The sequence below is a fragment of the Nocardia colli genome (genome assembly GCF_008704205.1).
Lineage (GTDB): Bacteria > Actinomycetota > Actinomycetes > Mycobacteriales > Mycobacteriaceae > Nocardia > Nocardia colli.
Window position 1 is genome coordinate 170935 of record NZ_VXLC01000018.1, and the last position, 57189, is coordinate 228123.

The window sequence follows — 57189 nt, forward strand, 5'->3', positions numbered from 1 at the left end:
TTCGCCTCTGCCGCAGCAGAACTCGTCGCCGGCCAAACCCTCGCGTTCGGCCCGATCCACCTCTCCGCCATCGGCATCTCCACCGACGGCCCACCCGTCGCCTGGCCCAGAATCGAGGAGGTACGCGCCCAATCCGGCCGTTTGGGCATCACGGTCGACGAAGCCTGGCACCCACTGAATGGCGCAGCGCTGGAACACATTCCGAACTATCGACTACTGATCGCCCTCACCGACCACCTACGCCACCCGGTGGAGTCTGAGGAGCGAGAAGCCGACGCCAATGCGGAACCGCACGGACACTACGCCGACGACACCGGCGAGCCGGAAACCGACTGATGGGCAGTTCCGTCGAACGACGGGCCCGGAATCGGGCTGTCACAGGCAGCGTGTGCTTGTCACGGCAAACCCAGACGGATCTGCCGGTCCTGCGCGGAGATAGCCGACGGTGGGCGGACCGATGGGCGACCGGCCTGATTGAGCGGGCGGTAGAGTCGGGCGAGTGACCGGTTGGTGTGCCTGGCTCGAGCAGTTCCTGGGTGTGGCCGACCAGATGGTGGCGGCCGCGGCCGAGGTGCGTGCCGGGCGACGATGATCACGCGACGGAGCTTCTCGTCCAGCAGCGAACTGTCGTTGCGCGTTCCGGGGATCGTGCTGATCCTGGCGTGCGCGTTCGTTCCGATGATGGACACGTTCATCGCGGGGGTCGCGCTGCCGGGCATCCGGCGTGACTTCGGCATCGAGCAGGGCTCTGCCGTGCTGAGTCTGGTGCTGGTGGGTTATCTCGCGGGTTTCGGTTCGCTGCTGATCGTCGGCGGGCGGGTCGGCGACCGTTTCGGGCGGCGCCGGATCCTGTTCTGGGCGACGGCGGGATTCGTGGCCGCGTCGGGAATCTGTGCTGCGGCACCGGTTTTCGAGGTGCTGGTCGGCGGGCGCATTGTGCAGGGCCTGGCCGCGGGGTTCGTGATGCCGCAGGTGCTCGGGCTGGTCACCGCGCACGCGGGCGCGCGCCGCGATCGGGCGATCAGCTGGTATTCGTCGATGAGCGGTGTATCGGCACTGGTCGGTCTCATCGGTGGCAGCGCGCTGCTCGATCTGGTCGGCGGACCGGACGCGTGGCGGTGGCTGTTTCTGATCAACATCCCGTTCGGCGTGCTCGGGCTCATTCTGCTGCCAAGGCTGGTGCCCGACACCGAACCGAACATCGACCAGTACATCGACGGTCGCGGCGGTGCACTGCTGTCGCTCACCGTGCTCGCGTTCTTGCTGACCACGGCGATGTCGACGGTTCTCGGCCCGTTCACCATCGCCCTCGCGGTATTCACCGTCGCCGTCGGGCTGGTCTGGGTGGCGCACCAACGGCGCTGTGCCGCAACGGGAAAGCCGACCGTGATTCCGCCGGGGATGTTCGCCGACCCCGAGCTGCGGTGGGCATTGGCACTGATGCTGCCCTTCTTCGCGGGCGCGGGCGGATTTCTCTACGCGCTGCCGCAGACCTTGCAGGAGGGCCTCGGCCACGCGCCGCTGATCGCCGGGCTGCTGACCGCGCCGATGGCGGTGGGCTTCCTGTTTTCCTCGTTCGCGGTGCCGCGCATCCGCAGCAGGCTGGGGGTCGGCGCCATCGCGCTCGGCGCGTCGATCCAGGCCGTCGGCCTGGCGAGCATGGCGGTCGGCGTGCACAGCGCGTCCATTCTGTTGATGTGCGTGGCGATGCTGTTGATCGGCACCGGGCAGGGGATCACGCTGGGCACGATGAACGCGCACATGCTGTCGCTGGTGCCTGCGGGGTTCGCCGGCGTCGGGGGCGGCGTGCTGCTCACCGCGCAGCAGGTGTCGATCGCCACGGGCGCGGCTGTGCTGGGGACGGTGTTCGGTATCGTGGTCCGCACGTCCGGTGAACCGGCCGGGATGGTGACGGTGCTGATCGTGCAGATCGGACTGGCGATCCTGGTGATCGCGGCGGCGGTGCGGTCAGCTCGACGCGTCGGCGGGCGCTAGCGCGGAGATCTCCGCGAGGCTGTGACCCATGTCCTCGTGCAGGAACCGCACCATGGTCCACCATCGGCCGCCTTCGGCGTCGAACGCGCCGAATCGGGCGCAGTACAACGGAATCCAGCGCAGGAACTGTTCGATCATCGCCTCCCGGGACGGCTGCCGCTCCCCGTAGGCGTCGTAGGAGATGGACCGATGATCGATGAAATGCCCACCGGGCAAACGGTTCTCGCATAGATCGGCGTACTCGCGGGTCTGCAGGATGAGGTAGTGCCACACCTCGTCGATCGCCTGCTCGACCGGCAGGAACAGCCCGGCGAGTTGCTCGCGGTGCGCGGACACCAGGGTCAGATAGCGCACCGCCTCACGTACCTGGATGCGGGCGGTGGGCTCGTCCACCTGGTTGTGGTCGCGCACATAACGGACCGTTTCTTCGTACAGATCGCCGAGGACGTTGTGGTCGTTCATCGCGTGCTCCCTCCGCGGACCAGCCAGGCGTACTTGCCCGACTTGCCGATCGGTATGTGCTTGCGGTGTCGAACGGTGACCGGCAGGCCGGTCAATCGTGTTGTGGCGGCGGCGAGTTCGTCGGACGCCGTCCGGTCGAGCGGCGCGCCGTCGAAGGTCGTGTAGGCGAGTTCGGCGGACGCGTGTTCCACCGAGAGTTGGTAGACGAACACCTCGTGGCAAATCGTCGCGATGACGTCGTCGAGTTCGGCCTGCGAGGTGATCGCGGTGTCGGTGACCAGCAGCTCCTTCTCGCGCCCGCAGAAGCGCACGATGCGGCTCGGGTCGGCCGAACCGTCGCTGGTGTGCACGCAGTCGCCGGTGTTGTAGCGCAGCAACGGCATGTACGGGTTGCGGATACTGGAGACGACGAGGCTGTGGATGCCGCGGGTGTCCGGTATCGGTTCGAGTTCGACCGTCATCTCGTCCAGGTGCGGGTGGTAGCGCCCGTGCCGATCGCCGTAGTACAGATAGCCCAGTTCGGTGCTGCCGAACAGTTCGACGACGGGGCAGTCGAGTCGCTCGGTGAGGAAGCGGCGCACGTTGCGCGGGGTGAACTCGTAGCCGTGAATCGTGCTGACCGGCTGCGGGAATCGTTGCCCCGCGGCCAGCAGCAGATGGGCGGCGTGGTACGACGAGCAATCGAGATGGTAACGGCGGTAATCGGTTTCGCTCTGCACGGCGGCGATCTCGGTGAGCATGGTGGTGACCGCGTCCGGTGACCAGAGCGCGGGATCCAGGTGCTGGTTGACGTAAACGGTACGGTCATCGAGCCTGCGGCGCGCGAGATCGCCCGGCGCACCGCCTTTGGCCTCGTTGACCCGGGCCACGTGATCGGTGGCCAGCCGCGTGGTGACCGAAACGCGGGGCGCGCCGGCCGCGAAGGTGTCGCCGATCTCCGGATGATCGCGCCAGACCGTGTAATAGGACTTCAGCAGGAACAGCGGGGGCCGGATGAGCGGCATCCGGGCATGATTGGTCCCGGTGGACCAGACATATTGCGCGGCACCGGAGGTCAGCGCTTCGGTGACCCGGGGAGTCATGAAGGAATCCGGAAACGTTTCGGCCAGATCGGCTTTGGTGATGATCGGGTACGCGTTCGCCGCCGCGTAGTCCCGATAGAACGGGATGTCGCGGGTCGCTTCGACGAAAGCGGCGGGCAAGGGACGGGTCGCGGAGGTGGCGGTCATGGTGGTCCTGAGTCGGATGAGGCCGAGCCGGAAGCCTGCTCGGCCCCGTGACCGCGACTAGGAGATGCAGCCCGCCTTGGAAATACAACCCGCCTTGGAGATGCAGCCGTCCTTGGTTCCGGATTCGGAGTTGGCGGCCACCCACTTGTCCCAGTTGGCGTCCTGCGCGAGGGTCTTGATCAGATCGTTCATTGGGAGCATCCTTCGATCGACGTAATCTGCCTGCCTTCTTAGGGTAAAGCACGAGTAAAGTCTGTCGATATGATCGGGGTCACATCGACGGGATGCTCAGCGTAATAAACCGACGTCAACGGCTCCCGTGTGCTAGCTGGCCGAACCCTCAGCAGGCTGCAACCGCAACGAGATGGAGTTGATGCAGTACCGCTTGTCGGTGGGGGTGTTGTAACCCTCGCCCTCGAAGACGTGCCCGAGGTGGCTGTGGCAGTTGGCGCACAGGACCTCTACTCGGTGCATGCCGAGGGTGTCGTCGGTTTTGAGGATCACCGCTTCGGACGCGGCCGGGTCGAAGAACGAGGGCCAGCCGCAGTGGGAGTCGAATTTCTCGGTGCTGCGGAACAATTCGGCTCCGCAGGCCCGGCATTCGTAGACGCCGTCGGTCTTGGTGTCGGTGTATTCGCCGACGAAGGGACGTTCGGTCGCGGCCTCGCGCAGCACCGCGTACTCCTCGGGGTTCAGCTTGAGGCGCCATTCCTGGGGCGTCAGCTGGATCCGCGGCGCGGGCAGGGACGTATCGGCTTCGGAACTCATCACTCCACGCTAATAGGTTTCGCCACGGTCGGCGCGGAACCGTTCGACGAACTGGGCGAATCGGCCGCGGCCGGGACCGGCTCGAGCCAGGTCGGGTCGATGCCGAACTCGAGCCGTCCCTCGCGCTTGGCGGCCAGGTACCGATCGCCGAGCACGCAGAAGATGACGACCAGCAGCAGCCCCCACCCGAAGGTGATGCGCAGGTACTCGACGTCGCGGCCGATGTGCTGCCAGCGATCGGAGAGCCACTTGTCGTAACTCATGAACCCGAACACCGCCAGCCAGGCCGGCCAGTTGCGCAGCACCGAATTGCGCAGCACCACCGTCATCAGGAACGGGAACAGCATCATCGAGTAGTACATCTGGCCCAGCGAGGGCAGCAGGAACATCGCGGTGAGCAGCACACCGGAGGAGGTGCAGACGAAGAACAGCTCGTCCTCGCGGTAATAGCGCCACAGCAACCACAGCGAGATGGCGACCAGCACGCCCATGCCCAGTCGCATGAACCAGACCAGCCACGGCGCCACCCCGTAGTACTCGCCGTTGCCGGCGATCGCGCTGTTGAAGTAGTCGCGCGTCTCGAACAGGTAGGGCGCGGTGTGGCTGAAGAACTTCTCCGGATCCTTCGACATCGGCCAGGCGATCGCGGTCAGCACGATCGGCACGCCGAGCGCGGTGATGAACACCTTCCACTGCCCGCGCACCAGCGCGATCAGCAGTAGCGGCGCCAGCGTCGGTTTCACCGCGATACTCAACCCGAGCGCCACACCCGCCCAGAGGTCTCGGCGCTTGAGCAGCAGATGCAGGAACAGCAGCTCGGCCAGCAGGATGCACCCGTTGACGTTGGTGAAGACCAGCGTGTTGGTGACCGTCTCCGACATGAACATGGCGAACAGCAGCACCGGCGCGACAACCGAATTCACGGTGAACCGGAACAGCCGCAGCAGCAGGTACCAGGCGAGGATGATCGCGGCCGCGTTCAGCAGGATGAACAGCCAGCGGGCTTTCTCGTAGTCGTGCACCCACGCCACCGGCGCGATGAGCAGCGTGCCGCTCGGGTAGTAGAGGTAGTGCGGGTCGACCGAGTCGAAGTTGGCCGTGTACACCGGTCGCCCGTTGAGGAAATCGAGCGAGGCCTGGTACACGGGCCGGAAGTCGTCGGTGATGAAACCATTGACAGCCTTGATGAAAACCCGGTTCAGCACAGTCATGACCGCGAAGGGCCAGAGTGCGAACTTGATCACCTCGGCGGTGGTGCGAGCAGTGCGGGGCTCGAGCTGTCGAAGTAACACTGGGGCACGGTACACCGGATCACGTTCTCGCGGTTGTGCGGACCTGTTCGACGCGCCGCTAGAGGCACTGTTCGGGCGTCCGGATCAGGCCGGGCAGACCGTCCCGTCGGCGGGCAGCTTCGCGTCCTTCAGATAGTCGACCAGAGCGCGTTGCGCACACGGCGAGTGCGTGGACACCGGATGACCCCAGCCCTGCCAGGTGAGTCCGGCATGCCGCGCCCCGGCCGTGCCGAGCGCCCCGGCGACCGAGGCCTGCCCGGCATTGCCGACCACCGGATCGGCGATCCCGCCGAGCACCAGCACCGGAATGCTGAGCTTGTCCGGCATCGGCGGCGCGGTGGACACCGGCCAGGCCGCGCATTCCATCAGCCCGATCGCCGTGTTCTTGCCGAACACCGGGTACTTCGCGCCCCAGGTGCCCATCAGTTCCTTGGCCTTGGTCGGCGTGGGCGGCTGCTGAGTGTCGGTGCAGCGGTTGACGAATTGACCGTCGCCGCCGGTCGCCGCGGACTCACGCTGGATCAGATTGCCGAGCGCGCCACGATCGCCACGTCCGGCCGCCGACAGCGCGTCGGCGAGTTCCTTGACCCGATTGGCTTGGTCGGCCCGCGGGCTGCCGAGGAACCCGGAGATCGCGGTGAGCAGCGCGTTGGCCGAGACATCGCCCAGCCCACCGGCGCCGGCGCGGGTCACCAGATCGGTGATCGCGGCGCGCGGATTTGGGCCGAGCGAACAGCTCACCCCGGTGCAGCGCTGGGCGAACGCGGTCAACGCCGCCTCCGCGCCCTCCAATTGCTGCTCGGCCCTGGTGATCGAGTCCGCGCCGACCGCCTCGGGGGAGTCGACGACGAGCCGGGCCAGATGATCGCCGTACTTGCGCGCGTAACTGAGCGCGACCTTCGCGCCGTTGCCGGACCCGAGCAGCGCGACGTGCTCGACCTGCCACTGCCTGCGCAGCTGCTCGATGTCGTCGGCGGCGTGCTGGGCGTCGAACGCGCCCTCGTAGGGCTGCAGGAAGTCGCGGCAGGCGATGGTGCCGTCCTGGCTGAACGTGGTCATCGCCTCGACCGGATCGGTTGCGCCGGGACCGAATTGGGCGTTGTCGGCCAGGCCCTTGCGCACCTCGGGCGGCAGGCAGTCGATCGGCTGCGAGCTGCCGATGCCGCGCCGGTCCACCGCGACGATCGGGCGCGCGGCCAGCAGCGCGCTCGCCGGTCCGGCGGCCAGCCCGGCGAGGGTGGCGGTGGAGGAGCGGTCGGTGCCGGAGGTGAGGATCATCGGCGCGGCGTCCGCGGGGGTCTGCGGCAGCCGGGCGCGCATCGCCGCGGCGCGGAAGTTGCCGAGCACGCCGCCGCTCGCGTCGATCGGGGTGGTGTACTCCGCGCAGTCGAGCACCAGGCCGGCGGGGGCCGGGCCGAGACCGAGCAGATCCAGCGTCGGCGTGGTGCAGTCCTTCCACGCCAGGTCCGTCTTCGGCAGTTCCGCGGTGGGCGGCGGGGCCGGAGCGACCGAGGTCGGGGCGACGCCGCCGACCCGTTGGCGCTCGACGGCGACGCCGGGACGGTCGGAGGGTCCCGCCCCGCATCCGGCGATCATGATCGAGAGTGTCGCGGCCAGCACGACGGCCCGAGTCCAGCGCATGCGCTACAGCCTGCCAGGTTCGGGCAGTTGTTTCATGCACGGGCCCATCGGGTCAGCATCGTGCCGTCGTCGTCGAGCAGGATATGCGCGCGGGACATGGGGCGGTGGAACTCGTGCGCGGACAGCGAAATTCGCCGGGCCGTGCCGCCGACCAGCAGGGGCGCGGTGGTCAGGCACAGCTCGTCGACCGCGTCGGCGGCCAGCAGCTCGCCGAACAGATGGGGGCCGCCCTCGCACAGCACGCGCAGCAATCCGCGTTCGCCGAGCACGCGCAGCAGGGCCTTCGGGGTCACCGCGACGTCGCCCGCCTCGATCACGTCCGCGCCGGCGTCGGTCAGTTGTTGCTTGCGGTCGGCAGGGGCGGTGGTCGTGGTGATGATCAACGGCGGGACCGTCGTGTCGGTGAGCAGCCGGGCGCCCAGATCGATCGCCGCGCTCGCGGTGACGACGGCGATCGGCGGCGCGGCGCCATCCGGGTGGCCGCCGATGCCGCGCTCGTGCAGCGCGCGCCGGTACGCCGGATCGGTCCGGGCGCCGCCGTAGTTCTCCGAACGGACCGTGCCCGCGCCGACCAGCACCACGTCGGCCAGTTCGCGCAGCATCAGGAAGACGGCTTTGTCGGCGGGCGTGCCGAGGCCCTCGGACTGCCCGTCGCTGGTTGCGCCGCCGTCGATGCTGGACACGAAATTCGCGCGGACGAACGGTTCGCGCAGTTCGGCCGGGTAGGCGTATAACTCGGCCAGATCGCCCGGTCTCAGGTCTGTGAGCTGGATCGCATTGTGGATACGCTGCATGAAGGTAGATCTCACCACGTCATTAGGCTTCGCACATGCAAGAACGCCTCGTCGACCGCCACCCTGAGGTTCCGGCCGACCAGCTCGTCGCCCAGATGGTGCCCCCGCCGATGTTCGACGAGGTCAGCTTCGGCTCCTACATTCCCGACCCCAAGGAGCCGAGCCAGGCCGCGGCGGTGAAGAAGGCCGAGGAGTTCACCGGCGAGGTCGCGAAGATCCATCAGGCGGTGAACAAGAAGAGCCTGTTCGGCAAGAAGAAGCAGGTGTCCGGGGCGGGGCTGTACCTCGACGGCGGGTTCGGCGTCGGCAAGACCCACCTGCTCGCCTCCATCTTCCACAGCGCACCCGCGCCCAAATCGTTCGGCACCTTCGGCGAGGTAACCAATCTCGTTGGCGCCCTTGGCTTCACCAGCGCGGTGGAGCGGCTGTCGGCGAACAGCGTGCTGTGCATCGACGAGTTCGAGCTCGACGATCCGGGCGACACCATGCTGGTCTCGCGGCTGCTGACCGAGCTGTCCGCGAAGGGCGTGTCGATCGCGGCGACCTCGAACACGCTGCCGGGTCAGTTGGGCGAAGGTCGGTTCGCCGCACAGGATTTCCTGCGCGAGATCAAGAAGCTCGGTTCGATCTTCGAGCCGGTGCGGGTCGACGGCCCGGACTACCGGCACCGCGACCTGCCGCCGGCGCCGGAGCCGACCTCCTCGGCCGTGCTGACCGAACGGGCCGCTGCCACACCGGGTTCCACGCTCGACGACTTCGACGAGCTGCTGAAGCATCTGAGCACCTTGCACCCGTCGAAGTTCGGCGCGCTGATCGCCGGGGTGTCGTCGGTGTTCATCGCGAACGTGCATCCGGTCACCGATCAGGCCGTGGCGTTGCGCGTGGTCGTGCTGGCCGACCGGCTCTACGACGCGAGCATTCCGGTCACCGTTTCCGGCGCCAAGCTGGATCAGATCTTCTCCCAGGAGATGCTCGACGGCGGGTACCGCAAGAAGTATCTGCGGGCGATCTCCCGCCTGCTCGCGCTGTCGCGCTTCGAGGTCCCCGCGTAAACCTCCCTGGTTTGTGGAATCGATGATTGGAGCACTCGCATGACCCGCTCGCTTCGCACCCCGATCGCGCTGGCCGCCGGGCTTGCCGTCGCCTTCGGTCCGGTGACCGGCGCCGCGCTGGCCGAACCGCCGGCCGCCTCGGCCGCCGCGTTCGACCGTTCGCTGAACCTGCAGGGCGTGCAGAATGCTCGTGACCTCGGCGGATACCGGACCGGCACGGGCAAGACGGTTCGCACCGGACTCGTCTACCGCACCGGTCAACTGAACAACGCGACCCCCGCCGACCTCGCCGAACTGACCGGCCGCCAAGTCCGCGTCGTCGACGACCTGCGCACGATCTACGAACGCGCACTCGGCCCGGACAAGGTGCCCGCCGGCGCGACCGCGAACTGGGACGACGTCATCGGCCAGGCCCCGCCCGAGGTCATGGCCACCACCCTCACCGGCGGCGACAGCCTCTACCGCGCGTTCATCACCGCCCCCGGCGCCGACCAAGCGTTCGCGTCGGTGCTGCACGACATCATCAATACCGATGGCGCGGTGCTGTTCCACTGCACCGCGGGCAAGGACCGCACCGGCTGGACCGCCGCCGTCCTGCTCACCCTGCTCGGCGTCGACCGTGACACGGTCAACCAGGACTACCTGCTGTCCAACCAGTACCGCAACGCCAACCCCAACGACCCGATCAACGGCGTCCAACAGCCCTGGCTCGACGCCGCCTTCGACCAGGCGAACCAGACCTACGGCAGCTTCGACAACTACGTCCGCGACGGCCTGAAGCTCACCGACGCCGACCTCGCCGCCCTGAAAACCAAGCTGCTCGCCTGACTCAGGCGCGCTGCTCCGCGTACCAGCGGTCGATCAGGGCGGGTAGTTCCTTGCCCATCCAGACGAAGAATTCGTGCATCTCGCGGACGCGGGCGGCCTGGGGACCGGCGGGGTCGTCGTAGAGGGCCAGGCCGCGGGAGGTCATGGCGGTGAGGTCGGCGTACATGCCGCTTTGCTGGCGGGTGAGTTCGGGCAGGATGCCGGGGCGGATGGAGTAGTAGTCCTTGCGGTCGCCCGGCTTGGAGATCTTGTCCACCCAGCGCATGGTGACGAGCGCCTTGAGCGCGCTGGAGATGGAGCCCTTGGAGGCTTGCAGCGCGTCGGCGATCTGGCCGAAGGTCTGTTCCGGCGGGTCGGCGACGAGCAGCCAGCCCGCGGCGCGGCCGGTCATCCGGACCAGGCCCATGCGCTCCAGGACCAGCGCGAAATCCTCCACGAAGGCCAGCTGTTCCGGGGTGGGGGCGATGTCGTCCGTGGAGCTCATGGACCGAGTATCCCTTCGGTAGTACGGATTTCGGTAAATCGACGGTCAGACCGCGAGGTCGCGGCGTTCGAATGCGCCCAGCGCGAGGACGAACGCCACGGCGGCGAGGACGATCAGGACGGCCAGGTGCAGACCGTTCCATCCGTTCACCAGCGGCGAACTACCGTTCGCGTAGTAGAACGGCGACAACTTGCGCAACCACGCGCCGCCGTCGAACATGCCGCCGAGATTGTTGGCCAGGTACCCTGCCACCGCCACCAGCGACGCGAGTCCCAGTGTCAGCGAACGCTTTCCGGTGATCGCGCCGAGCAGCAGGGTGATCGTGCCGACGGCGAGGACCAGCAGCCCGAGCCCGGTGCTCGCGGCCAGGATGTGCCCGGTGGGGACGTCCATCGTGCCCGCGCTCGCCCCGGCCAGCACGCTCAGCGTGAGCACGGCGGTGACCACCGCGGTCTGCACCGTGAGCGCCGCCCATCGCTGGGCCAGCAGGTTCATTCGGCTGATCGGCTGCGCCAGCAGCAGATCGAGCATGCCGTTCTCCTCCTGGGTCACCGACCGGGTCGCGAAGGTCACCGCGAAGATGAGCAGCAGCGACAGGCCCATCAGCGAGAAGATCGTAGAGTTGAGATAGCCTGCGGCGCTGGCGAAGTCGCTCAGGCCCATCGCCTCGTACATCCGGTTCTGCTTGATGTCGAGCGAGCCCTGCTCCTTGAGCGTCTGATAGGAAGGCAGATACATCAGCGGCACGATCGCCATGCCGATCGACCAGCCGATAAGCCCGCGCCGCTGTTCCTTCAGGGTCTGGGTGAAAACCGAGCGAGTCATATCGAGTTCTCCTGTGCGGATGAGTGATTCGAGGGTGGTCAGCGGCCGTACAGGCTGAAGAAGATCTGCTCGAGGTCCGGCTCGGTCGACAGCACGCTCACCAGCTGGTATTTGGCCGCGGTCTTGAACAGCTCGTCGACCTCGCCTTCGGTGGTGCAGCGCAACGTCTTTCCGTCCACGTGCAGATCCCGTACGCCGGGCAGCCGGGCGAAGTCGTCGGGGAACACGTCCGCGCCGAACACCAGCTCGACCGAGCGCGGCGAGCGGCGGCGCAGATCGTCCACGTTCTCCGTGCCGAGCAGCTGCCCGGCACGCATGATGACCGCGCGATCGGCAGTCTGCTGCACCTCGCTGAGCACGTGCGAGGACATGAACACGGTCTGCCCGTTGCCCTTCGCCTCGAGCACCAGATCCATGAACCGTTGCTGCAGAAGCGGATCCAGCCCGGAGGTCGGTTCGTCCAGGATCAGCAGGTCGGGCCGGTGCATGAACGCGGCGATGATGCCGACCTTCTGCTTGTTGCCCTTGGACATCGCGCCGACCTTGCGGGACAGGTCCAGATCGAGCAGCTCGGCGAGCTCGTTGATCCGCCCGGCCGGCACCGTGCCGCGCTGATCGGCGAGGAAGCGCAACAGATCTCGCGCGGTATTGCGCCCCTCGATCGCCAATTCGCCTGGCAGATAACCGATCCGCTGGCGTAGCTCCGCCCCGCCCGCGCGCGGATCGACACCGAGCACCTCGACGCGACCCGCGGTGGGACGGATCAGGTCGAGCAGAATGCGGATGGCAGTGGACTTGCCCGCGCCATTGGGGCCGAGGAAGCCGAACACCTCACCGGGCTGCACCTCTAGATCGAGGTCGGTGATGGCGACGTGCTTGCCGTAATGCTTGGTCAGTCCTTGGGTGCGGATCGCGGCGGTCATGACAGGCTCCTGAGTGCTGATTGTTCTGCAAGGAACGATATGTTCAGTAAATACTGAACACTCAGAACAAGTCAACTCGGAGCTGGGCACTACGATCCGGTCATGACGAAGTTCAAGACGTGGGACGGCCTGGAACTCAACTATCGGGTGTGGGAGGGCGCGGGCGTTCCCGTCGTGTTGCAGCACGGCGTGGTCGCGGATACCAACGCGAACTGGATGAGCACGGGTGTGGTCGGCGCCTTGCAGGCGGCCGGGCGCACCGTGGTGTCGCTGGACGCGCGTGGGCACGGACGTTCGGCCAAGCCGCACGACGCGGCGCAGTACTCGTGGGAGTTCATGGCCAAGGACGTACGCGCGCTGTACGACGAGCTCGGGTTCGATCGGGTTGTGCAGGTGGGGTATTCGATGGGCGCGATCATCTCGCTGCTGGTCGCCGCGGCGGACGAGCGGGTCGAGCGATTGGCCATCGGCGGAGTGGGTTCCGGGGTGCTGGACTGCGGCGGCGTCGATCGCCGGGTCGTCGAGCTGACCGATCTGCAGACCGCGATGGGTGACGACAACGAGGGCGCGCCGCCGACCGCGATGATGTTCCGGATCCTCGCGGACGCCGTGCACGCGGACCGGCAGGCGATTCAGGCGGTCGCGACCGGTCTCGATTCCCGGCCGATCAGCGGTCTGTCCGAGGTCACGGTGCCGACGCTGGTGCTGGCCGGTGACAACGATCCGTTCGCCGCCGAACCCGAACGCCTCGCCGACGCGCTGCCGAACGGAACGCTGCACGTGGTGCCCGGCGACCACCTGATGGCCGTGATCGCGCCGAGTTTCCACAGCGGGCTGGTCGATTTCGTCAAATAGACAATCGCATCAGATAGTCATCGTGCCGTTGGTTACCGACAGTGTTGGTCTTGGTGCCGACCGTGCTGAACCCGTGTTTGCGGTAGAACCGCACAGCCCGCGCGTTCTCCTGGTTGACACCGAGCCACACCCCAGCAAACTTGCCCTCGCGGGCGCGCTCCAGGCAGGCGTACATCAGCGCGGTCGACACTCCGGTGCCGTGATGCCCCGGCACCACATACATCTTGTTGATCTCCACCACCGGCCGCAGCCCCACCGCCGTGGCGACCGCCGGATCCGCCGGGTCGCCCTCGATGAGCATGGCGTAGCCGACGATCTCGTCGCCCGCAACGGCTTTGAGCACGGTCACGGCCGGATCGCTCAGGTACTCGCCGAACCGTTCGCCGGATAACGCCTCGGTGATGAAGATGTCGATATCGTCGGCGGTCGCCTCCGGTGGGCAGGCGAGCGGAAAGGTCGCCGCCGCAACGTCACTGAGTTCTTCGGCGTCCCACAGACCGGCCCGGTCGACGGTGACTGGGATGTTGCTCATGAATCCAGTAGAGCATGATCACCGGGAGAGGTGGGATGTTTGTCCGCATCCGGCCGGGTGTGGAACACCCGCGCCAGCCCGATCAACGCCGCCGCGAACACCAGCGGGATGACGAAGCCGATCCGATGGCCGAAGCCCGCCGCGACCGCGCCGACCACCCCGCCGCCGACCAAGGTGCCCGCGTAGTTGAACAGATTCAGGCGCGCGATGAGCGCGTCCAGCCCGCGTCCGCTGGTCAGGTTTCCGGCCTCGCTGAAGCACAGCGGCGCGATCACCGGCATGCCGACGCCGGCGATCAGGAAGCCGACGATCGCCACGATCGGCCCGGGCGCGGCGATCACGATCGCCAGCCCGACCACCCCGATCGCGGCCGCCGTCCGCACCACGCGTCGCGGCCCGAATCGGCGCACGAACAGATCGCCGGTGAGCCGCGCGACGAGTGACGTTCCCTGATAAGCGGCCAGCGCCAGCGCCGCGGTCGCCGAACTGGCCAGCAGATCGTCGGTCAGATACAGCGCAGACCAGTTGCCGACGGCCAGGTCGATCGCGAACACCAACGCCATCGCGATGCCGAACACCAGATACGCACGGAAAGCGACCGGCGGCGGTTCGACAACGTCCTCGGCCGGACCTGCCTCGGCCTCCTGGGTTCCCAGCAGCCGCGGCCCGAGCAGCAACCCGACAACGAGCACGATTCCCGCCGCCCCGAGCAACGACTCGCGCAGCGTCACCTCCAGCGCCTCGCACCCCGACACGAACAGCGCGCCGATGATCGACCCCGCACTCCACGCCGCATAGAACGACGACAGCACGAACTTCCCGTACCCGTGCTGAATGAACACCGCCTGCATATTGGTGCTCGCGTCGACGATGCCGACCGCGATCCCATAGCAACTGAGCCCGATCATCAGCACCGCCGTGTTCGGCGCGAACGCCACCGCGGTCCCGGTGATCGCGATCAGCAACAGCCCGATCCGCACCGTCACCCGGCTCGACCAGCGCAACGCCAACCGCTCCGCGGCCACACTCCCGCCGCCGGCCAGCAGCGACACCAGCACCACCGACCCGACGATCAACTCGTCGGACAGCCCGAACTTGTCCTTCTGCTGCGGCAACTGGGTCAACACCACGGCGAAGAAGAACCCCTGCAACCCGAACGCGAACGAGTTCGCGATCCGGGCGCCCCGCAGGACAGGCGCGATCGAACTCATCTGCGCAGGGTAGCGGGGTACAAGAGGTCGCGCGCGCCGAATCGAACGGGCGCACACCACGCGCTACGCCGCACACCTTCTGATTTCCCGCACACGGAATTGCATGCGAATCCATGTGCGGGAAATCAGAAGGTGTGCGGCGATCGGCGATCGCGATCGGGCGGACGGCGGTGGCTACATTCGCCGTCCGCGAATAGGGGCACGTGTCACCATCGAACAGCCGCAACGACATTCGCGAAACGGGGAGGCCGGCGTAGATGAAACAGCTACCAGCGGAGTTCTTTCATACGCCGTATGCCTTCTATCAGCAGCTGCGTGCGGACGGTCCGGTGCACCAGATCCGCCTGCCCAACGGCGTGCGCGCCTGGCTGGTCGTGGACTACGACGCCGTCAAGGCGGTGCTGCGGCACAGCGACATCCGCAAGGACCCGAGCACCGAGACCGGGGCGAAAGCCAGGCAGAGCGCCGCGGGCGACAGCGGGGTCACCGCGGCCAACCAGCGATTGAGCCACCACCTGCTCAACGCCGACCCGCCGCGGCACTCGCGCCTGCGCAAACTGGTCACTCCGGCGTTCGCGCCGGCCAGGATGGAGGCGCTCGCGTCCCGGGTGACGGCCATCGCGGACGAACTGCTCGACCGGATCGCGGCCGCCGACCCGGCCGAACCGGTGGATCTGCTGGAGGAGTACGCCTTTCCGCTGCCCATCACGGTGATCTGTGAGCTGATCGGCGTGCCGGTCGAGGACCGCGCGCAGTTCCGCGAGTGGTCCGCCGCCGTGGTCGACGTCTCGATGTCGGAGCCGCAGGCCATGCGGGCCGCGACCGATGCCCTCGTCGATTACTTCGACCGGCTGGTGGAACTGCGCCGGGAACGCGGTCTCGGCGACGACCTCATCTCGCACCTGCTGACCGCGACCGAGGACGGCGATCGGCTCAGTCACGACGAACTGATCTCGATGGTGTTCCTGATCCTGGTCGCCGGGCACGAGACCACGGTCAACCTGATCGGCAACACCGTGCTCACCCTGCTGACCGACCCGCCGCGCTACCACGCGCTGCGCGAGGACCCCGACACCGTCGCGCCGCTGGTCGAAGAGGTGCTGCGGCACAACGGCCCGGTGAACGTCGCGACGCTGCGCTACACCAACGCCCCGATCACCCTCGGCGGCACCGAAATCCCCGCGGGCGAACTGGTCCTGGTCGCGCTCGCCTCGGCCAATCGTGACGAACGTCATTTCACCGATCCGGCGACCTTCGATCCGGACCGCCCGGCCAACCACATCGCCTTCGGTCACGGCATCCACTACTGCCTCGGCGCCGGCCTGGCCCGGCTGGAGGCCCGCATCGCCCTGACCCGCCTCGTCGCGCGCTTCCCCGACCTGCGCCTGGCCGTCGACGCGGACGAACTGCGCTGGCGGGGGAGCATCCTGATCCGCGGACTGCTCGATCTGCCGGTCGATCCGGCTGCCGGGCCGGCGCATTCGACCGGCGCCCAGGTGCGCCCGGCCGGCGTCCAGGTGCTGAATCGAATCGCCGATTAGAGCAACCGACTTTGCTGTGGCCCGTAAGCGACGTAATCTCCTGCGCATGACGAGCGGAAACCGCATCGCGATCGTTGGTGCGGGTATCGCAGGTCTTGCCTGCGCGAAAGTGCTGATCCAGAAGGGTTTTCCGGTCGAGATCTTCGACCGTGCGCCCGATGTCGGTGGCGTGTGGAGTGCGACCCGCAGGTACCCGGGGCTGCGAACCCAGAATTCCAAGAACACCTATCACTTCTCCGACTTCCCGATGCCCTCGGATTACCCGAAGGTGCTCGACGGCGAACAGATGCAGGCGTATCTGGCCGCCTACGCCGACCACTTCGGCCTGCGCGACCACCTGCGGCTCAACACCGAGGTGGTTGCCGCGGACCCGGTGGACAGCGGCTGGCTGCTGGAGATTCGTGATCAGGGCGGTATACATCGCACGTCCTGTGATCACCTGGTCATCGCGAACGGGGTGTTCAGCGAGCCCGCGATCCCGGACTTCCGCGGCATCGAACTGTTCCGTGCCGCGGGCGGCCAGATGGGGCACGTGTCGGAGTTCCTGGATGTCGAGGCGGTGCGCGGCAAGTCCGTCGTCGTCGTCGGTTACGGCAAGTCCGCCTGTGACATCGCCGAGGCGGTGAGCGACGTCGCGGGTTCGACCACCGTGGTGGCGCGCCGCCTGCTGTGGAAGATGCCGCGCAAGATGGCCAAGGTCATCGACTACGAGCGCCTGATGCTGACCCGCTTCGGCGAGGCGCACTTCCACCACAGGGAACCGGGCCGGATGGACCGCTTCCTCGACGGTCCCGGAAGTTCGTTCCGGATCAGCAATCTCGACCTGATCCAGGAACTCGCCACCAAGCACATGAACCTGCGCGAACTCGGCTTGGTGCCGGAGGGCCGGTTCGAGCAGATCGCCGAGAGCACGGTCAGCCTCGCCACTGAGAACTTCTACGAGCAGGTCGCCAACGGCCGGATCGTGGTGCAGCGCGACACCGCCATCACCGAAATGCGCGGCGGTGGCGGCGAGATGCCCGCGGTGCAGCTGGCCAACGGCCACGTCATCCCGGCCGACATCGTCGTCTGCGCCACCGGTTTCCAGCAGCGGGTGCCGTTCCTGACCCCGTACGTGCAGCGCAGGCTCACCGACGAGCACGGCAACTTCCGCCTGCACCGGCAGATCCTGCCGCTCGACGTGCCGAATCTGACCTTCGCCGGCTACAACTCGTCGGTGATCAGCACGCTCAACGCCGAGGTCGGCGCGCACTGGACCGCCGCGCTGCTGGCCGGTCAGATCGATCTGCCGCCGCGCGACGAGGCGACCGAGCAGATCGACGTCCGGCTGCGCTGGACCGAGGAGCGCACCCGTGGCCACCACGCGCACGGCACGGTGATCACGCCCTTCTCCATCCGCAACATCGACGACATGCTGGCCGACCTGAAGTTCCGGCTGCCGCTGCACACGCGGATCGCTCAGTGGTTCCGGACCGTTCGCCCGGAGTCCTACCGCGGGCTCACCACCAAGCACGAGTCCACCAACCCCGCGCCGCCGGCGCACCCGGTGATCGAGCATGCCGACGTCGCCGCGCCCGGCCCGAGCCTCGGCGCACCCCGACCGCCGGACCTCGGCGTGCCGCCGTCGCACGACCTGAGCACCGGCATGCCTGGCGATCTGCTGCACGGTTCGCAAGGCAAATAAGCGAATTCGAGTCGCCGGGGTAGACGCCGCCCACAGCGTCGAGACGCGCCGAGGGATTATCACCAGCGAAATGCTGGCAAACTCCGCTTCCGCTGGCGATAATCCAGAGGTGGAGGCGTTGGACATGAATCTGCTGGTGGCATTGGACGCGCTACTGGAGACGAACAGCGTCACCCGGGCAGCCGAACGGCTGCACACCTCCGCGCCGGCCATGAGCCGCACGCTGGCCAAACTGCGCGAGGCGCTGGACGACCCGCTGCTGGTGCGGGCCGGCCGCAACCTGGTGCCGACGCCGCGCGCGCTGGAATTGCGGTACGAGGTCGGCACTCTGGTGGAGCAGGGCCGCGCGCTGCTGACGCCGCGCGGCGCGATCGATCCCGGTGCGCTGAAGCGGAACTTCGCGGTGCAGGCGGGGGACATGGTGCTCACCGAGCTGGCCGGGCCGCTGCTGGCCGCCGTGCGCGCCGAGGCGCCCGGAGTGACGCTGCGCTTCCTGCCCGACACGCTCGAGGGCACAGCGGCGCTGCGCGACGGACGCGTCGACATCGAGATCGGCGTCCTCGATCACGGCGATCCGGAGACGACCGTGCGGCGCGTGCTCGGCGATCGGATGATCGGCATCGCCGCGGCCGATCATCCACTGGTCACCGAGCGGGTGACGGTCGCAAGGTTCGCGGCCGCCGCGCATCTGAGCATTTCGCGCAATGGTCACGCGCGCGGGCCGATCGACGACCGCCTCGCCCTGCACGGCCGCACCCGCCGGGTGGTCGCCACGGTGCCGAACCTGACCACCGCGCTGTTCGCCGTACACGGCAGCGACCTGATCTGTCCCGCGCCCGCGCTGTTGAGCAGGTCCGCCCTGCCCGCACTGGGGTTGTGCGCGTTCGAGATTCCGCTGCCGCTGCCCGAGGTCGCGATCGGCCTGGCCTGGCACCCGCGCAACACCGCCGACAGCGGGCATCGCTGGCTGCGCGAGCTGATCGCGACGATCCTGAGCCGCTCGACGGACCCCGCTTGAGCCGCTGGACGCGTCGTCGCGCAGCATTTCGGGTCGGCAGGTACCCCGATATCGAGAACCTGATCAGTCGGAAGACATGAGCGGGGCCACCCGATCGACACATCTGCACACCTTCTGACGCGCCGCACGCCTTTTGATTTCCCGCACCGAGATTTGCATGCAAATCTCGGTGCGGGAAATCAAAAAGCGTGCGGCTGCGTGCCTGCTCGCGCATCGCCGACGTGCGAGCCGATCAGCGGACCCTACTTCGGCGGGCTGGAGAGCCGGTAGTCGCGCGGCGTCTCGGTGCTGCGCTCGGGTGCGTAGGTGGTCGAGTTCAGATCTGTCGCAGGCGGTCCGAAGACGTCGGAGCGACCGAGCGGGGCCGCCGCGGTCTTCTTCAGCTCGTCCAGCATCGCCTGCAGCTTGTCGACGTGGGAGTTGTCGACCGGGATCAGGTCCTCGTCGGCGCGGTGCGCGCCGGTCAGCGAGGAGCCGTTGGTCTCCGGTTTCGCGCCGTTCGTGCCGCGGCTGTAGTCGGCGCTGTCCGGTGCCGAGGGAATCATGCTCTCGTACGAATTCTCGTGCGGGCTGGTGAAGTTCTGGTATGAGGAGCCGGCCGGTTCGCGCGGCGCGGTGAAGCTCGACTGCCGGACCGGTAGCGGTTCCCGGGGCGTCGGCGCGGTGAAGTTCGCCGACTGGGCCGGGCTCGGTTCGCGCGGGGTCGGGGCGGTGAAGTTCGGCGCGGGCGCCGGGGTGGGCTCGTACGGCACAGGTTCGCGCGGGGTACTGAAGCTGCGCTGCGGCACCGAGTTCGCCTCGTGCGCGGCGGAATCCCGGGCCGGCGCGGTATCGCGCGGGGTGGAGTCGTAGCGCCGGGAGACGCTCTCCCTGGTCGCCGCGGCGTTCTCCCTGGCCGTCGAGGTGGTGTCGCGGGCGGGCTGGACCAGATCGTGCGAGCTGCCGATGCTCTCCCGGGCGGTGGGAGTGGTCGTGGCGGAGGCGGATTCGCGCTGCACGACCTGCTCGGCGGGTACGGAGTTGACGGAGTTGCGGCGGGACGCGGCGCGCGGCAGCGGACGCTCGGCGGTCTCCGGCGCGGCGTGCGACGCCGCGGCAGGCGACGGCGCACCGCCGGATTCGACCTGCTCCAGTCGCCCGTCGATGCCCGAAATGTCCTGCCCGGCACGGAAAGCCCACGCCTCGAGCTTGGCCAGTCGCGCCTCGATGCTGTGGTCAGCGGGAACAATGCTGACGGCGCTGACGGTGTCCACACCGTCGACCCGGGCCGCCACGGCGTCCAGTTTGTCGCTGACCTCACGGAGAACCGCCGCGATGCTCGACAGCATCGCGCCGATCGACTCGCCGGTCTCTTGACCGTGCTCCATCCAGTACCCACTTCCCCGTATCGGCCCAGCTCGCACCGGGCCGGACGATTCTATCCGCCCAGTTGGAAATACGCGGCCTACGAAAACCGGCTACGTACCGGCCTCCCTTGGATCTGATCGAAGCAGCGTAGGCGGGCCGTTTCGTACCGATGCAGGCGAGGTCGGCACGATCCGGTTTGTCCGGAACAGATCTGCTTACGAATTGGCACCCCAGCGAGGCGCATCCCGTCGTAGCCTAAACGTTATCGCGCTCCGGTGACGCCCCGAGGAGCGTGCGACGGCGCACATGGGCGCGTTGCACGGCGGCGTCGCAGGATGGCGGCTACTGTCAATCCGCCGACATATGCGTGTCGTTGTGGCCGCCTACTGCGGCGAATTTCCTTGTGGCACAGCCCACACCAGGTGTTGGACCGGAAATCTGCCGGTGTGGCGCACCCGGGCGCGGGGTAAAGAGGACTGGCGAGGAGCGCGAGTCTGACGCACTCTTGATCTATGGCGTAGGTCGCCAGGCCTGCGGTGGTTTGGGCAGGGGAGTGGTCGCGTGAGAACGAAGCAGCGGGCGGAGATCGCCTGCGGTCGCCAGGCGATGCTCGCCGAGTTGGGTATAGCGGACGGCGCGGGCAGGGCCCGCAGGCGCACCGGCGGATACGGCTGTAAGTGTCCGGAATGCGACGCGGCGCAATGGGATATGCGGCGGTTGAAGTATTGGGTGTGCGGCCGGCTGCTGGCGAACGGCGCGGACGTGGCCGAGGTGGATCGACGGGTGGATGGGCTGCCGGTCGACATCTATTGGCGCAAGGGTGAGCGCGAGTTCGTCATCGAGGTGCGCAGCGGCGCGCTGGAACGTCCGCTCGCGCAGGAACATACGGATCGGCTGCGCAAGGCCGGCATCGAGGACGTGCTGTGGCTGTGCCCGCCCGGCTACTGGGTCGATCATCTGCACGCGCTCGGCGTCGCCGATTTCGCCCCGCCCGCATGCGATTACCAGACGGTGACCGGTGTGCTGGACACCGAGCACAGCGCGGTGGCCTCGCCGCGCAGGCGCCCGCTGGAGCTGCGTGACTTCCTCGCCGGCTGGGTCACCGGCGACATCGTCTGGGGATATCGTGATGTGACGACAGGAGGTTGGGCCGCCGTGGCCGACTGGGAGCACCACACGAAAACGCAGGCGATGATCATCGCCCGGCAGCGTCAGGAGCTGGTCAACCAGCGCACGACGCTGGCCCTGTCCCGGAAATCCGTGCGGGACAAGCAGAAACACCTGATGAAGCTGACCGCCCGGCTGGAACGCGCCGAGCAGGAGGCGCAGGAGCGGGCCGATTCACTCGCGCAGGCGCGCCGCAAGATCGATGACCACAGCCGGGTCGACACCTCGCTGCGCAACACGATCAAGCATCTGCAACAGACCATCAATCACTGGCAGCTGGTGACCTGCTGCGCGATGATGCTGATCGTCACGTTCCTCGCGGGCGCGATGGTGGTGCGCTGAGCCGGAACGGGCCACGGTCCCAACGCCATTCGTTGCGCAGCACCAGGGCGATGAAGTCGAGCAGCTCGAGGCCGGTGTCGTCGCGGACCTGACGGATCGCCGACCACGGCGCCGGTCCGTGCTCGACCAGCTCGGTCAGTTTCGCTGCACTGGTCGCATCGACCTTGCGGGCGAGCAGATCGGGGAGGCCGATGAGGCTGCCGGTCCAGACGAGCCAGCCCCAGTTCTTGCCGTGCGCGTAGGCACGGCCCGCGGCGGCCTTGGCTCGATTGACGTGGAAGGCAACGTGTCCGAGCGGCTGGACATCGATCAGCACGACCCGGCCGTCGGTGAGCCGGGCGGCGATGCTCGGGTAGGCGAGCTGTTCGGTGCCGTCCAGGTCGTAGCCGACGGCGGCCGGTTGTTCCTGGAACGAGTCGACCAGGTCGCTCGCGTTGAGGATCCACAGCAGGCGGGCTTCCAGGCCGGAGTCGAACGGGACGTCGCGGCCGACCTTGTCGAGGTAGAAGTGCCCGCGGCCGTCGTCGTCGCTGTCGACCGTGCGGGCGGAGGTCAGGGGTAGCGCGTCCGGGGTTCCGGATCCGGGCCAATCCACTTGTCCCAGCCATGGATTCAGCTGACTCGTCGCCCGCGGTTCGGCGTCGCGCAGCTTGGCCAGCCGCCGGTTCGTCTTCTTCTGCCAGGCCGCGATCCGTTGCGTGACGAAGCCCGCGACGCGTTTCGCGTCCTCGGCGGCGTGGCCGGCCAGCCGTAACTTCAAGTACGACAACTCGTTTGCCGCGATGTCGGTGTCGGTGGCATAGGTCTCGACCAGCAACGTCCGGACCAGTTGCTGGTCGCGCGCGCCGATCGGATAGCGCTCGGCGAACGCACTCGCCGCCCGATGCCCGCTCAGCTGGGCATTGCGAATCAGCTGGCTCACGGCCTTGGTGTGCAGCTGCCGGATCCGGTCGCGGGACAGGTCGTAGCGCGCGCCGATCTTGGCCAGCGTCTCCGGTTGCTCGCCGGTGACGCCGAGCCGATAGGACAGGATCTCCCCGTCCTTGGCCTTGCGATCGGCCTGCAACGCGATCAGTTCGGCCAGTAACTCGTTGACTTCCTCGAGCCCGAACGAAATATCGTCCTGTAGATCGAGTAGCTCGGGGTCCGTCCCGTCCGCCGCGGCGGGTGCCTCGACCTCCCGGCTAACCGTCACGCTGCGACCCCCTGGCTCGGTTTCCTGTGCGGCTCAGCCTAATGCCGACCACCGACATTTCCGCCGCACCGACCGGGTCCAGGGGGCCGCTCGTGTCAGACGCCCAGTTGCTCGGCAGCCAGCGCGGTGCCCTCGAGCCGCGCCTTGATCTTGGCGAAGGCCGTCTCCCGCGAGGTCGAGGTGTCGTCGGCGAAGGGGGAGAACCCGCAGTCATCGCAGGTGCCCAGGCGGTCGACGGGCAGGTGCCTGGCCGCAGCCAGCACCCGGTCGCGCACCTCTTCCGGCGTCTCGACGCGCGGATCGATCGGGTCGATGACGCCGACGAAGATGCGCGCGTCCGCGGGCAGATACTCGGCGATGACCGCGAGCACCTTCTCCGGGTCCGGCTCGCTGGCCAGCTGGACGTAGAAGTTGCCCGCCTTCAGCTGCAACATCTTCGGCAGCAGCCCGGTGTAGTCGACATCGAGGCTGTGCGTGGAGTCCTGATCGCCGCCGGGGCAGGTGTGCACCCCGATCTTCGCCCGCTCTTCGGCCGAGAACCGTTCGAGCACCAGGTTGTTCAGCTCGATGAACTGGTCGAGCACGCCGCCGCTCGGATCGAGCTTCAGCGACAGCCTGCCCTCGGTGAAGTCGAGCTGCACGCTCTGCGCGCCGGCGTCGAGGCAGCTGCGGATGTCGGCCTCGGCCTCGTTGATCAGGTCGGTGAGGAAGGCCTCCCGCGGATAGCCGTCGATGGGCTCGCTCGGGTACAGCAGGCTCATCGCCGACGGCGCGATCACCGCCTGCTTCACCGGCACGTTCGCCAGCGCCTGCGCCGCCTTCAGGTAGTCGACAGCGTGCGCTTGATACCGGAACGGCCCGCCGGTCAGCACCGGTAACTGCCGCTGATGCCCGTCGGCGAACGGGATCACCGCACCGGCCGGCGCGAGCTGGCTCGACCCGGCGATCGGATACGTGACAAAACTGGGTTTGCTCTGCTCGCCGTCAGTGACGACCGGCGACCCGGTGTCCTCTAACCGGCGAATGGTGTCACTGACAGCCCGTTGCTGCACCTCGGCGAACGCGGCGTCATCGATCTCGCCTGCACCGTGGGCCGCCATCGCGGCTTGCAACTCTTGGGGACGTGGGATGCTACCGATCAGCTCTGTGGGGATGGTCACACAGGCGAGTGTAAGTGAATAATTCCATGCGCAAATATCAAATCGGCTGCGCCGGTGCGATATTCACGTGATTACCGCTTTTTCCGGGTTTGTTCAGGCTTTGGCGGGGACCGGCTCCCCGGCCTCGCTGCGGGCCGCGGCGATCAGCGAGTCGAGCAGGCCGGGGAACCGGGCGTCGAGGTCTTCGCGGCGCAGCGATTGCAGCGTCTCGCGGCCGGAGACCCGCTGCCAGATGATTCCGGCGTCGCGCAGCACGCGGTAGTGGTGGGTCAGGTTCGACTTGGGCACGCCGTCCACGATCGAGCCGCAGGTGTGCTCGCACCCGTCGGCCAGGACGCGAACAATGCACAGCCGCAGCGGATTTCCGACCGCGGAGAGCACGTTCGCCAGCTGGATCTGCGCCCGCTCGGGATGTGCCGTCATCACAGCGACCAGGATAGCGCGACTGTTGACAAACAGTCGAACTGTACGTAAGTCTTTGAACAGTTCAACTGTCATGAAAGGTCGCCCCAAATGCGCGCTAGCAGTTCCCGATTCGACGACAAGATCGCCCTCATCACCGGCGGCACCAGCGGGATGGGGTTGGCGACCGCGCGCCGCCTGCTCGACGAGGGTGGCCGGGTGGTCATCACGGGACGGGACAAGGCTCGGCTCGACGCCGCGGTCGAGGAGCTGGGCGGCGGGGACCGGGTGCTCGCGGTGGCCGGGGACGCCGCGAATCTCGCCGATCTCGATGCGTTGACCGCGGCGATCGGGGAGCGGTTCGGCCGGCTGGATGTGGTGTTCGCCAATGCGGGCGTCGGGGCGTTTCAGCAGCTCACCGACGTGACCGAGGAAGAGTTCTACCGGGTGATCGACATCAACTTCAAGGCGGCGTTCTTCACCATTCAGAAGACGTTGCCGTTGTTGGCCGAGCACGGGGCGATCGTGATCAATGCGTCGTTCGCGCTGCACCGGGGGAGTCCGGGTGCGGCGCTCTACTCGGCGAGCAAGGCGGCCGTGCAGAATCTGGCGCGCACGTTGGCGGCTGAGCTGGCGCCCAAGCGGATTCGAGTGAACTCGGTGAGTCCGGGCTACACGGCGACGCCGGCGTTCGAGGCGGAAGCTTCGGCAGAGATCCAGGCCGCGGCGGTTGCCACCGTGGCCGCGGGGCGGATCGGTACGTCGGAGGAGGTCGCTGCCGCGGTGGCGTTCCTTGCCTCGGATGAGGGTGCGTACATCAACGGGCAAGACCTGCTCATCGATGGAGGGCTGGTCTCTGCCACTCCGGCGGCCATGATCTAGGTCCATCGTCGGGTGCCTGCACCCCCTGTTGTCGATCTGCGTGATCGTCGGCAGGGGGTGTTCGGCATTTCGGGGCTGATGGGTTGTCGGCCCTGTCGCAACCTCCGTGGGCTTGTAGTTGACGTGTCATGTCGTGCTGGTCTTCGTTAGATCAGCTGATTTCCTTCGCTTGGTGCCTAGCGCGCCCCTGAGGCGTCTGGTAGTGGAGTTCTAATAGGGGGGATCGAATTGATGGTTTCTGGTACGTCTGTGGAGACTCTAGCCGCTCGGAATGGACATCGAAGAACCGCTTGTGGCTATGATGGAAATGTAACTAGCGGCGAATCCTTCGGCGCGTAGCGCGCAGCACGCGCGAGGACCCGTACTTCTCGGCAACACCACCCCTGGGCCCTTCTGTGTGTATGCCGCTACGTCGAAGATCAGTAAGCGGGGAGGTCTTCCGACCAGTGGCAACCAGAAAATCCACCTCGCCCGGTTCGAGGAAGCAGACGACCGAACAGGTCTACGACGCCGGGTCGGTCACGGTCCTCGAGGGGCTGGACGCGGTCCGTAAGCGCCCGAGCATGTACATCGGCTCCACCAATGAGCGCGGCCTGCACCATCTCGTCCGGGAGATCGTGGACAACTCCGTCGACGAGGCGATGGCCGGCTATGCCACCCGGATCGGCGTCACGCTGCTGGCCGACGGCGGTGTCGAGGTGGCCGACGACGGCCGCGGTATCCCGGTCGAGATGCACGAGACCGGGATACCGACCGTCGAAGTCGTGATGACCCAGCTGCATGCCGGCGGCAAGTTCGATTCCGAGACCTACGCGGTGGCCGGCGGGCTGCACGGCGTCGGGTTGTCCGTGGTGAACGCCCTGTCGACCCGGATCGAGCTGGAGATCGACCGCGACGGCTACCACTGGACCCAGAACTACCTGCGGGCCAAGCCCGAGGAACTGGTGCGCGGTGCGCCGACGAAGCGAACCGGCAACACCACGCGGTTCTGGCCGGACCCGGACATCTTCGAGACGACCACGTTCAACCTCGACACCGTCGCGCGGCGCATGCAGGAGATGGCGTTCCTGAACAAGGGCCTGACCATCGTCCTGACCGATGAGCGGGTCGAGGCGCCGGACACTGCCGAAGACCGGACATACACCTATCACTACCCGGGTGGGCTGGAAGACTTTGTGCGCCACATCAATCGGACCAAGCAGCCGATCCACAACTCGATCGTCTCGTTCACCGGCGCGGGCCCCGGCCACGACCTCGAGGTCGCCATGCAGTGGAACTCGGGTTATTCCGAGTCGGTGCACAGCTTCGCCAACACCATCAACACCCACGACGGCGGCACCCACGAGGAGGGCTTCCGTGCGGCGCTGACCTCGGTGGTCAACAAATACGCCAAGGACAAGAAGCTGCTGAAGGAGAAGGACAGCAACCTCACCGGCGACGACATCCGCGAGGGCCTCACCGCCATCGTGAGCGTGCGCCTCGCCGAACCGCAGTTCGAAGCCCAGACCAAAATCAAACTCGGCAACACGGAGGTCCGCTCATTCGTCCAGCGAACCTGCAACGAGCACCTTGCCCACTGGTTCGAAGCCAATCCCGCCGACGCCAAAACCATTGTCACCAAGGCGGTCTCGTCCGCCCAGGCGCGCACCGCCGCCCGCAAGGCCCGCGAACTCGTCCGCCGCAAGGGCGCCAACGACCTCGGCGGACTACCCGGCAAGCTCGCCGACTGCCGATCCAAAGACCCGCGCAAGTCCGAGATCTACATCGTCGAGGGCGATTCCGCCGGCGGCTCCGCCAAATCCGGCCGCGACTCCATGTATCAGGCGATCCTGCCGCTGCGCGGAAAAATCATCAACGTCGAAAAGGCGCGCATAGACCGGGTTTTGAAGAACGCCGAAGTCCAAGCGATCATCACCGCCTTCGGCACCGGCATCCACGACGAGTTCGACCTCGCCAAGCTCCGCTATCACAAGATCGTCCTGATGGCCGACGCCGACGTCGACGGCCAGCACATCGCCACCCTGCTCCTCACCCTGCTGTTCCGGTTCATGCGCCCCCTCATCGAGAACGGCCACGTCTACCTGGCCCAGCCACCCCTCTACAAACTCAAATGGCAGCGCAGCGACCCTGACTTCGCCTACTCCGACCGCCAGCGCGACACCCTCCTCGCCGAGGGCCTGGCCGCCGGCCAGAAAATCAACCGCGACGACGGCGTCCAACGCTACAAAGGCCTAGGCGAAATGAACCCCAAAGAACTCTGGGAAACCACCATGGACCCCTCCGTCCGCGTCCTCCGCCGAGTAACCCTCGAAGACGCCGCCGCAGCCGACGAACTCTTCAGCATCCTCATGGGCGAAGACGTAGAAGCCCGCCGCACCTTCATCACCCACAACGCCAAGGACGTCCGCTTCCTCGACGTCTAGCCCGTCACCCACAACAAAACGGATCATCACAGGGCCGCCCGACTTCACTCCCATACGCCCCCAGTTGCTCGACGGGCCCCAAAACCTCCTGGGCCATACCGGATTCCAAAACCGGCGCCGACCCATCCAACGGCCGCCCCCACGCCGCCGGCACATCATCGATATCGAACCGAACCACCCCATCGACAAACAACGTCCACAACGCATGATCCGGAAAACAGTTCATCCGCAACACCCACCACCGCCCCTCCACCAACGCAGCCACCGGAAACCGCGAGTCCCCAGTCGCCCGCCACCGCGGCCGAGCCTCCAACTCATGTGTCCCCATCCCCCCAGTCTGCGCGATTTCGCGCCGCCTCCGCGACCCGAAATCACCAGCCAGCGCAGCAATTTCCGCCGTTGCGCCGACCATAGATCTGAAAACGATAGTCAGGCACCGCAATTCCCGGGGCTGATATTGGCGCTGCGTCAGACCGGGGGAGTGAATCCTGCCGGCCACACTGTGGAGTTCGAGGTGATCACGTCGGTCAAGTCGGCGCCAGTCAGTCCCGCGCCGGTAAGATTCGCGCCGACGAGATTCGCGTGGGTCATGGTCGCGCCGGTTAGGTCGGTGTTGGTCAGGTCCGCGTGGGTCATGGTCGCGCCGGTCAAGTCTGCGTCGGCCAGGTTTGTTCCGGTCATGTCCACGCTCGTCAGGTCTGTATTGGCGAGGTTTGTGCCGCTCATGTCCGAGCCGGTCAGTCGTGCGTGGCTCAATATCGCGCGGGTCAGTTTTGCGTCGCTCAGGTTCGACTCGGACAGATTTGCGTTGTGCAAGGTGGCATCGGTCAGATTCGCGAAGTGAAGGTCGGCGCCGGTCATGTCTACGCCGGTCAGTCGCGCGCCGGCCAAATCCGCATAGATCATGTTCGCGCCGGTCATGTTCGCGAAGGCCAGATCTTCGCTGTTCAGGTTGACGAACGACAGATTCGCACCGGTCAGACACGCGCGGGTCAGGCTCACGCCGGCGAGTTTGGTATTGGACAGATTCGCGTTCGTCAGGTCGGCGCCGGTCAGGTTGGTTCCGGAAAGGTCGATCCGGAGATCGCAATTGGGCAGTGATGCTTGCTTCAGGGTGAAGACGCCGGTAGCCCACGACTTGGGATCCTCCGGTCGGCGTCGCCGACGTTCGGTGATGATGCCGACGATGGTTTGTCGTATCTCACGCTCTGGCAGATCGGCCGCTGACGACGCGTCAGGAAAGGGAACCCGCAGATACCACTGCAGAAGGTTGATGCAGACCTGGCGCTCCTCATCCTGTCCGAACGCGTGCCAGTCGTCTGCGAGCGCGGTCAACGCATAGACGCCTGCTTGCCGGATCGCCGCCGAATCGTGTGCTATCTGCGCGGTCACCGCCGTATACCGATCGCGCAACGTGGACTCGCGCGCACGGCGAGTGTCCGCATCGTGTCGTTCACGTTCACGTTCCATGTCCGCCTGGTGATGGAGTTCGGACTGCTCCCGGCTTCGTTGTCCGTTCGTGTATGCCAGGATCCCGGCAGAGAGCGCCCCAGCACCGGCCAAAAACGTGGCCACCGGCTGGGTAAGTCCAGCTGAAAGGTTCAGTAGAACCGCAGCACCGAACCCGACCGATCCACCGATCGCAGCACCCGCACCAAGCCACACCGTCCGGCTGCGCCTCGGGAAGGGGCGAAGTTTCCGAATACGGATACTCCATCCCGACATGCCGTTTGCTGGAATCCCCCTGGCGGCCACGCAAATACATTACCGGCGTCACGTCCGTCGGCTCGCGGAATCATCCGCGTCCGGCCAATCGGGAAGGTCATCATTCGCCCACAGGTTCGCCGACACTGGGCGCGTCAGCAGTGGCAAGGTCATCGTGCGACTGCTCGAAACTGCGAGAACGTGCGTACGGCACCAATGAGTCGTTCTGGCACGACAACAAGAAAGGCCCCCTCGAAAGGGGGCCTGACCTGGTATTACGGTGGTGCGCGATACTGGGATTGAACCAGTGACCTCTTCCGTGTCAGGGAAGCGCTCTCCCGCTGAGCTAATCGCGCGAGGTGGAGACGGGAATCGAACCCGTGTGCACGGCTTTGCAGGCCGTTGCCTCACCACTCGGCCACTCCACCGTGCGAAGGGGGACGGCTAAACTAATTTCGCCTGGCCCTACCTCTTCCGAGCGGATGACGGGATTCGAACCCGCGACCCTCACCTTGGCAAGGTGATGCGCTACCACTGCGCTACATCCGCATTCTGCATCTCGGTGGCCGTTGTGGCCTCCGTGGTGCGAGACAGAACATTAGCGGACGCCCGGTGAAAGCTACAAATCCGCTGGTAGAACGGGGGAAATCGACGAGGTTGCCAGAGTGGCGGAGGTGGCCGGTGTGGTTCGGGGGATTCCGGGCTTGCCTGGACACGGCCGGCAGGGGAGCGGACCGCCCCGCGCCCGTCCCGCCGAGACAGCCTGCCGCCCACCACGTTCCACCCCTGTCCGGGTGGCGATTTGGTGAACCGCCGGTGCCGCATGCTAATGTTCCATCTCGTTCGGAGGGCACCAACCCGCCCCCCGGCCCGCCACCATGTGGCATGAGTTCAGGTCCCATAGCTCAGCGGGAGAGCGTCCGCCTCACACGCGGAAGGTCGCTGGTTCGAAACCAGCTGGGACCACCATAGAGGTCTTATTCGAAACACCGTCCCTGCATTGGGCGGTGTTTCTTTGTTTCCGGGCTTGCTTCAACCTCGACCCCGTTCAGGGCTGGTGGCAGGTTCGCCGCCTCGCGGAGAACACCTGGGTCTTCTCACCCGTGCGCGGTGCGCGTCGTTCGCCGGGTAGCGTTTCGCCTAGGTTTGGTTCCCATCGACGTCCGGGTGATCATTCGACATATCCGTAATGGGAGGCGAGCCACAACATGACGGTGATACCCGGCCGGCAGGCGACAGGTGAGGTTCGGGCTGACGCCGAGTACCCGATGGAGCGGGATCTGCGGGCATTGTTCGGGCAGTCCCGTGCGGTTTTCGCCGCGTTCGCGGGGCCGGAGCATGTGCTGGAGACCGCGAATCCGGCGTTCTCGGTCGCGATGGGTGAAGCGGGTGCCCACACCGGGCTCGCGCTCGCCGAGATTGCTCCCGCGCTGGTCGATCAGGGTGTTATCGCGATGCTGGACCAGGTCTATCGCACTGGTGAGTCCTGCACTGGCCGTGATGTTCTCGTCGTGCTGGACGGAGGTGAGCCGGTGCGGGAGGGTTTCTTCGACTTCACCTACGAGCCCCGCCGCGACGGCGTAGGGGCCGTGATCGGGACCCGGATGATCGGCGTGGAGACCACTCAGATCAGGCATGCCCAGCGGCTGATGATCGAACAGCGTGCCTTGGTGGAGCAGATCGCCCGCCAGGCGCCCTTGGCCGAGGTGCTGGACGGGATGGCGCGCTGCATCGAAGATCTCGCGCCGGAGCAGGTGCTCGTCTCCGTGCTGCTCGCGGATCACGACGGCCGGCATCTGCGGCATGGCGCCGCGCCGAGCCTGCCCGAGTTCTACAACGAGGCCATCGATGGGATCGCCACCGGGGAGGGTGTCGGCTCGTGCGGCACCGCCGCGCACCGCCGGGAACCGGTCATCGTCACCGACATCGGCACCGATCCGTTCTGGGACGACTTCCGCGAACTGGCCGGTCGGGCAGGCCTGGCCGCGTGCTGGTCGACACCGATCCTGGCCCGCGACGGCAGCCTGCTGGGCACCTTCGCGATGTATCACCGCAGTCCGCGCGTCCCGCAGGACAGCGACTTCGCCCTGGCCCGGGTCTTCGCCGACACTGCGTCGCTGGCCATCGAACGCCACCATATCGAGGAGGCGAAAGTGGCCGCCGAAGCGCGCGCCGAGGCGGCCCTCGACGAGCTGACCCAAGCCCTCCACGCGGAAGGCAAGCTGCGCGCGGAGGCCGAGCAGCGCGCCGAGGCCGCCGCGGAACTTGCCGCCAGGATGCGCAATGCGGCGGCCGCGCAGGCCGCGGCGCCGCATCCGGAGCTCTGCCAGCTCGGTGGTCCCGAGGGGTGCACTGAGCCGGCCGAACTCAAGATCGCCGATTCGTGGGGCGACGCGGCGTGGGGCTGCACGTCCCACGTGGAGGAAGCCATCCTCAACGTGCGGTCGGTGTTCATCGCCAGTGAAGAACTCGGCGGCCTGGCCGCCTTTCTCGACCGCTGACCTCGCCGAATCGAGACTCGGCCGACGCTCGGTCGGCTTGTCCGGATTGCCGATTCCTGTTTGACTGCCACTTGCCAGTGGCGTTTGCGCTGTCCGGATCAGCCGAGGATTTCGAGCACGATGAAGTCGACCGCCGAACTGTCACTGTTGTCAGGGCCGTTGCCGTGGATGCTGTCGGCGTTCGGCCTCGCCGGAGCGCTGTGGCTGATCGGCGGCGCCGGCCGCCGATCGCTCGGCCGGGCAGGGGTGCGATCGTCCTGGTTGGCGTTGTCGGCGGCGCTGGCAATGTATGTCGTGGTGGAGCGTTGGTGGCGCCCTTTCCCGGACACGCTGCCGCGGCCGGTGTATCTGTGGTTCGGTCTGGCCGTCTGGACGATCACCCTGTTGCCGCCGAGGATCCACGGCACACGCCTGTGGCGGGCAAAGGCATTGTCGCTCGTCGCGGCGGCCGCGCTGGTGCTGGCGTCCGCGGTCCAGGTCAATCTCGTATTTGCCGCGTATCCCACCGTCGAGGATGCGCTGGGACTCGGCGGGGACAATCGCATCAGTCTCACCGCCGTACCGTCCGGGCAGGCCGAGCCGGTGACAGGATGGCCGTTGGATTCGGTGTGGTCGCCACCGGGCGGGCTGCCGGCGAACGGTCGAGTCGTGCGTGCCGTGGTGCCCGGACCGGTCTCTCGGTTCGTCGCGCGCCCTGCCGAGATATATCTTCCCCCAGCATATTTCGCCACTCCGCGGCCATTGCTGCCGGTGCTGGTCCTGCTGTCCGGGCAGCCGGGGAGCCCGATCGACTGGTTCAACGGTGGCCGCCTGAGCCAAACGATGGATGCCTACGCCGCGACGCACGGCGGTCTCGCACCCGTCGTGGTCGTGGCTGATGCGACCGGCGGGACCTGGAGCAATCCCTTGTGCCTGGACTCCCGCCTGGGCAATGTCGCCACTTACCTGGCCGTCGATCTGCGGGCCTGGGTGATCGGGAAGCTCCAGGTGGACGCGGATCCGCGGCGCTGGGCGATCGGCGGAATATCGTACGGCGGAACCTGTGCCCTGCAGATGGCCACCAACTATCCCGGCGCCTACCCCACCTTCCTCGGATTGTCCGGCGACGCGGAGCCCTCCCTCGGCGATCGTCATCAAACCGTCAAAGCAGCCTTCGGCGCCGACACCGCCGCCTTCGAGCGGGTCAACCCGATGACTCTGCTCCGAACCCGCCGTTACCCGGATTCCGCGGGTGTGCTGGTTACCGGAACGGGCGACAGCGCGGCCCGATCGGCACAGACAGCGGTCGCCGCGGCGGCTGCTGCGGCGGGTATGCAGATCCGGGCACGAGAGCTACCCGGCGAGCACAGCTGGGCCGTGTGGTCGGCGGGGTTACGGACCGAAATGAACTGGCTTGCAACACGACTGGGTGTTTCCCCGTGATCCGAGGCGGCAACGTCGGTATCGGCGAAGTCGTTCGCCCGACAACGTCTAGCCGGAATCCTTCGGTGAGCCTGCGTCACTGTCGAGTTGGTCGATGGTGGCGATGCCGGGCCGGCGGTGGCGTTGGAGGTCGGCGGCGACGGATTCGGCGTCGCGGAGGACGCGAACGGCGTTGTGCCAGGTGAGTTTTCCGATATCGGGTGCGGACCAGCCGCGACGCAGCAGTTCGGCGATGAGGTTCGGATAGCCGGCGACGTCGGGCAGGTCGGTGGGGAGGTAGTTGGTGCCGTCGAAGTCGCCGCCGAGGCCGATGTGGTCGATGCCGACTACCTCGCGCATGTGATCGAGGTGGTCGGCGACGTGCGAAACGGTCACCCGCGGGCGCGGGTGTGTGGTCTGGTATTTCTGACGGCACGCCGTCGCCTCTGGCCCGCGGTCCAAGCGGTGGAAGCCGTGCGCGCGGCCGTTTTCGTCGGCCTGCTCGGCCCAGGCTTTGGCGGCGGGCAGCAGGAAATAGCCGACGAAGGAGGCCATCGCCAGGCCGCCGTTGGCGGGCAGGGCGGCCAAGACATCGTCGGGGATGTTGCGTGGGTGGTCGCAGATGGCGCGGGCGCAGGAGTGCGAGAACAGCACGGGCGCTTCGGAAACCGCCAGCGCCGCGCGCATGGTGTCGGTGGAGACGTGCGACAGGTCGACCAGCATGCCGACGCGGTTCATTTCCCGGACCACCTCCGCTCCGAATGCGGTCAGGCCACCCGCTTTTGGTTCGTCGGTGGCCGAATCCGCCCACGGCACATTCTCGTTGTGGGTGAGTGTCATATATCGGACGCCGAGTCGATGCAGGGCGCGCAGGGTCGCGAGGGAGCAGTTGATGCTGTGGCCGCCCTCGGCGCCGATCAGCGAGGCGATCCGGCCCGCGGCGCGCGCGGACTCCATTTCGTCTGCGGTGCAAGCCAATTGCAGCCGGTCGGGGAACCGCGCGACCATCGTCCGGACGAAGTCGATCTGCTCGAGGGTGGCACTGACGGCGGCGTCGCCGGCCAAATGGCAAGGGACGTATACCGACCAGAACTGCCCGCCGACGCCGCCGGCGCGGAGGCGATCGAGATCGGTGTGCAGCAGTGCGCTTTGATCCGCCGACAGATCGACGGCATCGAGATCGTAACCGGCCTTGGTTCGCATGGCCGACGGCAGATCGTTGTGGCCGTCCACCACCGGGGCGTCGCGTAAGACGGCGTGGGCGCGATCGAGGAAGGAAGTTGTCATGTCTGTGTCCTTACGCCGGGCTCGGTAGTGCGGTTGGGCATACTGGGCAGGGTGCGGGTGCTGCCGGTGAGCGACGCGGGGCCGCGGGCGTTCCGGTTGCTGTGGGCCGGGATCCTGCTCAATCGACTGGGTATGCCGACGCCGCCGTTCGTGGTGCTCTACGCGAGCGTCACCCACCTGGGCAGCGTGGGGATCGTCGCCGTGGTGGCGGCGAGCGGGGTGGGGCAGACGGTGGCGTCGCTGGCCGGGGGCGTGCTCGCCGACCGCTACGGACCGCGCAAGACGATCGTGTATTCGCAAGCCGTCGGCATCCTGGCCTGCGCCGTGCTGCCCGGAGTTCGCGGCGTCGTCGCGGTGACCGCGCTGGTGCTGCTCAGTACCGCGTGCGCCTCGGTGCCGCGGCCCGCGGCCAACGCGATGGTGCCCACACTGGTGGCCGCCGACGCGCAGATCACCGGCTACGGGCGGCTCTATTGGTCGCGCAACATCGGCAGCTCGCTTTCCCCGCTGGTCGCCGGGCCCCTGGTGCAGTTCTGGCCGCCGGGCGTCTTCGTGCTCGGCGCGGTCACATCGGCGCTGTTCGCTGTGCTCGCCGCGGGCCTGCCCGAGGCGCCCGGTACCGCGAAATCCGCTGGCGCAGGGGTCATTCGCGGCATCCGCGCGCCGTATACCGACCCCTTCGTCGCGTGGTTTCTGGTGGCGACGTTGGTGCTGTCCTGCCTCTACATGCAAAAGCAGGGTGCGCTGCCGCTGGACATGACCGCGCAGGGGTTGACGCCGACGGAACTGGGCCTGGTGCTTTCGCTCAGCGGGGTGCTGGTGGTGGTACTCCAGCCGGTTATTACGCCTGCGGTAGCCCGGATGCCGTTCGGGCCGGCCGCGGCCGCATCGGCAGCGTTGATCGCACTCGGCTTGGGGGCAACCGTTTTCGCGGACAATCCGGGGTGGTACGCGGTCACGGTGGCGGTCTGGACGGTGGGCGAGATCATGCAGGTGCCGCTGGCCGCGGATTTCATGGCCGCGCGCTCGCCCGAGGGCGAAATCGGCGCCTACCAAGGGGCTTACGGGTTCATGTGGAATCTCGGGTTGGCCGCCGGCGCGCCGGTCGGACAGCTGCTGTTCGCCACAGCCGGGCGGACCGTGCTGTGGGCCGGTGTCGCGGCAGTGGGTCTGGCGGTCGCGGTGCTGCATCTGGTCGTGTTCAGGCGGAGCGGTCGTTGAGCGCGCCGAGCAGGCGCGCGGCCAGTTCCACCGGGTCGCCGTCTTCGGGGCGGAGCACGAGATCCGCGCGCAGCGGTGCTTCGTAACGGCCGTCCACGCCGGTGAATCCGCTGATCTCGCCGGCGCGCGCCTTGGCGTACATACCTTTCGGGTCACGGGCTTCGCAGATGTCGAGTGGCGTATCGACGAATACCTCGACGAACGGCAGCCCGGCCGCAATGTGCTGCGCCCGGACGCGATCTCGATCGGCACGGTAGGGGCTGATCAGCGAGACGATCGCGACCACGCCCGCGTCGGCGAACAGCCGCGCGACTTCCCCGGTGCGGCGGACGTTTTCGGCCCTGGCGTCGGCGCCGAAACCGAGATCGGCGTTGAGCCCGTGGCTCAGGTTGTCGCCGTCGAGCACATACGCGGGCCGGCCGCTGCGGACCAGCGCCTGCTCCAAAGCGACGGCGATGCTGGACTTTCCGGCGCCGGAGAGCCCGGTCAACCACACCGTCGCGCCCGCGCCGGTCCGTTCTTCGCGCCGCACCTCGCCGGCGTGCCACACGACGTTGCCCGCGGTGGCCGCGGGGCCGATGATCATGCCCGCGGCGACGGTGTTGTCGGTGTTCTCGTCGACCAGGATGAAGCCGCCGGTGTCCCGGTTGCGGCGGTAGGCGTCGAACAGCAGCGGCGTCGAGGTATGCAGGCGCACGCGACCGATCTCGTTGAGCCCCAATGAAGTAGCCGCGTCGTCCCGGTGCAGGGTGGTGATGTCGAGCCGGTAGTCGATCCGCCGGACCCAGGACCTGGTAGTGGTCGTGGTCTGCCGCAGCGTGTAGGTGCCGTTCTCGGCGAGGGTCGACTCGTCCGACAGCCAGCAAACCATGGCGTCGAGGTCTTGCGCGGTCTGCGGCCGGTTGCCGGAGCGGCAGAGCAGGTCGCCGCGTGCGACGTCGATCTCGTCGGTCAGCTGCAACACCACGGCCTGCTGGGTGAAGGCCTCGTCCTGCGGGACGCCGCCGGGACCGAAGATCGCCTCGATCCGGCTGACCTTGCGCGACGGCAGCGCCAGTATCTCGTCGCCGCGCCGGAAAACGCCGCCGCGGATGGTGCCCGCGTACCCGCGGAAGTCGCCGGTTCGCCGGCGCGCGCGGATGACGTACTGCACCGGGAACCGGGCGTCGATCAGGTTCCGGTCCGACGCCACGTGGATCTCCTCGAGGTGGTGCAGCAGCGAAGTCCCTTCGTACCAAGGCATTTCGAGGCTCGGCTGCACCACATTGTCGCCGTGCAGCGCGGACACCGGAACGAAGGTGAGGTCGTGGATGTCGAGTCTGGCGGCGAACCGGGTGAATTCGGCGCGGATCTCCTCGAACCGCGCCTGCGACCAGCCGACCAGATCCATCTTGTTGACGCACAGCACGAAATGCGGCACCCCGAGCAGGCTCGCGATGAACGCGTGCCGGTGCGACTGCTCGGTCATGCCGTTGCGGGCGTCCACCAGGACCAGCGCCAGGTCGGCGGTGGATGCGCCGGTGACCATGTTCCGCGTGTACTGCACGTGACCCGGCGTATCGGCGAGAATGAACCGGCGCCGCGGCGTGGCGAAATAGTGGTAGGCGACATCGATGGTGATGCCTTGCTCGCGTTCGGCCCGCAGACCGTCGGTGAGCAGGGCCAGATCCGGGACGTCCCGGCCGTGCGCTATCCCGTCCTGTTCCAGCGCCGCGAGCCGGTCGTCGAGGATGGCCTTGGAGTCGTAGAGGAGACGACCGATGAGCGTCGATTTCCCATCGTCGACGCTGCCGACGGTGGCCAGGCGCAGCAGATCCGACATCAGAAGTAGCCCTCTCGCTTGCGGTCTTCCATCCCGGTGTCGGAGATGCGATCGTCGGCTCGGGTCGCGCCGCGCTCGCTGAGCCTGCTGGTTTGCAGTTCGGTGACCACCTCGCCGGGTGTCGTGGCCGTCGAACGCACGCATCCGGTGCAGGTGGCGTCGCCGACCGTGCGGAAGCGCACCGTGGCATCGGCCGCGGATTCACCGGGCAGTAGCGGGAGAAACCGAGTGTGCGGCAGCAGCATTCCGTCGCGTTGAACCACCGGGCGCCGGTGTGCGTAGTACAGGGTGGGCAGCGGGACGTCTTCGTCGCGGATGTAACACCAAATATCGTGTTCCGCCCAGTTGGACAAGGGAAAGGCGCGGATATGTTCGCTCGCTCGGCATTTGCCGTTGTAGAGATCCCAGACTTCGGGTCGCTGGTTGCGCGGCTGCCACTGGCCGGTTTCATCGCGGAAGCTGAACACCCGTTCTTTCGCGCGCGCCTTTTCCTCGTCGCGCCGGGCGCCGCCGAACAGTGCGTCGAACCGATGCTCGGTGATTGCCCGGAGCAGCGTTACGGCCTGAAACCGGTTGCGGCCTGGCTGCGGTCCGCTCGACTCCACGATCCGGCCCGCGTCGATATCGTCCTGCACCCGGACAACCAGTAACCGGACACCGTAGCGGGCGACGATTTCGTCGCGGAAGGCGAGGATTTCGGGGAAATTGTGTCCGGTATCGACGTGCAGCACCGGAAACGGCAGCGGCGCCGGCCAGAACGCTTTCCGCGCGACGTGCAGCATGACCATGGAGTCCTTACCGCCGGAGAATAGAAGCGCGGGGCGGCGCAGTGTTGCCACCACTTCGCGGAAGATATGTACCGCTTCGGCTTCCAGGCGTTGAGCGTACGACAATTCGTACTTCAAGGTCATTGATGTCCCCTTGTCGATCTCCACGTGCGACCGGTGTGTGACTCGATCAGTTCCGGTGCCGGGCACCCCCGAGGTGTTGTCAAACGTTTTACCACGGGTCGGCGCGGATTGGCACCCGTGTTTCCCCAGTCGGTCCAGATGTCCTGAATTTGACATAGTTGCAAACGGAAGCTTTGTTCCGATTCGCGCATTATCATGATCGAAACCGGGCTCCGGATGTTGTTAGATCGCGTAGCTGCTGGTAGCGGGTGTCATGCCCCATTTTCCGGGGGCCTCGGCGTGAATACCTGTGTCACTTGATCGTGATCGGCCGAAGGGGCTGGTCCGCGTTCCGGCAATGTGGTTCGGTCGGTTGACATTTGGATGGATCGGAGGATGCTTGGTTGAACGCGAGGTTAAGCGGCGGGAAACTGATCATCGTTCGGCGATGATCACCTTATTTCGCGCATGATCGTCTTTATAGGGGGATGTATCAGCTGACCTCACATCTGGGGTATGGAGGTGTGATGGAGAAAGAACGTGCTCTGGAGAGCCTATTCGAGCGCGCCGGTCTCGATTTTCTAATGGGCGCACACGACGCGGTTTCTGCGCAAATTGCACAGGACGCCGGCTTTCCCGGCGTGTGGGTCTCCGGGCTCGGCCTTTCCGCGATCAATGGGCTGCGGGACTCCAACGAGCTGTCCTGGACGCAGGTCATGGAGCGCATCGAAATGCTCTCCGACCGAATTGCTGTACCGGCGCTGGTGGACATGGATACCGGATACGGTGACTTCAACAATGTACGTCTCGCCGTCCGCAGGCTACGGCGGATCGGCGTCGGCGGCGCCTGTATCGAGGACAAGCTTTTTCCGAAGGCCAATTCCTTCCTGGCTTCCGGACAGGTGCTCGCCGAGCCCGGCGAGTTCTGCGGCCGGTTGAAGGCCGCGAAGGACACGGCGGCCGACGTCTTCCTGGTCGCGCGGTGCGAAGCGCTGGTAGCCGGACAGTCGCGCGCCGAGGCGATCGATCGCTGCGGACTGTATGCCGAGTCCGGCGCCGACGCGGTGCTGATCCACTCGAAAAAGACTGTCCCCGATGAAATCCTGGCCTTCATGGCCGAATGGGACGGCCGGGTGCCGGTCGCCGTCGTGCCGACCAAGTACTCCGACGTCCAGGCGACGGTGCTCGAAGAGGCGGGGGTATCGGTCGCGATCTGGGCGAATCAGAGCCTGCGCGCGGCGATCATCGCCATGCAACAGCTGTGCGGTGAGCTGGCGGAGCGCAAGACCATGCTGGGCCTCGAGGCCGGCATCGCCGATCTGTCCCGGGTATTCGAGCTTGCGAACAATGCCGAGCTGGACAGCGCCAAGGCGCGCTACGGCCGATACGTGCCGCCGGCCCGAGAACTCGCGGCGCGCAACGCCGCTCGAAGCAAGGCCGCGGAATCGGTCGAGGACGTCATCCGTCTGCACCAGGCCTGGTCGGTGGCGCAACCGCCGCCGGCGGACCCTGCGGCCGGCCTGCTCGCCCATGCGCGAGCCACCGTGCCCTACTACGCAGACGTTGATGCACAGCAGCTTTCGGACCTGCCGTTGGTGGATCGGCGGGCCTACCAGAACGACGTCGCCGCGTTCACCTCCGGCGCTTCGACCGGGTCCTACCGTCTGACCTCCAGCGGCACCACCGGCAATCCGATGACCGTCGCGCTGGACGGCGCGTCCTGGTACGCGGTCAACTACCACTTCTTCAGTCAGATCTGCGCGGTCGCGGGGGTGCCGCCCGAAGGTTTCCGCGGCGGTGAGCTCGGCGTGCTGTTCGTCAGCAACAAGCCGGGCCGGGACAACTTCGTCCGACCGCTGCCTGCCCTGAATTACGGTCTCTACGCACGAATTCAGCTGGATCTGTCGGCCAGGGCGGCGCACAGTTTCGCCGGCCTGCCCGCGGAAATCCTGTACGGCAAAGCGACATATCTGCTCGATCTGCGGGCCGCGCTGCTCGCCCAGGGCATCGCCAGTCCGCCGTGGTCGCCACGGCTGGTGCTGGTCAGCGGCGAGCCGCTGCACGCCGACGACCGGGCCCGGCTCACCGACTACTACGGCGCGCCCGTGGTAGACGCGCTGGCGTCCACCGAAGGCGGGCTGATCGCGGCGACTCGGCCGGGCGCGGACTGCCATCAGGTGTTCTCGTCGAACGTGCGGCTCGAGGTGCTGACCGATGACGGCGTCGTGCGCGACACGGGCGTCGGTGAGCTGGTGCTGACCAACCTGATCTACCGCGACACGGTTTTCCTCCGCTACCGCACGGGCGACCGGGCCGAACTGGACACCGACGCCGACGGCAGTCAGCGACTCCTGCGCCTGTGGGGACGGGAACCGCGCACGCTGCGCTTCGGCACCCGCAGGCTGAAGACCCAGGAACTGACCGAGCGGTTCGGCTCGCTGCCCGGCATGGGCGACTTCCAGATCGTCGCCAAGCAGGACGGCGCGCTGCTGCGCTGGATGCCGGACGCCGGGTACCCGGAACCGGAAGCCTTGCGCCGCAACCTGCGGGCGGCGGTGGACGAACTACTGCCGGATCAGGAGGTCGAGTTCGAGCTGTGCGCGCGGATCACCCCGCCGGGCGGCAAGAAGCGGAGATTCCGGTGACCGTGGATCTCACCTGGACCGGCAGCCAGTTCCTCGACCCGGTCGCGCACGCGGCGCAGATCGCGACGGCGCTCGGCACGGTCGATCTGACAACCAAGGACGAAACCTGGTGTACCGCGGTGGCCGCGGCCTGCGCGCGGTACTTCGGGTTACCCGACGGCTCGGTCCGGGTGGCGGCCGGGGCCACGCAGCTGATCGAGGTCCTGCTGCGCAAGCACTATCGCGGGCTGGTGGTCGACGTCGCGCCCGGATTCCATCTCACCGCGACGATTTGCGCGCAGGCGGGCTGGCGGCGGGTGGCGGTATCGGTGCGTGAACCCGAGGAACTGCTGCCCGCCCTCGAGCCCTATCTGATCCAGCCCGAGGCGGTCATTTCTCTCTCGTCACCGCGAAATCCGCTGGGCTATCAGTTTTCCCCGGCCACCATCAGCACGCTGCTCGAGCGGGCGCGGGGCGTGGTCGTGCTCGATGAGGTGTACGCGGATTTCGCCGACTTCTCGGCGCTGAGCCTGATCCGCGAGTATCCGAATCTGTATGTGGTGCGGACGTTCTCGAAGGCATGGGGTCTGGCGAACCTGCGGATCGGGTTCGCCGCCTCGGCCGCGTTCGAAGCGGGCGCGACCATCCCGCTGATTCCGAACGCGGTGTCCGGTATCGCGCAGCGCGCGGCGAGTCACCTGCTCGCCTACCCGGACAGTGTCGTCGAAAGTATTTCTGCGGCAAGGAAATCCAGGGATCGAATGATCGCCGTGCTGGGCGGGATCCCGAATCTTCGGGTGTGGCCGTCGCAGTCGAACTACCTGTGCCTGGAGACGCCGCTGGCCGGCGCGCTGGCGGCCTGCCTCGCCGAGATCGGCTATCCGGTCCGGCTGCTACACGACCTCTCCGGTTACCCCGCCGACTTCCCGGTCGGCATTCGCCTGACGGTGCCGCGCCCGCCGCATGACGACGCGGTGCTCGACATGATTGCGGCAGTGCACGATCGGGCGGTCACGCGATGAGCGTCGGGGAGCTGAACGGACCGCCGACCATGAGTCCGGACGGGAGCCGGATCGCCTGGCTGTCGAGCGGTCACGCGGCGCCGCGGCTGGTGTTGTTCGACGTTGCGCGCCGCCGCGTCGAGGCACGGGTCGCGGGTGCGCCGGACCGGGTGCGCGCGTTCAGCTGGACCCACCTGCCCGGAATCGGGCTGGCCGTCGCGGATGCCTCGGGTAGCGAAGAGTGGTCGCTGCACCGGCTGTGCGACGGGGAATGGACTGTGGCGGCACGGGATTCGGGCGCACAGCTTCGAATCGCGGGCCTCAGTGCGCGGCGTCCGGCGGAGCTACTCCTCGCGACGAACGCGCGGGACCCGGAGCACCACGACTACGAGGTCCTCGATCTGCGCACCGGCGAGCGCACCGGCGTGTTGCGGAACACCGGGTACGCGGCATGCTACTTCGACGAGGACTTCCGGCCGCGGCTGATCGAGACGGTGAACCAGGACGGATCCCGCGATCTCTGGCACGATCGAGCGGCCCGGCGGCTGTTCCTCCGGATACCGCACGAGGCCGCGCTGATCACCCGGTTCAGCCACTTCTCCGCCGACGGCGAGCTCGCGTATTTCCTGCTGCCCGAGGGTGATACGGGTACCCGTCTGGTCGCGTTGCGCTGCCGCGCGGGTGCGCCGGCGTCGCACGAGCGGACCGTCTTTTCCGTCGAGCGTGCCGATGTTCTGCGCGTCCTCGCCGAGCCGTCGACAGGGTGCCCGGAATACCTGGAGGTGCAACGGTTCCGGCGGCGCATGGTGGCGCTCGCACCGCATCTGGAACGGCCGCTGCGCGCGTTGCGGCGCCGCCTCGGCACGGAGCCGGTGCTTCTCGAACGTCAACTGGGCGACCGCTATTGGTTGCTCGCGCGGCACCGGGCCGATGCGGACGCGGAATACTTCGGCTACCAGCCCGCCGTGGACGAGCTGTGGCCGCTGATGCAAGCACGACCGGCCCGGCGGCGCGCACGGATCTTCTGTCGCGCGGTCGACGTGCCGCTGCGGACCGGGGAACGCGCGATCACCTACCTGTCCGGGCCCCGCGACGGTGACCGGGCGAAACCCACCGTGCTGCTCGTCCACGGCGGACCTTGGCGCCGCACCGGCTGGGAGTTCGACTCCCGGCGGTCCTGGCTGGCCGAGCAGGGATTCTTGGTGCTGGAGCCCAACTTTCGCGGCTCGATCGGCTTCGGCGCCGGCTGGGTGAACGCGGCCGACGGGCAGTGGGGCGCGACCATGCAGGACGACCTGGAAGACACCCTGGACTGGGCGATCCGGCGCGGCTACGCCGATCCCGCGCGCATCGCCCTGGTCGGCGGCAGCTATGGCGGCTACGCCGTGTTGCAGCTCGCCGCCACGTCGACCCGGGCCTTCCGCTGCGTCGTCGCGCTGTCGCCGCTCACCGACCTGGTGGACTTCGTCACGAACCTGCCCGCGGCGTGGCGCACGGCGGCGCCGATGGTCCGCCGCCGCATCGGCGACCCGGGGCTGAGCGAGCAGCGACGTCGACTGGCGCGGCATTCGCCGGTCGGCAACGCCGCCACCGTGCGGTGCCCGGTGCTGCTGGTGCATGGTGCCAACGACGCGCGGGTACCGGTCGAGATGTCGAGCCGGATGTTTCTCGCGCTGGCCCGCTCCGGCCGGGACGCGACGCTGGCGCTCTTCCCGGACGAGGGGCACGAAATCGTCGGCGCCGAAAACCAGCGCGCCAGAGACGAATTGATCGCCGGCTTCCTCGCCGGACAGCGCGGCGGCACGGACGATCGCCCGAACCGACCGGGGTCGACGAGTATGCGGCTGCTTCGTACGCCGAACGCCGCGGCCACCCTCGAACAGCAGGAGGCGCCATGCTGAATCCCGCCTGGTTTCTGAACGAACTCGACCAGCATCGGATCGGCTGCATCACCGGCGTGCCCTGCTCATACATCTCGGGCCTGTATTCGATGCTCGAAGACGGGACACGGCCGTACTTTCCGGCCACCTCCGAAGGCGAAGCGGTGGCGTTGGCGGCAGGCGCCTGGCTGGCCGGTTCGCGTGGCCTGGTGCTCGCGCAGAACTCGGGTCTCGGCAATATGGTCAATCCCCTGACCTCGCTCACCCAGCCGTTCGAGATCCCGGTACTGCTCGGCGTCTCGCGCCGGGGATGGCCGGCGGGCACCGACGAGCCGCAGCACGCACTGATGGGCCGGATCACGCCGGATCTGTTGCGACTGATCGAAATTCGTACCGAAGACCTGTCCGCCGCGCAGGCTACCGCCGCCCGGCAGCTGGCCCACGCGGCCGATCGTTGCGAACAACGACTCTCGACGGCCTTCGTACTGGAAAAGGGGGTGTTCGACAACGCCGTGCCGGCCTGCGAAGTGGTTGCGCCCGAGCCACTTCCGGGCGCGGCCGGGCGCGAGTTGCGCGGCGGCCCGCGGCCGACCCGGGCCGAGGTACTCGAAAGTTGGCTCGCACTGGGCATCTCGCGCCCGACGGTCGCGACGACCGGCTATACGTCGCGGGAGCTGTACGGCCTCGACGACCGGGACAACCATTTCTATCTCGTCGGCTCGATGGGCTGTGCGCCCGCGCTCGGCGCCGGGATCGCGATCACCGGGTCGCCGGTGACCGTGCTCGACGGCGACGGCGCGCTGCTGATGCGAATGGGCTCGCTGGCCACCGTGGCCCGCCACGTCCGCACGCCGTTTCTGCACGTGGTGCTGGACAACGGCCGCCACGAATCCACCGGCGGTCAGCGCACCAACGGGGCCGGCGTCGACTTCGCTGCGGCGGCGCTGGCCTGCGGCTACCGGGCGGCCTGGCGCTGTGACGGGCGCGACGCCGTAGCCGCCGCGCTGCGGGAAGCCGTGGCATATCAGGACGGGTGCGTGCTCGTGCACTGCCTCGTCCGACCCGGCGTCGGGGCGAAGCCGCCCCGGCCGAAGGACCGGCTGCCCGATCTGGCGCTCCGGTTCCGCACCCACCTCACCGACCATTTCGCCGCAGCCGAAGGAGGCTCAGATGGCTATTCGGTTCGTCCGTAGCAACGCATTACTTCTCCTCGTCCCCAAAACGGGGAGCACCTGGATCCGATCGAAGCTCGGCGAACTCGGGATCGAGGTCGAATACCTCGGCGATCCCGCGATGCGCGACCACGATCTGCTCGCGTCCTATGACCGCGCGCAGTACTCGTGCGTCGGCGCGTTCGTCCGCAGCCCGATCGAGTGGTATCGCTCGTATTGGGCCTACCGGATGGAAAAGGGCTGGCGGCCGCAATACCCGCTGGACGAGCACTGCGCGAGCGAGGACTTCGAAACCTTCATCCGGAAGGCCGTTTCCGTGCTTCCCGGGGCGCTCGGCAATATCTACCGGTCCTACGTCGGCCCGCCGGAGGCGCAGATCGACTTCATCGGGCATCAGGAGAGACTGGCGGAAGACTTCGCGAAGTTCCTGCGCACCATCGGTGAAGATTTCGACGAATCCGTGCTGAGCCGCGGCCCGGCGGTCAACGCTACGACCACCCGCCCGGAGTATCCGGCCGAACTCGAAGAGCTCATCACGCTGTCCGAATGGGAGACGATGGAGCGCTTCGGCTATCTGCCGGACCGCCCGGACCCGATCGGGCTCGCGGAGATGCGCGCGCGCTTCCCCGAGCACGCCGACGACTACCGGTTGCTCGCGCTGTGGACCGAGCAGACCCATTGGGCGCCGGACGACATCAAACGCAAAGCGGGGCAACCGGTTCCGGCGAGCACCCGGCATGCCCGCGCACACAGCAACTTCGCGCTGTCCGCACTGCACAAACATGCCGACCCGGAATACGCCGAGCAGCGGTATCGGCGTGCGCTGGAACTCGACCCGCAGCACCCGCGGACGCTGTGCAACTACGCGCTGCTGGTATGGCGGCAGCACAACGACCCGGAGGAGGCGCGCAGGCTGATGCTGCGCGCGCTGGCCGGCCGCCCGAATCATCCGTACACGCTCGGCAGGCTGGCCCGGCTCACCGATCGCGAGCTCGGCGACGCCGCTCTGGCGGAGGTGCTGTACCGGCAGAGCCTGGCCGGTAACGACGCGCAGGAGGAGGTGGCGGTCGAGCTCGCCGATCTGCTGCTCCGCCAGGGACATTCGAGCACGGCCGCGCGCCTGCTCGGCGAGCGGATCGAACGCCCGGACGCCGGTCAACTGACCCGCGTCGCACTGGCCACCACTTTGCTGCACGCACGAAAGGAACGCGAAAATGCTTGAACAGTCACCCACCGAGATCTCGAGTGCGACCATCCTCGGCGCGGGCGTGCCCGCGGCCGGCCGGAGCGTCGCCGACGTCGTTGCCGCCGCGCGCGAGGTGCTGAACCGCCACCGCGTCTGCCTGGTCCGCGGCTTCCCCACCGAGCCGGGGAAGTATCTCGAGTTCCTGCGCGGTTTCGGCACACCGCTGGACAACTACTCCTCGCGCAGCGAACTGGCAGACGACGATCCGCATCCACAGATCAACCGCGTCAAGTTCAAGCCGCCGGGACAGTACACGCGCAAGTCCGTGCACTACTCGGAGGGGGAGTTGCGCCCGCACTCGGCGCGGTCCTGGCGTACTCCACGGCCGGCTTGTTTCGCCATGCTGATGGTCGACCCGGGCTGGCGGGACACCGCTGAGGGCCAGCGCGGCGAATCACTGGTGCTGAGCTGGCGGCAGCTGTTCAGCCGCCTGGCCGAGCGCGACGGCGAGACCTTCGCCCGGCACTTCGATCGGCTCACCACGACGCCGATCACGTTCGCGGCCAACAACGTTCGCGAGGAGAACACCGATATCCCGCTGTGCTACCCGCTGCCCGACGCCGCCGACGCCTACGACGTCGGTGTCCGGCTGAAGCAGGACATCACCGAGAAACTGCCCGGCCTGAAGGCGGACATCGAGGACTTCGACGCCTACGCCGAAGCCATCGATTACCTCGTCACCAACGCGGCCGACCCGGCTTTCCAAGCGGTCTTCCCGATGGATTCGGGCGATCTGCTGCTGATCGACAACAACCGAATGGCGCACGGCCGCCGCAACATCGTCGGCACGCGGGGTGACGCGATCAACCCCCGCGAGCTGTGGAGCGTCACCGTCGAATGAATGGAGAAAAGGCAATGACCGAACAAACACCCGCCCCGGAGGATCTCGCTGCCGCGTGCGCGCGCCTGCAGGGCGAGCTCGATGCCATGCTCGGCAAGCGCGACGCCGACGCGGCGGTCGGCTCGCTCGACCAGGCCGTCGCCTCGCTCAAAGGGGTTGAGCAGCGCAATGTTTCGTCCGTCCAACTGGTAGCGCTGGACTAGTGCCGAGATGAACGCATTGCGACCGAAGGTGGCCGGCGAGGTCGTCAAGCTGATCTGCTCGTGCGTGCGCAATGCACCGGCACTGCTCGACGGCCGGGAGAAGCTGGCCCCGGTGAATTCCGCACCGCGCGACGGCGATCTCGTCCTGGTGCGCTGCCTGGACGGCAAGGGCGCCTACGACCACGTCGAAGACGAAACCGGCGCCGCGGTGCGCCTTTACCCCGGCGACGTGTTCGTCGCGCTGCTCGGCACCCGCCGCTCCGGCACGAACCTGGTCGGCGAGGTCCCGGACCGGCCGCTGGCCACCGGAGACCGGCTGGACCTGGTCGCGCAGGGCGGGCTGGTCGCCAGCTGTGTCGCGGTGCCCGCGTACTACGGTTCGCGGGCACTGCCGGTGGAGGTCGTCGGTTTTCCCGGCAACGGCCGGATCACGAATATCGCTGACACGCCGGTGATTCCGATCATCGACACCGGGCCGGCGCCGGTGCGCACGCCGGTGCTGTTCGTCTGCGGCACCTCCGCCGAGGTGGGCAAGACGACCCTGGTCTGTCAGCTCGCGCTCGCCGCGAAACGATGCCGGCCGGAGCTGCGCATCGCCGCGATCAAGGCGTGCGGGACCGGGCGGGCCCGCGACCGCCTGCACTATCGCGACGCGAACTACGACGTGGTCACCGATTTCGTGGACGCGGGCATGCCCTCGACCTACGGCGTCGAGGCCGGACGATTCCGGGCGATGTTGCGCACGTTGATCACTCACTGCGCCGACCGCGCCGGCCTCGTCGTCGTCGAGATCGGCGGCGACCTCCTGGAGGCCAGGGCGCCCGAGGCGCTGGAGGTCATGGCCGAACTGCAGGCCGCGTGCGTGCTGATGACCAATGACGCGATGGGCGCGTGTGACGGACTGCGGCGGCTCGACGCGCTCGGCAGCCCGCCGCTGCGGATCGGCAGCCTCAAGCAGAACACGCGCTCCCTCGCCGACCGGCTCGGTGTACCGCTGGAGACGATTCTCGAAACGGGCGATCCGGCGGCCTGTGAACGCTTGGTGGAGTTGATGGTATGAGCACTGAAGTACTGGCCGTTCGCGAGGAGGGGCCACGGATCGGCGGTAAACGGCCGGCCTGTGCCGCCGCGATCGAGGTCCGCTACCCGCATACCGGGGAGGTGATCGGGATCGTCGGGCGGGCAACCGCCGCCGACGTCGGGCAGGCCTTGGCTTTCGCCGCGGGATTCCGGTCGACGCTCAGTCGGTATGAGCGGCATAGGATTCTGGTGCGGGCCCGGGAACTGATCGAGGGCCGGGCGAACGAATTCGCCCGGCTGATCACCCTGGAGTCGGGCCTGTGCCTGCGCGATACCCGGCACGAGGTACGGCGCACCTGCGACGTGCTGCAGTGCGCGGCGAATCAGGTGCTCGCCGAGCGCGGCGGCGTCTATCCCGGCGATGTCACCGAAAGCGGCGGCGCGCGAAAGATTTTCACCCTCACCGAGCCGTTGCTCGGGGTGATCTGCGCGATCACGCCGTTCAACCATCCGCTGAACCAGGTGGCGCACAAGGTGGTTCCGGCGGTCGCCAGCGGCAACCGGGTGGTGCTCAAACCGTCGGAGAAGACCCCGCTTTCGGCGTTGCTATTCGCCGACACGCTCTACGCGGCCGGGCTGCCGCCGGAAATGCTCCAGGTGGTCACCGGCGACCCGGCCGATCTCGGTGCGGCGCTGCTGGACGACCCGCGGGTGAGCATGATCGCGTTCACCGGCAGCAGCACGGTCGGCAAGCGCATCGCCGACCGCGCCGGATACCGCCGGGTGATCCTCGAACTCGGCGGGATCGATCCGGCGATCGTCTGCGACGACACCGATCTGGCGGTGGCGGCCGAACTCGTCGCCCGTGGCGCGTACGGGAATTCGGGGCAGCGCTGCACCGCGATCAAGCGGGTGCTCGTGCAGGACTCCGTCGCGGCGGAGTTCACCGCGTTGCTGGTGGCGCAGACCCGGCGCTGGCGGACCGGCGATCCGCTCGACCCGGAAACCGATATCGGCACGGTAATCGACGAGGCTTCGGCGACGCGTATCGAAGCTACCGTGGCCGGCGCGGTCCGGGCGGGCGCCGAAATCGCCTGTGGCGGAACGCGGAACGGCGCACACTACGCACCGACCGTCGTCGAGCCGGTGACGCCGGACATGTCGCTGGTCACCGAGGAGGTCTTCGGCCCGGTGGCGCCGATCGTGCGGTTCGCCGACGACGCCGAGGCCATCCGGATCGCCAACTCCTGCCGGTACGCGCTGTCGGCCAGTGTGCTCACCCGCGACCTGAACCGCGCCTTCGGTTTCGTCACCGGCTTGCACGCCGGAAACGTCAATATCGCGGAAGTGCCTGGGTACCGGCTGGAGTCGATGCCGTTCGGCGGACTCAAGGATTCAGGACTCGGAGACAAAGAAGGAGTCGTCGAGGCAATGCGGAACTACACCACCGTCAAGACCTGCTCCCTGCCCTGGCTGAGCCCGGCATGAAAATCCTGGTGCTGCACGAGAGCAAGTTCGAGCGTATGGGTTACGCGCGGGCCTTCGACCACGACGAGCACGACGTCGTCTACGCGGGCACCGCCGACCGCCTCGGCAACATTCCGGCCGAAATCCGTTGCGGAAAGCACGAATTGACCTCCGATCGGCCGGTTGTCGATCAGCTGCGGCCGTGGATGCGCGAGCGGGCGCCGTTCGATCGGCTCTTCGCCCGGCGCGAGTTGCTGATCATGCCCGCGGCCCAGCTGCGCGAGGAGTTCGGCATCCCGGGCATGCGTCCTGCGGCGGCGCTGCGCTTCCGGGACAAGGTCGTCATGAAGGAAATCCTGGCCGCGGCGGGGATCCGGGTGCCGCGGTGGTTCCCGGCCACGGCGCTGCCGGAACGAATTCCGTGGTCCGGCAAAGTGGTCGTCAAGCCGCGGGATGCGAATGCCAGCCGGGGGATCGTGGTCTGCGATGACTACGACAGCGCGCGCACGCTGATCGCCGAGCGTGGCCGCGAGCCCGCTTTCACCGAACGGTACGAGATCGAGGAGTATCTCGACGGACCGGTGTGCGCCATCGACGGATTCCTGTTCCGGGGCGAGCCGGTGGCGGTACAGGTCGCTCGATACGTAGGCACCTGCTTGGACTACGAGAACGGACTGCCCTCCGGGACTGTCCAATACGAGGATGCGGACCTCGCGGCATGGGCGTGCAGGTGTGTGCGCGCCCTCGGCGGCCAGACCCTGACCTTCCACCTGGAGGCGATCCTGACCGCGCACGGCCCGGCGTTCCTGGAGGTCGCCGCGCGTGGTGGGGGCGGGCACCTCGGCGAGATGCTGTCCCGGCGCAGCGGCGTCCACCTGCACACCGTCGATATGGCCACGGACGTGCGCGGCGAGTTGGCGACCGATCTGATCGCCGAGCCCGCGCCCCAGCTCTACTACGGCGACTTCCTGTTTCCCGGGCACGTTTATGCGGGGGCGCCGGTTTCGGTCGAGGTGCCACCGGAACTGCTCACCGATCCGATGCTGGTGACGCACCGGATTCACCCGCAAGGCGCGCCGACCACGACCGATCCCGGTTACGAGCCTGAGCATCTCGCGTTCGCGGGCATGATCGCCGGCCCCGATCCCGACGAGCTGGAGAGCTGGCTGCGGCGCCTGTTCGCGAGCGTCACCGTGTCCACCGGGATGTCGTGATGATCCGGCATTTCCTGCTGATCGGCGGCGCCCGCGATGTCGCACCGGTTCTCCGGGACCGGCGACCGGAGCTGCGGATCACCACGATGGTCGCGGTGCCGCGACTGCACCGAATCCGCCACTCCGGCCTGTGCACCCGGGTCATCGCGCTCGACGACTCGGCCACCACCGCCGAATGGGTCGCGCTCGCTCGGCGCGTACACGAACTGGAGCCGATGCATGCGGTGGGCGCGTTCGGCGAATACGACCAGCATCGAGCGGCGGCGATCGCGGCCGCGCTGGGCCTGCCCTTTCACACCCCGGAGGTCATTGCCCGGGTATACGACAAAACGCTGATGCGGCAACGGCTTCGGGCGTGCGGAATCGACGACACGCCGGCTGCCGCGGTCGAAACGGCGCAGGATCTCGAGCATTTCGCCGACGAGCACGGATTGCCGCTGATCCTCAAGCCGCGCAGCGGATCCGGCAGTGAGCGCATTGTCCGGGTTTCGACCGCGGCCGAGTTGCCCGCCGCGCTGTCGCAGGTGGACGGTGACCAGTTGGTCGAGCGATATCTCGACGGCGACGAGGTCAGCGTGGAGGCGTTCTCCGAAGGGGGCGTGCATCGGATCGTCGGGATCACCCGCAAGCTCAAGGACGCCGGTTTCGTGGAGATCGGGCACGTGATCCGCGCGGCGACGGCCACGGACGAGCCGGTGGCCCGCTATGTACGCTCCGTTTTGGATGCGCTCGGGATCTCTTACGGCCCAACGCATACCGAGCTGATCCGGACGGTTGCCGGGCCGCGGATCGTGGAGACGCACACCCGTGCCGGCGGGGATCAGCTTCCGCAGTTGCTGCACGCGGCGACGGGTATCGATCTGGTCGAGCTGGCGGTGCGGCAGTCGCTGGGCGAACAGGTGCTGCCGGTACTCGACGCGATGCTCGCCGAACCCGGTCGCGCATCGCGGGCCGGCGCGATTCGATACCAGGTTCCGCCCGCCTCCGGTCGCTTGCTCCGGGTGGATCATGTCGACGAAGCCGCCGCGATGGCGGGCGTGACCGGCTGCACGCTGCTCAAGGAACCCGGCGCTCCACTGGTGGTGCCGATGCGCGACTCGGACGACCGGGTCGCCTACTGCACCTCGCTCGCCGACGATGTCGAATCCGCCGCTGCCGCAGCAGAACTGGCGGCACAGCGACTGGAAGTCGTGCTGGCGCCGTGACGCGCGGGCAGGCGTGGCGAGCGGTGGTCCTGCCGCCGGTGGGCGCAGGACGGATCGCCGGTTCCGCCTTGGCGGACGCGGTCGGTACCGGCGTGTTCGCCTCGGGTGCCGCAGTGTATTTCAGTCAGCGGCTCGGGTTGAGCATCGCCACTATCGCGGGTGGTCTGGCCGTCGCGGGCGCCGTGGCGCTCGCCGCCGTGACGCCGCTCGGCATGCTGTCCGATCGCTTCGGCTATCAGCGCGTCCTGCGGATCACCCACTTCGCCCACGCGCTGCTCTATCCGCTGTTCCTCTTCGTCGGCAACGTAGCCGAGTTCATCGGGTTGATCACGGTGGTGACCGTGCTGGACCGGCTGGCCTCGCCCGCGTTCCAGGCGATGGTGGGCGCCACCGTCGGCACCGAAAGACGCAGCGAGACCATGGGTTACGTCCGGGCGGTGCGCAACGGCGGCTTCGCGCTCGGCGGATTGATAACCAGCACGGCGATCGCGGTCGGCACCACCACGGCCTACAACGTGCTGCCGGTCGGCAACGCGGTCTCCTTCGCGCTGGCCGGAATTCTGTTGTCCGGCATACCGAATGCCTGCGCGCCGCGGACCCCGGCGGACGCTCCGCCCCGCCGCCGCGTCCGTCCGCGCTACCTCGCCCTCGCCGGGCTCAACGTCGTGCTGCTGATGCACGACACCATCCTTCAGCTGGCCCTGCCGCTGTACGTGCTCAACCAAACTCGGCTCCCCGCGGCGGTGCTGCCACCGCTGTATGTGCTGAATACCGTGCTGGTGGTGGTGCTGCAGCGCAGGCTGAGCCGGTGGGCGGCCACCATCCGGGGCGCGGCTCGCGCCGAGCAGGCTGCCGGGGTGCTGCTGGCCGTGGCGTGCGCCTGCTTCGCGGCCGTTGCCGTGCTCGCACCCGTTGCCGGTGCCGGCGCCCTCGTCGTCGGCGTGGTCGCGTTGACCGTAGGGGAGTCGCTACAGGTCGCCGGGGCCTGGGAACTGTCCTACGAGCACGCGCCGAGTGCCGAGCGCGGTGCGCATCTCGCGGTGTTCAGTATCGGTGTCGGCGTGCAACATTCGGTCGGTCCGGGCATCGTGTCGCTGCTCGCGGTGTGGGGCGCCGTGGCCTGGTTCCCCGTTGCCGCGGCTTTCGTCCTCGCGGGCACGGCGACTCGTCGGATCGCGAGCCGGCCTTGGCCCGCTCTGCAGCGGGGGCTGAAGGATTCGCCGCCGGAGGTCACTCGGCTCCATTGACACCCGACCAAGGAGCGCCGTATGTCGCTTACCCGGAATGAGTTCGCCAATCTCTTTGTCGCACTTGCTATTATCCTGATCTCCGCGCACGTCGGCGCGCAATTGTGTGCGAGACTGCGCCAACCGCCCGTCATCGGCGAGATCCTGGGCGGACTGCTCCTGGGGCCGACCGTGTTCGGGGCGGTGGCGCCCGGCGTGGCAGGTCACCTGTTTCCGGCCACCGGCACCGTGCACTCCGGGCTACAGGTGCTCAATGAATTCGGACTGCTCCTGCTGATGTTCCTGGCTGGGCGCGAGGTCGTGACCTACCGCAACCCGGGCAGGCAGCGAACGGTTGCCGCGCTTGCCGCGGCGGGGTTGATCATCCCGATGGTGCTCGGCGTCGCGGCCGGGCTCGCGCTCGATCACGACGACTATTCGGGCTCACACGGGACCAGGGCCACCTTCGCGCTCATCTTCGGAATTGCCTTCGCGGTCACCAGCATTCCGGTCATTTCGCGGATCATGCTGGATCTCGGTCTACTGAATACCAGCTTTGCCCGGATCGTCCTCGCGGTGGCGTTGCTCGAGGATGTCGTGCTGTATGTCGCGCTCGCCGTGACGTTCGCGCTGGTCCAGACAAAGAACGGTCAAACGTTCGGGTTCGCCGCATGGCTCGAACTGGACGGCGCCGCCGCGATTACCTATCAGGTGGTCGTCAGTCTGCTGTTCATCGGCGTCTTGCTGCTGGCCGGCAAACAGGTGTTCCACCGGTTGGCCACGAGCCGGGCGAACCTCATGGAAAAGGGCAATCCCGTCGCGTTCCGGCTGGTATTCGCCATCGCGGTGGTCCTGGCCTGCGTCTTCCTCGGGATCAATGCCGTCTTCGGTGCGCTGCTGGCCGGGATCGCCTCCTCCGACGCCGGCACGCCCCTGGACCGCCCGGACGCGGAGCCGGCGCCGGGCGTGCGCGCGGGGGACACGATCAAGCAGTTTTCGCTCGCGTTTTTCATTCCCATCTATTTCGCCGGTGTCGGTATGCAGCTCGACCTGGCACGCAATTTCGACATCGTATTCTTCGTCATCTTCTTCCTGACGGCGACAGCGGTGAAAGCGTTCAGTGTGTGGGCCGCAGCCCGCGCGGTGGGCGAGACGAACCGCGACGCGAAGAACTTCGCAGTCGCTTTGAACGCTCGCGGCGGCCCCGGCATCGTCCTGGCGACCGTCACTCTGTCCGCAGGCCTCATCAACGAGAAATTCTTCACCAGCATCGTCGTCCTATCCATCGTGACCTCCGCCATGGCCGGAATGTGGCTGGAGCGCGCATTCCCGGCCCACCGCCGCGGACCCCTCGACCCCGCCGAACCGTCACCCGCGACAGATTCGAATCACGTGAAGCGCGCCGAGGAAGTGCCCGAGCCCTAGCAGTCGGGATTCGCAGGTAGGTCAGCGGCTGTGGGTGGTTCTGGCGCGGACGTGGATTCGCTCGCCGTGTTTTCCGAACAGGCTGAGGACTTCGACGTTGCCGCGTCCCGCGGCGCCGAACCAGTGCGGGACCTGGCAGTCGAACTCGGCGGCTTCGCCGGCGCCCAGGATGAAATCGTGGTCGCCGAGTCGTACGCGCAGGCGTCCGCGCAATACGTAGAGCCATTCGTAGCCTTCGTGGGTGCGCAGGTAGGGCTCTTCGTCGTGGGCGGGGATGACCATTTTGAAGGCGCGCGGATGTCCTTGGTGGCGCGACAGCGGGATCAGGACGCGGCCGTCCTTGCTGGTGGGTTCCTGCGGCACCCGGGGATCGACGATCCGGGGTGCGGCGACGATCTCGTCGAGCGGGATGCCGAGTGCCACCGTGATCGGCAGGAGTAATTCCAGGCTCGGCTTGCGCTGCCCGGACTCGAGCCGCGACAGCGTGCTGGTCGACAGCCCGGTGACGCGAGCCAAGTCGGCCAGGGTCGAGCCTTTCTGCTCGCGGGCGCGCCGCAGCCGTGCCGGTATCTGCTCGATCACGGCGCCGACGCTCGGTTGATCATCCATACGAGCCAGTCAACCGATCTGTCCCGGAATCGGCAACGTTCTTTGCTGATATCGCGCGGTTGCCCCAATGCTCGTCTCGGAGGTGATCCGATATGAATCAAACGGATACGCAAGTGATTCCGAACAGCCGCACGGACCGAATGCCCGTCGGGGTATACCTGTTGGGCTTCAGCTTGTTCGCGATGGGAACCGCGGAGTTCTTGCTGGCTGGTGTGCTCCCCGAGGTCGCCGCCGACCTCGACGTTCCGCTGTCCTCGGCCGGAATGCTCATCACCGCGTTCGCGCTGGGCGTCGTATTCGGCGGCCCGCCGTTGGCTGTGCTCAGCCTGCGGTGGCCGCGACGTTCCGCCCTGATGGCGACGCAGGGCGTCTTTGCCGTGAGCATCGCGGCCGGTCTGCTCGGGAACTATCAAGTGCTACTGGCCACCAGGGTGATCTCCGGTGTCGCCTATGCGGGCTTCTTCGCAGTCGCGTCGGTGACCGCGATCAGCTTGGTGAGCCCGGACCGCAATGCCCGTGCGTCCGGTGTTGTCGTCAGTGGCCTCAGCGTCGCCATGATCGCCGGCGGGCCCGCCGGAACCCTGTTGAGTCATTTCACCGGATGGCGTGGTGGATTCTGGGCCGTGGTGGTGCTGACGCTCGTCGGGATCGCCGGTTGCTTTATCGGAATACCCACTGCCGCAAGAGATCCGGAGCGCCACGGCGGACCGGACGTGGTGCGCGAGCTGGCGACGATGCGCAGGCCGAGGCTCTGGTGCGTCTACGCGATCACCATCCTGACCACCGCGGCCTACATGATCACATTCAATTACCTGGCCGCCATGCTCGCCGACATCACTTCGGTTCCGGCAGCGTGGATTCCGGCCGTCCTCGCGCTCTTCGGCGTCGGCGCTTTGGTCGGTCTGTCCATCGGTGGCCGGATCTCGGACCGGCGCCCGCACCTGGCGCTGCTGACCGGGACGTGTGCGGTCGTGCTCCTGTCCGTCGTCCTGGCGGTGGTGATGGCGCATGCCTGGTTGGTCGTGCCTGCGGTGTTCCTGCTCGGGATCGCCGCGTTCCTGCTCAATCCCGCTCTGTACGGCCGGGTGTTCGCGATAGCCGCCGATGCGCCGACCCTTGCCGGGGCGACGACGGTGTCGGCGTTCCAGCTGGGCATCAGCTGCACTCCCGTGCTCGCG

Annotated in this window: 49 protein-coding genes and 4 tRNA genes (2 of these 53 cut by a window edge); 29 read left to right on the forward strand and 24 right to left on the reverse strand. The window is 67.4% G+C overall.

The features are described from left to right. Together F3087_RS32740 and F3087_RS32745 are read left to right on the forward strand one after the other, a co-directional pair. Positions 1 to 336: the end of a DUF6585 family protein gene (locus F3087_RS32740; protein WP_150405960.1), read on the forward strand. The gene continues 567 nt to the left of window position 1, outside the view; only the last 336 of its 903 coding nucleotides appear in the window; the start codon falls outside the window, past its left edge; it ends in the stop codon at positions 334 to 336. A 252-nt stretch (positions 337 to 588) separates the two neighbouring features. Then, entirely contained in the window at positions 589 to 1995 is a 1407-nt protein-coding gene (locus F3087_RS32745; protein ID WP_150405961.1) for an MFS transporter, read from the forward strand. Here F3087_RS32745 and F3087_RS32750 read toward each other — a convergent pair. The 7 genes from F3087_RS32750 to F3087_RS32775 all read right to left on the reverse strand — a co-directional run bounded on the left by F3087_RS32750 (position 1969) and on the right by F3087_RS32775 (position 8181). Further along, positions 1969 to 2457: a glycine-rich domain-containing protein gene (locus F3087_RS32750; RefSeq protein ID WP_150405962.1), complete on the reverse strand. Its 489-nt coding sequence runs from the start codon at positions 2455 to 2457 to the stop codon at positions 1969 to 1971. The genes F3087_RS32745 and F3087_RS32750 overlap by 27 nt on opposite strands. After that, positions 2454 to 3686, reverse strand: coding sequence for a hypothetical protein (locus F3087_RS32755; RefSeq protein ID WP_150405963.1), 1233 nt, complete (start codon positions 3684 to 3686; stop codon positions 2454 to 2456). The genes F3087_RS32750 and F3087_RS32755 overlap by 4 nt, the downstream gene beginning before the upstream one ends. Before the next feature lie 57 nt (positions 3687 to 3743). Next, positions 3744 to 3878 (reverse strand): hypothetical protein, encoded by a 135-nt coding sequence (locus tag F3087_RS47205; RefSeq protein WP_263407250.1) that lies wholly within the window; start codon positions 3876 to 3878, stop codon positions 3744 to 3746. A 132-nt stretch (positions 3879 to 4010) separates the two neighbouring features. After that, entirely contained in the window at positions 4011 to 4454 is a 444-nt protein-coding gene (gene msrB, locus F3087_RS32760) for a peptide-methionine (R)-S-oxide reductase MsrB (protein WP_150405964.1), read from the reverse strand. Next, positions 4454 to 5746, reverse strand: coding sequence for a glycosyltransferase family 87 protein (locus F3087_RS32765; RefSeq protein ID WP_223885515.1), 1293 nt, complete (start codon positions 5744 to 5746; stop codon positions 4454 to 4456). The genes msrB and F3087_RS32765 overlap by 1 nt, the downstream gene beginning before the upstream one ends. An 84-nt stretch (positions 5747 to 5830) precedes the next feature. Next, a complete protein-coding gene (locus F3087_RS32770; RefSeq protein ID WP_150405966.1) occupies positions 5831 to 7387 on the reverse strand; it encodes an alpha/beta hydrolase in 1557 nt (518 codons plus the stop codon). 32 nt (positions 7388 to 7419) lie between these two features. Beyond that, positions 7420 to 8181, reverse strand: coding sequence for a pyrimidine reductase family protein (locus F3087_RS32775; protein ID WP_150406057.1), 762 nt, complete (start codon positions 8179 to 8181; stop codon positions 7420 to 7422). 35 nt (positions 8182 to 8216) lie between these two features. Here F3087_RS32775 and zapE point away from each other — a divergent pair, with 35 nt between their 5' ends. Together zapE and F3087_RS32785 are read left to right on the forward strand one after the other, a co-directional pair. Beyond that, on the forward strand, positions 8217 to 9233 hold the full coding sequence (zapE, locus tag F3087_RS32780) for a cell division protein ZapE (protein WP_150405967.1): 1017 nt from the start codon (positions 8217 to 8219) through the stop codon (positions 9231 to 9233). Between the two features lie 39 nt (positions 9234 to 9272). Beyond that, positions 9273 to 10061, forward strand: coding sequence for a tyrosine-protein phosphatase (locus F3087_RS32785; RefSeq protein ID WP_150405968.1), 789 nt, complete (start codon positions 9273 to 9275; stop codon positions 10059 to 10061). A 1-nt stretch (position 10062) separates the two neighbouring features. On the opposite strand, the gene F3087_RS32790 is transcribed toward F3087_RS32785, so the two are convergent. Genes F3087_RS32790 through F3087_RS32800 form a run of 3 tightly spaced genes read right to left on the reverse strand, consistent with a single transcriptional unit; the run spans position 10063 to position 12293 of the window. After that, complete coding sequence (locus F3087_RS32790) at positions 10063 to 10545, reverse strand: GbsR/MarR family transcriptional regulator (protein WP_150405969.1); 483 nt, start codon at positions 10543 to 10545, stop codon at positions 10063 to 10065. Between the two features lie 45 nt (positions 10546 to 10590). Continuing rightward, positions 10591 to 11370 (reverse strand): ABC transporter permease subunit, encoded by a 780-nt coding sequence (locus F3087_RS32795; RefSeq protein ID WP_150405970.1) that lies wholly within the window; start codon positions 11368 to 11370, stop codon positions 10591 to 10593. Positions 11371 to 11408: 38 nt separating this feature from the next. After that, positions 11409 to 12293 carry an ABC transporter ATP-binding protein gene (locus F3087_RS32800; protein WP_150405971.1) on the reverse strand — a complete coding sequence of 295 codons (885 nt, stop codon included), beginning with the start codon at positions 12291 to 12293 and terminating at the stop codon, positions 11409 to 11411. Positions 12294 to 12395: 102 nt separating this feature from the next. Between F3087_RS32800 and F3087_RS32805 the strand changes: the two genes are divergently transcribed. After that, positions 12396 to 13148 (forward strand): alpha/beta fold hydrolase, encoded by a 753-nt coding sequence (locus tag F3087_RS32805; RefSeq protein ID WP_150405972.1) that lies wholly within the window; start codon positions 12396 to 12398, stop codon positions 13146 to 13148. Here F3087_RS32805 and F3087_RS32810 read toward each other — a convergent pair. Together F3087_RS32810 and F3087_RS32815 are read right to left on the reverse strand one after the other, a co-directional pair. Beyond that, positions 13141 to 13680 (reverse strand): GNAT family N-acetyltransferase, encoded by a 540-nt coding sequence (locus tag F3087_RS32810; RefSeq protein ID WP_191094250.1) that lies wholly within the window; start codon positions 13678 to 13680, stop codon positions 13141 to 13143. The two genes, F3087_RS32805 and F3087_RS32810, sit on opposite strands and share 8 nt — an antisense overlap. Continuing rightward, positions 13677 to 14891, reverse strand: a complete 1215-nt coding sequence (locus F3087_RS32815) for an MFS transporter (protein ID WP_150405973.1) — start codon at positions 14889 to 14891, stop codon at positions 13677 to 13679. The genes F3087_RS32810 and F3087_RS32815 overlap by 4 nt, the downstream gene beginning before the upstream one ends. A gap of 257 nt (positions 14892 to 15148) precedes the next feature. On the opposite strand from F3087_RS32815, the gene F3087_RS32820 reads away from it, so the two are divergent. The 3 genes from F3087_RS32820 (at position 15149) to F3087_RS32830 (ending at position 19134) form a co-directional block, all read left to right on the forward strand. Beyond that, positions 15149 to 16432, forward strand: a complete 1284-nt coding sequence (locus F3087_RS32820; protein ID WP_150405974.1) for a cytochrome P450 family protein — start codon at positions 15149 to 15151, stop codon at positions 16430 to 16432. Between the two features lie 46 nt (positions 16433 to 16478). Beyond that, a complete protein-coding gene (locus tag F3087_RS32825) occupies positions 16479 to 18116 on the forward strand; it encodes a flavin-containing monooxygenase (RefSeq protein WP_150405975.1) in 1638 nt (545 codons plus the stop codon). Between the two features lie 118 nt (positions 18117 to 18234). Continuing rightward, a complete protein-coding gene (locus tag F3087_RS32830; protein WP_223885532.1) occupies positions 18235 to 19134 on the forward strand; it encodes a LysR family transcriptional regulator in 900 nt (299 codons plus the stop codon). A 242-nt stretch (positions 19135 to 19376) separates the two neighbouring features. On the opposite strand, the gene F3087_RS32835 is transcribed toward F3087_RS32830, so the two are convergent. Then, positions 19377 to 20501, reverse strand: a complete 1125-nt coding sequence (locus F3087_RS32835; protein WP_150405977.1) for a hypothetical protein — start codon at positions 20499 to 20501, stop codon at positions 19377 to 19379. Between the two features lie 541 nt (positions 20502 to 21042). Between F3087_RS32835 and F3087_RS32840 the strand changes: the two genes are divergently transcribed. Next, positions 21043 to 21990: a hypothetical protein gene (locus tag F3087_RS32840; RefSeq protein ID WP_223885516.1), complete on the forward strand. Its 948-nt coding sequence runs from the start codon at positions 21043 to 21045 to the stop codon at positions 21988 to 21990. Here F3087_RS32840 and F3087_RS32845 read toward each other — a convergent pair. The 3 genes from F3087_RS32845 to F3087_RS32855 all read right to left on the reverse strand — a co-directional run bounded on the left by F3087_RS32845 (position 21956) and on the right by F3087_RS32855 (position 24768). After that, positions 21956 to 23185 carry a sigma factor-like helix-turn-helix DNA-binding protein gene (locus F3087_RS32845; protein WP_150405978.1) on the reverse strand — a complete coding sequence of 410 codons (1230 nt, stop codon included), beginning with the start codon at positions 23183 to 23185 and terminating at the stop codon, positions 21956 to 21958. The two genes, F3087_RS32840 and F3087_RS32845, sit on opposite strands and share 35 nt — an antisense overlap. A gap of 95 nt (positions 23186 to 23280) precedes the next feature. Continuing rightward, complete coding sequence (locus F3087_RS32850; protein WP_150405979.1) at positions 23281 to 24345, reverse strand: cobalamin-independent methionine synthase II family protein; 1065 nt, start codon at positions 24343 to 24345, stop codon at positions 23281 to 23283. Between the two features lie 93 nt (positions 24346 to 24438). After that, entirely contained in the window at positions 24439 to 24768 is a 330-nt protein-coding gene (locus F3087_RS32855) for an ArsR/SmtB family transcription factor (protein ID WP_223885517.1), read from the reverse strand. A gap of 90 nt (positions 24769 to 24858) precedes the next feature. Between F3087_RS32855 and F3087_RS32860 the strand changes: the two genes are divergently transcribed. Then, positions 24859 to 25629, forward strand: a complete 771-nt coding sequence (locus tag F3087_RS32860) for a glucose 1-dehydrogenase (protein ID WP_150405981.1) — start codon at positions 24859 to 24861, stop codon at positions 25627 to 25629. A 446-nt stretch (positions 25630 to 26075) separates the two neighbouring features. Then, positions 26076 to 28052 carry a DNA topoisomerase (ATP-hydrolyzing) subunit B gene (gyrB, locus tag F3087_RS32865; RefSeq protein WP_396897596.1) on the forward strand — a complete coding sequence of 659 codons (1977 nt, stop codon included), beginning with the start codon at positions 26076 to 26078 and terminating at the stop codon, positions 28050 to 28052. A gap of 468 nt (positions 28053 to 28520) precedes the next feature. On the opposite strand, the gene F3087_RS32870 is transcribed toward gyrB, so the two are convergent. The 4 genes from F3087_RS32870 to F3087_RS32885 all read right to left on the reverse strand — a co-directional run bounded on the left by F3087_RS32870 (position 28521) and on the right by F3087_RS32885 (position 30305). After that, the gene (locus tag F3087_RS32870; RefSeq protein ID WP_150405983.1) at positions 28521 to 29807 is read right to left on the reverse strand and encodes a pentapeptide repeat-containing protein; all 1287 of its coding nucleotides are present in this window, start codon (positions 29805 to 29807) and stop codon (positions 28521 to 28523) included. A 230-nt stretch (positions 29808 to 30037) separates the two neighbouring features. Next, a tRNA-Val gene (locus F3087_RS32875) sits at positions 30038 to 30112 on the reverse strand. 1 nt (position 30113) lies between these two features. Next, positions 30114 to 30184, reverse strand: a tRNA-Cys gene (locus tag F3087_RS32880). A gap of 49 nt (positions 30185 to 30233) precedes the next feature. Continuing rightward, positions 30234 to 30305: transfer RNA gene (locus F3087_RS32885), tRNA-Gly, on the reverse strand. A 345-nt stretch (positions 30306 to 30650) separates the two neighbouring features. On the opposite strand from F3087_RS32885, the gene F3087_RS32890 reads away from it, so the two are divergent. The 3 genes from F3087_RS32890 to F3087_RS32900 all read left to right on the forward strand — a co-directional run bounded on the left by F3087_RS32890 (position 30651) and on the right by F3087_RS32900 (position 33679). Then, a tRNA-Val gene (locus tag F3087_RS32890) sits at positions 30651 to 30725 on the forward strand. A gap of 239 nt (positions 30726 to 30964) precedes the next feature. Continuing rightward, positions 30965 to 32257 carry a GAF domain-containing protein gene (locus F3087_RS32895; protein ID WP_150405984.1) on the forward strand — a complete coding sequence of 431 codons (1293 nt, stop codon included), beginning with the start codon at positions 30965 to 30967 and terminating at the stop codon, positions 32255 to 32257. A gap of 120 nt (positions 32258 to 32377) precedes the next feature. After that, on the forward strand, positions 32378 to 33679 hold the full coding sequence (locus tag F3087_RS32900; protein ID WP_150405985.1) for an alpha/beta hydrolase: 1302 nt from the start codon (positions 32378 to 32380) through the stop codon (positions 33677 to 33679). A gap of 48 nt (positions 33680 to 33727) precedes the next feature. On the opposite strand, the gene F3087_RS32905 is transcribed toward F3087_RS32900, so the two are convergent. Beyond that, positions 33728 to 34945, reverse strand: a complete 1218-nt coding sequence (locus F3087_RS32905) for a dipeptidase (RefSeq protein ID WP_150405986.1) — start codon at positions 34943 to 34945, stop codon at positions 33728 to 33730. Between the two features lie 51 nt (positions 34946 to 34996). Here F3087_RS32905 and F3087_RS32910 point away from each other — a divergent pair, with 51 nt between their 5' ends. After that, a complete protein-coding gene (locus F3087_RS32910) occupies positions 34997 to 36166 on the forward strand; it encodes an MFS transporter (RefSeq protein WP_150405987.1) in 1170 nt (389 codons plus the stop codon). Here F3087_RS32910 and cysC read toward each other — a convergent pair. Both cysC and cysD read right to left on the reverse strand, forming a co-directional pair. Beyond that, complete coding sequence (gene cysC / locus F3087_RS32915; RefSeq protein WP_150405988.1) at positions 36147 to 37988, reverse strand: adenylyl-sulfate kinase; 1842 nt, start codon at positions 37986 to 37988, stop codon at positions 36147 to 36149. The two genes, F3087_RS32910 and cysC, sit on opposite strands and share 20 nt — an antisense overlap. Next, the gene (gene cysD, locus F3087_RS32920; protein ID WP_150405989.1) at positions 37988 to 38899 is read right to left on the reverse strand and encodes a sulfate adenylyltransferase subunit CysD; all 912 of its coding nucleotides are present in this window, start codon (positions 38897 to 38899) and stop codon (positions 37988 to 37990) included. Before cysD ends, cysC begins: the two co-directional genes overlap by 1 nt. 506 nt (positions 38900 to 39405) lie before the next feature. Between cysD and F3087_RS32925 the strand changes: the two genes are divergently transcribed. Genes F3087_RS32925 through F3087_RS32985 form a run of 13 tightly spaced genes read left to right on the forward strand, consistent with a single transcriptional unit; the run spans position 39406 to position 55402 of the window. Next, on the forward strand, positions 39406 to 41523 hold the full coding sequence (locus F3087_RS32925) for an isocitrate lyase/phosphoenolpyruvate mutase family protein (protein WP_150405990.1): 2118 nt from the start codon (positions 39406 to 39408) through the stop codon (positions 41521 to 41523). Beyond that, positions 41520 to 42524, forward strand: a complete 1005-nt coding sequence (locus F3087_RS32930) for an aminotransferase class I/II-fold pyridoxal phosphate-dependent enzyme (protein WP_191094251.1) — start codon at positions 41520 to 41522, stop codon at positions 42522 to 42524. Before F3087_RS32925 ends, F3087_RS32930 begins: the two co-directional genes overlap by 4 nt. Next, positions 42521 to 44404 (forward strand): alpha/beta hydrolase family protein, encoded by a 1884-nt coding sequence (locus F3087_RS32935; RefSeq protein ID WP_150405992.1) that lies wholly within the window; start codon positions 42521 to 42523, stop codon positions 44402 to 44404. The genes F3087_RS32930 and F3087_RS32935 overlap by 4 nt, the downstream gene beginning before the upstream one ends. Beyond that, positions 44398 to 45576 (forward strand): phosphonopyruvate decarboxylase, encoded by a 1179-nt coding sequence (gene aepY / locus F3087_RS32940; protein WP_150405993.1) that lies wholly within the window; start codon positions 44398 to 44400, stop codon positions 45574 to 45576. The genes F3087_RS32935 and aepY overlap by 7 nt, the downstream gene beginning before the upstream one ends. Continuing rightward, positions 45554 to 46777, forward strand: coding sequence for a hypothetical protein (locus tag F3087_RS32945; RefSeq protein ID WP_150405994.1), 1224 nt, complete (start codon positions 45554 to 45556; stop codon positions 46775 to 46777). Before aepY ends, F3087_RS32945 begins: the two co-directional genes overlap by 23 nt. Next, on the forward strand, positions 46770 to 47642 hold the full coding sequence (locus F3087_RS32950) for a TauD/TfdA family dioxygenase (protein ID WP_150405995.1): 873 nt from the start codon (positions 46770 to 46772) through the stop codon (positions 47640 to 47642). The genes F3087_RS32945 and F3087_RS32950 overlap by 8 nt, the downstream gene beginning before the upstream one ends. Before the next feature lie 14 nt (positions 47643 to 47656). Beyond that, positions 47657 to 47845 (forward strand): hypothetical protein, encoded by a 189-nt coding sequence (locus F3087_RS32955; RefSeq protein WP_150405996.1) that lies wholly within the window; start codon positions 47657 to 47659, stop codon positions 47843 to 47845. A 7-nt stretch (positions 47846 to 47852) separates the two neighbouring features. Continuing rightward, positions 47853 to 48905 (forward strand): hypothetical protein, encoded by a 1053-nt coding sequence (locus tag F3087_RS32960; RefSeq protein WP_150405997.1) that lies wholly within the window; start codon positions 47853 to 47855, stop codon positions 48903 to 48905. After that, on the forward strand, positions 48902 to 50353 hold the full coding sequence (phnY, locus tag F3087_RS32965) for a phosphonoacetaldehyde dehydrogenase (RefSeq protein WP_150405998.1): 1452 nt from the start codon (positions 48902 to 48904) through the stop codon (positions 50351 to 50353). Before F3087_RS32960 ends, phnY begins: the two co-directional genes overlap by 4 nt. Next, positions 50350 to 51546: an ATP-grasp domain-containing protein gene (locus F3087_RS32970; protein ID WP_150405999.1), complete on the forward strand. Its 1197-nt coding sequence runs from the start codon at positions 50350 to 50352 to the stop codon at positions 51544 to 51546. Before phnY ends, F3087_RS32970 begins: the two co-directional genes overlap by 4 nt. Next, positions 51546 to 52751: an ATP-grasp domain-containing protein gene (locus tag F3087_RS32975; protein ID WP_150406000.1), complete on the forward strand. Its 1206-nt coding sequence runs from the start codon at positions 51546 to 51548 to the stop codon at positions 52749 to 52751. Before F3087_RS32970 ends, F3087_RS32975 begins: the two co-directional genes overlap by 1 nt. Further along, positions 52748 to 53998, forward strand: a complete 1251-nt coding sequence (locus tag F3087_RS32980; RefSeq protein WP_191094252.1) for an MFS transporter — start codon at positions 52748 to 52750, stop codon at positions 53996 to 53998. The genes F3087_RS32975 and F3087_RS32980 overlap by 4 nt, the downstream gene beginning before the upstream one ends. Positions 53999 to 54019: 21 nt before the next feature. Beyond that, on the forward strand, positions 54020 to 55402 hold the full coding sequence (locus tag F3087_RS32985) for a cation:proton antiporter (RefSeq protein ID WP_150406002.1): 1383 nt from the start codon (positions 54020 to 54022) through the stop codon (positions 55400 to 55402). Between the two features lie 21 nt (positions 55403 to 55423). Here the strand turns inward: F3087_RS32985 and F3087_RS32990 are convergent, their stop codons facing one another. Continuing rightward, positions 55424 to 56011, reverse strand: a complete 588-nt coding sequence (locus F3087_RS32990; protein ID WP_150406003.1) for a helix-turn-helix domain-containing protein — start codon at positions 56009 to 56011, stop codon at positions 55424 to 55426. Between the two features lie 140 nt (positions 56012 to 56151). Between F3087_RS32990 and F3087_RS32995 the strand changes: the two genes are divergently transcribed. Continuing rightward, a protein-coding gene (locus F3087_RS32995; protein ID WP_223885533.1) for an MFS transporter crosses the window boundary here: on the forward strand, positions 56152 to 57189 show its 5' portion. 117 nt of this gene lie beyond the right edge of the window; the window shows 1038 of its 1155 coding nt (coding positions 1–1038); it begins with the start codon at positions 56152 to 56154; the stop codon falls past the right edge of the window.

Excerpts from the sequence above, each read along its gene's own strand:
- F3087_RS32745 (WP_150405961.1), top strand. The coding sequence starts at position 589 with ATGATCACGCGACGGAGCTTCTCGTCCAGCAGCGAACTGTCGTTGCGC.
- F3087_RS32750 (WP_150405962.1), bottom strand. The coding sequence starts at position 2,457 with ATGAACGACCACAACGTCCTCGGCGATCTGTACGAAGAAACGGTCCGT.
- F3087_RS32755 (WP_150405963.1), bottom strand. The coding sequence starts at position 3,686 with ATGACCGCCACCTCCGCGACCCGTCCCTTGCCCGCCGCTTTCGTCGAA.
- F3087_RS47205 (WP_263407250.1), bottom strand. The coding sequence starts at position 3,878 with ATGAACGATCTGATCAAGACCCTCGCGCAGGACGCCAACTGGGACAAG.
- msrB (WP_150405964.1), bottom strand. The coding sequence starts at position 4,454 with ATGAGTTCCGAAGCCGATACGTCCCTGCCCGCGCCGCGGATCCAGCTG.
- F3087_RS32770 (WP_150405966.1), bottom strand. The coding sequence starts at position 7,387 with ATGCGCTGGACTCGGGCCGTCGTGCTGGCCGCGACACTCTCGATCATG.
- F3087_RS32775 (WP_150406057.1), bottom strand. The coding sequence starts at position 8,181 with ATGCAGCGTATCCACAATGCGATCCAGCTCACAGACCTGAGACCGGGC.
- zapE (WP_150405967.1), top strand. The coding sequence starts at position 8,217 with ATGCAAGAACGCCTCGTCGACCGCCACCCTGAGGTTCCGGCCGACCAG.
- F3087_RS32785 (WP_150405968.1), top strand. The coding sequence starts at position 9,273 with ATGACCCGCTCGCTTCGCACCCCGATCGCGCTGGCCGCCGGGCTTGCC.
- F3087_RS32790 (WP_150405969.1), bottom strand. The coding sequence starts at position 10,545 with ATGAGCTCCACGGACGACATCGCCCCCACCCCGGAACAGCTGGCCTTC.
- F3087_RS32795 (WP_150405970.1), bottom strand. The coding sequence starts at position 11,370 with ATGACTCGCTCGGTTTTCACCCAGACCCTGAAGGAACAGCGGCGCGGG.
- F3087_RS32800 (WP_150405971.1), bottom strand. The coding sequence starts at position 12,293 with ATGACCGCCGCGATCCGCACCCAAGGACTGACCAAGCATTACGGCAAG.
- F3087_RS32805 (WP_150405972.1), top strand. The coding sequence starts at position 12,396 with ATGACGAAGTTCAAGACGTGGGACGGCCTGGAACTCAACTATCGGGTG.
- F3087_RS32810 (WP_191094250.1), bottom strand. The coding sequence starts at position 13,680 with ATGAGCAACATCCCAGTCACCGTCGACCGGGCCGGTCTGTGGGACGCC.
- F3087_RS32815 (WP_150405973.1), bottom strand. The coding sequence starts at position 14,891 with ATGAGTTCGATCGCGCCTGTCCTGCGGGGCGCCCGGATCGCGAACTCG.
- F3087_RS32820 (WP_150405974.1), top strand. The coding sequence starts at position 15,149 with ATGAAACAGCTACCAGCGGAGTTCTTTCATACGCCGTATGCCTTCTAT.
- F3087_RS32825 (WP_150405975.1), top strand. The coding sequence starts at position 16,479 with ATGACGAGCGGAAACCGCATCGCGATCGTTGGTGCGGGTATCGCAGGT.
- F3087_RS32835 (WP_150405977.1), bottom strand. The coding sequence starts at position 20,501 with ATGGAGCACGGTCAAGAGACCGGCGAGTCGATCGGCGCGATGCTGTCG.
- F3087_RS32855 (WP_223885517.1), bottom strand. The coding sequence starts at position 24,768 with ATGACGGCACATCCCGAGCGGGCGCAGATCCAGCTGGCGAACGTGCTC.
- F3087_RS32860 (WP_150405981.1), top strand. The coding sequence starts at position 24,859 with ATGCGCGCTAGCAGTTCCCGATTCGACGACAAGATCGCCCTCATCACC.
- F3087_RS32895 (WP_150405984.1), top strand. The coding sequence starts at position 30,965 with ATGACGGTGATACCCGGCCGGCAGGCGACAGGTGAGGTTCGGGCTGAC.
- F3087_RS32900 (WP_150405985.1), top strand. The coding sequence starts at position 32,378 with ATGAAGTCGACCGCCGAACTGTCACTGTTGTCAGGGCCGTTGCCGTGG.
- F3087_RS32905 (WP_150405986.1), bottom strand. The coding sequence starts at position 34,945 with ATGACAACTTCCTTCCTCGATCGCGCCCACGCCGTCTTACGCGACGCC.
- cysC (WP_150405988.1), bottom strand. The coding sequence starts at position 37,988 with ATGTCGGATCTGCTGCGCCTGGCCACCGTCGGCAGCGTCGACGATGGG.
- cysD (WP_150405989.1), bottom strand. The coding sequence starts at position 38,899 with ATGACCTTGAAGTACGAATTGTCGTACGCTCAACGCCTGGAAGCCGAA.
- F3087_RS32925 (WP_150405990.1), top strand. The coding sequence starts at position 39,406 with ATGGAGAAAGAACGTGCTCTGGAGAGCCTATTCGAGCGCGCCGGTCTC.
- F3087_RS32935 (WP_150405992.1), top strand. The coding sequence starts at position 42,521 with ATGAGCGTCGGGGAGCTGAACGGACCGCCGACCATGAGTCCGGACGGG.
- aepY (WP_150405993.1), top strand. The coding sequence starts at position 44,398 with ATGCTGAATCCCGCCTGGTTTCTGAACGAACTCGACCAGCATCGGATC.
- F3087_RS32945 (WP_150405994.1), top strand. The coding sequence starts at position 45,554 with ATGGCTATTCGGTTCGTCCGTAGCAACGCATTACTTCTCCTCGTCCCC.
- F3087_RS32950 (WP_150405995.1), top strand. The coding sequence starts at position 46,770 with ATGCTTGAACAGTCACCCACCGAGATCTCGAGTGCGACCATCCTCGGC.
- F3087_RS32955 (WP_150405996.1), top strand. The coding sequence starts at position 47,657 with ATGACCGAACAAACACCCGCCCCGGAGGATCTCGCTGCCGCGTGCGCG.
- F3087_RS32960 (WP_150405997.1), top strand. The coding sequence starts at position 47,853 with ATGAACGCATTGCGACCGAAGGTGGCCGGCGAGGTCGTCAAGCTGATC.
- phnY (WP_150405998.1), top strand. The coding sequence starts at position 48,902 with ATGAGCACTGAAGTACTGGCCGTTCGCGAGGAGGGGCCACGGATCGGC.
- F3087_RS32970 (WP_150405999.1), top strand. The coding sequence starts at position 50,350 with ATGAAAATCCTGGTGCTGCACGAGAGCAAGTTCGAGCGTATGGGTTAC.
- F3087_RS32975 (WP_150406000.1), top strand. The coding sequence starts at position 51,546 with ATGATCCGGCATTTCCTGCTGATCGGCGGCGCCCGCGATGTCGCACCG.
- F3087_RS32985 (WP_150406002.1), top strand. The coding sequence starts at position 54,020 with ATGTCGCTTACCCGGAATGAGTTCGCCAATCTCTTTGTCGCACTTGCT.
- F3087_RS32990 (WP_150406003.1), bottom strand. The coding sequence starts at position 56,011 with ATGGATGATCAACCGAGCGTCGGCGCCGTGATCGAGCAGATACCGGCA.